We start from the raw sequence: 55,267 nt of genomic DNA, 5'->3' as shown, positions 1-55,267 counted from the left end.
TCGCGGGCGACGGACACGGCCCGTACATGACGTGCCCGGGGACGACCTCGAACAGGTCGCCGCGCAGGAACTTGTCTTTGGCGTCGCGTACGACCTCGGCGTACAGGCCGGGGACGGGCGGCGGAGGAACCTCGGCGGGCACCGGGACGGGAGTCGGCTCGGTGGCCCGCGCGACGCCCTCGGTGGTGGCGTCCCCGACGGTGAAGTCGTAGGAGTAGCGGGTGTAGGACTCGCGCTTGCGGTCGATCACCAGGACCTCGTCGGCGAGGTGCAAGACCAGGTCGCGCTGCTCGGCCGCCCGTTCGATCGCCATCCTGATCGGCTCGAACTGGAAGGACAGGTCGTAGCCGAAGGCCCCGTACAGGCCCAGGTGGGGGTCGGCGTCGGCGTCGTCGGCGGGCTTGAACAGCTCAACGACCGCGCGCAGTGCGGTGAAGACCGTGGGCTGGCGGCTGCGCTCCTCCTCGGTGAAGACCTCGTGGCTCTGCGGCACGTGGATCTCGATGTGCCCGGCGTCCTCGGACCTGACCTCGCCGACGCCGCGCACCGAGTCGGCGACGAGGGGGAGCAGGAGCGCGCCGCGCGCGTTGAGGGCCCGGACGGTGAGGGTGCGGCCGCGCGCGATCAACTCAAGTGACGGGTCGACGTATCCCATGGCCCAGCGGCTGTAGCGGCCGGGATACTCCATGCCGGAGCTGAGCACGCCGCCCCTGCGCTGTTCGACCGCGGTGACGAGCAGGGCGAGGAGGTGCGCCTCGCTCTCGGCGGCGACGGGGGTCGCGGTGCGGATCACCCCGACGCCGCCCCTGGTCGTGTACCGCGCGACCGTGTTCTGGCTGTCCGTGCTCTTGCTGTCCACCCTGGTCTCCTTCTCGGTCCGACGACTCGGGGCGGAAACACAAAAAGACCGCCCTGAGGGGCGGTCGCTGTGGTCAGAACACGCTGAACCGGCGCCGCCTCAGCGACGCCACCACCACTGGGTGTTCGTTCCGGTTCGCATGATGAGGGCAGCGTACCGGAGCGAGGGCGGTGACGACAAAGCGAACACCGTGTCCAACAGGGGTTCTGTTGCGCCCGGATTACTGGGAAGATAGCGGAAAGCGATCACTTACTCGCGTGAAGGACACGGCCTTGGACAGGATCAACACCGAGTTCGAGCTGCGCGGGGTCAACCACCTCGCCCTCGTGTGCAGCGACATGAAGCAGACCGTCGACTTCTACCAGGGCGTCCTGGGCATGCCGCTGATCAAGACGATCGAGCTCCCGAACGGCTGGGGACAGCACTTCTTCTTCGACGCAGGCGGCGGCAACGCGCTCGCGTTCTTCTGGTTCGCCGACGCGCCCGACTCCGTGCCCGGCGTCAGCCACCCGGTGACCGTGCCCGACCGCGGCGAGTTCCTGTCGGCGGTGGCGTCGATGAACCACATCGCGTTCGACGTGGCCCCGGAGAAGATCGAGGAGTACCGGGACAGGCTGGTGGCCAAGGGCGTCGACGTCGGGATGATCCTCAACCACGACGACAGCGAGTTCGGCGTCGCCGGCTCCTGGACCGACGACGTGTTCGTCAGGTCCCTGTACTTCAAGGACCCCGACGGCATCCTCGTGGAGTTCGCGGGCTGGACGCGCAAGCTCGACAAGCCGTCCGACGTCAGGCACGAGCCGAAGACGTCAGCCGACCGCACGGTCTGATCCCCTCCCCCACCCCATTCCCCAGAGGAGCACACGTTGCCGAGACTGCGCCAGGTCCACCGCGAAGAGACCGACGACAAGCTCGTCCACTTCTTCTATGACCGTCTGTTCGGCGAGGGCGTCGACCCGGTGGACGGCCCGGGCACCGCCACGGGCACGCCGGGCACGTGGTGGACGGTCTTCGCGCTCGACCACGCGATCTTCAAGCACTGTGTGCAGGGCTTCCAGGTGTACCGGGGCGTCAAGCTCGACCCTGTGCTGCGCGAGCTGGGCCAGACCCGCGCGGGCTGGAGCCGTGGCAGCCAGTTCGTCTTCTCCCAGCACTGCAAGCAGATGCGCGCCCTCGGCGTCCCCGAGGCGAAGATCGCCGCGGTCGCTTCATGGGAGGTCAGCGACCAGTTCGACGAGCTGGAGCGCGCCGTCCTCGCCTACACCGACGCGCTCGTCCTGGGCGGCGGCCGCGTCCACGACGACGTCTTCGCGGTCCTGAAGAAGCACCTGCCCGACGAGCAGATCCTCGAACTCACCTACACGACGGCCCTGTATGAGATGCACGCGACGATGACCAAGGCGCTCCGCCTCGAGTTCGACGACCGCGACGACCCGATCACCGAGGTCGCCGCCCCCGAGGGCTACGGCACCCGCGACATCGCCGACGACATCACCGGCGGCTAGCCGGGGACGTCGGGCAAAGCTCGGGTAAAGACACGCCGCGCGGGGGTCATTCACGGAGAGTCACCGGGAATGACCCCCTCGTCTTGTTCGAGATCTTGCTGGTCGGACCGGAGGTGGGTCGATGCGCGGCGCTGTGCTCGGTCGGGGTGTCGTGCTCGGTTGGGGGGTCGGGCTGCTGCTCGTGCCGTCGGCGGCGTTCGCGGACGGCGGTCTCGAGGTCAATCCGAGCGACGCCAAGCGGGGTCAGACCGTCGGGATCTCGACCGGGGACAACTGCCGGGAGACCGACGGCGAGGCGACCATCACCTCCTCGGCGTTCCCGAAGGTGGAGACCACCGTCTACCAGGGCGAGGCGAACGTCTCGGTGACGATCTCGCAGAACGCGTCATACGAGACGCACATGATCACGCTGACGTGCGCGCCGTCGCAGCGCAAGATCGAGGGCGCGATCACCGTCAAGCGGTCCTCGAACAACCGGTGCTACCAGGACGAGTGGGGGCAGTGGCACGGCCGCTGCTACCAGCAGGGTCCAGAGACCGGGTTCGGCGGTTCGCTGGGCGGCGGCCCGACCGCCACCGGGCTCGCCGGGCTCGGCCTGGTCGGCGCGGCGGGCGCCCTGTTCGCGGTGCACCGCGCGCGCAGGGCCCGTGCCTAACCCGACGGCGGTCGTCGCGGGGGTACTCGCGGTCGCGGGCGTCGCGCTCGCCGCCAAAGGCTGGGAGCACAAGGAACCACCGAAGTACCGGACGTTCGGCGGGCCCGAGGCCATCTGGGACATCCCCGACGGCGACGCGCTCGGCGGGGCGTCGCCGACCCGGCTGCGCATCCCGTCGGCGAAGGTGAACGCCAAGGTCGGGAAGGTCGGCGAGAACCCCGACGGCGGCATCGCGGTGCCGCCCTCGGTCCGCGCCGACGAGGCGTCCTGGTACGACGGCAGCGCCCTGCCCGGCACGCGCGGCTCCGCGATCATCGTGGGCCACTACGACGACGACAAGGGCGGCGCGGTCTTCTACGACGCGCACAGAATCCGCGCGAAGGACCGCGTCTACGTCGACCGCGCCGACGGCACCACCGCGGTCTTCGAGGTCGACGCGTTGGAGCAGGTGCACAAGGCGCTGTTCCCGACCCGGCGCGTGTACGGGCGCGTCAACTACGCGGGCCTGCGCCTGGTGACCTGCGGCGGCACGTTCGACAAGCGCCGCCGCCACTTCCGCGACAACGTGATCATCTACGCCCACCTCGTCGGCGCCAAGGGAACCGTCAAGGACAAGCGGCAGCCGCAGACCGCCCGCTTAGACGACGGCGCGCCGCGCGGTGAGCCCGCCCAGGACCAGATCCGTCAGCGACTCCACGACCGCCGCGCGCGCGACCTCGGGGTGGTCGAGCCACCAGTCGCCCGCGTTCTGCACCATGCCGACGATCGCGTGCGCCCACACCTGCGCGCGGGCCGCCCCGGCCGGGCCGGGCTCGGTGGGCAGGATCTCGGCGATCTCGTCGCCGAGGCTCTGCATCACCGTCGACATGACGCTGTGCGTCGCGGTGTCCTCGGCGCGGGCGCGGTGCATGAGGAACCGGTAGAAGTGCAGGTTCGCCGAGATCATCGCCAGGTAGGTGTCGATCCCGTCGTGGACCCGCTCGCGCATCCCGGCGTCCCTGAGCATCGCCGCGCGGATCGCCTCTATCAGCACGCGGCTGTGCCGCTCGGCGAGCGTCTGGTACAGGCCGCTCTTGTCGCCGAAGTGCCGGTACAGGATCGGCTTGCTCACCCCCGCCTCGGCCGCGATCGAGGCCATCGACGCCTCGGGACCCTCCCGCAGGATCACCGTGTCGGCGGCCTCCAGCAGCGCGCGGCGGCGGTCCGGGTCACGTCTGCTGGGGGTGGCGCTCACGGAACGTACGTTACGGTGCGATCCGTCCCCGCCGCCATCCGGCTCCGGGTATCGTCGGCGCGTGCCCGAAGGTCATGTCATCCACCGGCTCGCGCGGCGCTACGGGTCGGCGTTCGGCGGCGGCCCCGTCGCCGCCCTCAGCCCCCAGGGCAGGTTCGCCGACGGCGCGGCCCTGATCGACGGCCAGACCCCCGAGGGGGCCGAGGCGCACGGCAAGCACCTGTTCGTGGAGTTCCCCGCCGGCTGGCTGCACGTCCACCTCGGGCTGTACGGGAAGGTCGCCTGGGGCGTGCCGCCCGTCCCGCTGCCCGTCGGCCAGATCAGGCTGCGCCTGGCGAACGCCACCGACTACGCCGACCTGCGCGGCCCGACCGTGTGCGAGCTGCTCACGCCCGGCGAGAAGGACGTCCTGCACGCCAGGCTCGGGCCCGACCCGCTGCGGCAGGACGAGGACCCGGCCAAGGCCCGCACGATGATCGCGCGCAGCCGCCAGCCGATCGCGACGCTGCTGATGGACCAGAAGGTGATCTCCGGCGTCGGCAACATCTACCGGGCCGAGGTGCTGTTCCGGCACAACCTCAACCCGATGCTGCCCGGCCGCGACCTCACCGACGTGCAGTTCAAGGCGATCTGGGAGGACCTCGTGGTCCTCATGGCCGACGGCGTCGCCGGGGGCCGCATCGACACCGTCAGGGCCGAGCACATGCCCGAGGCGATGGGCCGTCCGCCGCGCGAGGACGCGCACGGCGGCGAGGTGTACGTCTACCGCCGCGCCGGGCTGCCGTGCCTGGTGTGCGGGACCGAGGTGCGCACCGAGGCGGTGCAGGCGCGGAACCTGTTCTGGTGTCCGCGCTGTCAGGCGGCCTGACTAAGATCGGTTCATGGTGAACGAGCGCGCGGGCAAGGCGGCCCGGCACGAGGATCTCATCGACGTCGCATGGCTGGTCACGGCCTACTACGCGATCACGCCCGATCCGTCGCAGGCGTCCCAGAGAGTGTCGTTCGGCACCTCGGGGCACCGCGGCTCGGCCCTCGACGCGGCCTTCAACGAGGCGCACATCCTCGCCACCACCCAGGCGATCTGCGAGTACCGCGCCGCGCAGGGCACCGACGGCCCGCTGTACCTCGGCGCGGACACGCACGCGCTGTCCGACCCGGCCTGGGTGAGCGCCCTGGAGGTGTGCGCGGGCAACGGCGTCACCGTCCGCTACCAGAACGGCTACACCCCGACCCCCGCGGTCTCACACGCGATCCTGACGTTCAACGCCGGGCGCACCTCGCACCTGGCCGACGGGATCGTGGTGACCCCGTCGCACAACCCGCCGCGCGACGGCGGCTTCAAGTACAACCCGCCCAACGGCGGCCCGGCCGACACCGACGCCACCCGCTGGATCCAGGACCGGGCGAACGTCCTGATCGAGGGCGGGCTGAAGGACGTCAAGCGCGTCCCGTTCCAGAAGGCGATCGAGACCGCCGAGTCCTACGACTACCTCACCACCTACGTGAACGACCTGCCGTCGGTGGTCGACCTCGACGCGATCAGGCGCGCGGGCGTGCGGATCGGGGCCGATCCGCTGGGCGGCGCGAGCGTCAACTACTGGGGCGCGATCGCCGACGTGCACGGCCTCGACCTCACCGTCGTCAACCCGACGACCGACCCGACCTGGCGGTTCATGACGCTGGACTGGGACGGCAAGATCCGCATGGACTGCTCGTCCCCGTACGCCATGGCCTCCCTCATCGGGAACAAGGACGCCTACGACATCGCCACCGGCAACGACGCCGACTCCGACAGGCACGGCATCGTCACGCCCGACGGCGGCCTGATGAACCCCAACCACTATCTGGCCGCCGCGATCTCCTACCTGTACGCGCACCGGCCGAACTGGCCAGCCGAGGCCGGGATCGGCAAGACCCTGGTCAGCAGCAGCATGATCGACCGCGTCGCGGCGGGGCTCGGGCGTCGGCTCGTCGAGGTGCCCGTCGGGTTCAAGTGGTTCGTGCCCGGCCTGCTGGACGGCTCGCTCGGCTTCGGCGGCGAGGAGAGCGCGGGCGCGTCGTTCCTGCGCCGCGACGGCTCGGTGTGGACCACGGACAAGGACGGCATCATCCTCGCCCTGCTGGCCTCGGAGATCCTCGCGGTCACCGGCCAGACCCCCAGCGCCCTGTACCGGGAGCTGACGGGCAAGTACGGCGACCCGTCCTACGCCCGCGTGGACGCACCAGCTACTCGCGAGGAGAAGGCGATCCTCGCCAAGCTGTCGCCCGAGCAGGTCACCGCCACCGAGCTCGCGGGCGAGCCGATCACCGCGGTCCTCACCGCCGCGCCCGGCAACGGCGCGCCCATCGGCGGCCTGAAGGTGCAGACGGAGAACGCCTGGTTCGCCGCCCGCCCCTCGGGCACCGAGGACGTCTACAAGATCTACGCCGAGTCCTTCCAGGGCCCCGACCACCTGGCGCGGGTTCAGGACGAGGCGCGCGCCCTGGTGTCGGCGGCGCTGGGCTGAGCGCGGCGTCCGGTGGCGATGTCGAACTCACGGTAGGGGTCGCGCATCGAGCCGAGCGCCACGAACTGCCTGCGGAAGAACAGCGCGAAGGTCCAGTCGCCGAGCACGCGCGCCTTGCGGTTCAGGGTCGGCAGCCGGGTCAGGTGGTAGGTGCGGTGGATGAACCACGCGGGAAGCCCCCGCACCTTCACCCCGTACAGCTGGGCGACGCCCCGGTACAGGCCGAGGCTGGCGACCGAGCCGACGTAGGCGTGCTTGTAGGGCCGCAGCTCGTGGCCGCGCAGCGTCGCGAGCACGTTGTCGGCGAGGCAGCGGGCCTGCCGTACGGCGTGCTGGGCGTTGGGCGCGGTGTAGGCCCCCTCGGTGGTGAGGTCGGGCACCGCGGCGTTGTCGCCCGCGGTGAAGGCGTCGGGGTGGCCCTCGACGGTCAGGTTCACCGTGGCCTTCAGCCTGCCCTTGTCGTCCTTGGGCAGGTCGGTGGCGTTGATCAGGGGGTGCGGCTTCACGCCCGCGGTCCACACCAGGGTCGCGGCCTCGAACACCTTGCCGTCCGACAGCTCGATCCGGCCGCCGACCGCCGAGTTCAGCCGGGTGTTCAGCAGCACCTCGATCTCCTGCTGCCGCAGCTGCTCGACGGTGTAGACGCCGAGTTCCGGGCCGACCTCGGGCAGGATCCGGTCGGTCGCCTCGACCAGCACCCAGCGGGGGCGCGCGTTCAGGGCGGGCAGCCACTTCAGGTAGTCCTGCGCCATGTCCTGGAGTTCGGCCAGCGCCTCGACGCCGGCGAAACCGCCGCCGACGAACACGAACGTCAGGCAGCGGCGGCACTCCTCGGGGTCGCGCGTCGAGGCCGCCCTGTCGAGCAGGCCGAGCACCTGGTTGCGGAGCTGGATGGACTCCTCGATGGTCTTGAAGCCGATGCCGTGCTCGGCGAGGCCGGGGATCGGCAGGGTGCGCGACACCGAGCCGACCGCGAGGACCAGCAGGTCGTAGTCGACGGGCCATGCCTCGCCCGCGGCGATCTCCACGGTCGCGGACTTGCGGGCGTGCTCGATGGAGGTGACGTGCCCGTTGATGATCTTGCAGTGGCGCAGGACGCGGCGCAGCGGGACGATGACGTGCCGGGGCTCGAGGTTGCCCGCCGCGGCCTCGGGCAGGAACGGCTGGTAGGTCATGTAGCCCTGCGGGTCGACCACGGTGATCTCGACCTCGCCGCGCTTCAGCGGGCCGCGCAGTTTCCGCTGGAGTCTGAGCGCGGTGTACAGGCCGACGTAGCCGCCGCCGACGATCAGAATGCGCTTCCTCATACCGGGTCCCGTGCCCAGTGGGGCGGTAAGGAAACAGACAGGCATATCTTCGGATGTATGTCACGTTCGGATCAGAAGCGCTGGAACCGCCCGATTCCCCTGATCGGGGACACGTCGGCGGCGGTCGAGCGGGCCGCCGACCCCGCCGCCTGGGCCTTCGACGCGGCCGCGCGTGACGCCTTCTACGCCGTCGCCGAGGCAAGGCGCGACATCCGGCGCTTCCGGCCCGACCCCGTCCCGGACGCCACGCTCCGCCGCGTCCTCCAGGCCGCCCACACCGCGCCCTCGGTCGGGCACAGCCAGCCGTGGCGCTTCCTCGTCGTCCGCGACCCCTCCCTGCGCGACGCCGCAGCCCTCATGGCCGAGCGCGAGAAACTCGCCCAGGCCGACCTCATGGACGAGGAACGCGGACGCCGTCTGCGCGACCTCAGCCTCGAGGGCATCCGCGCCGCCCCCCTCGGGGTCGTCGTCTGCTGCGACCGCCGCACCCCGGCCACGGGCGTCCTCGGCCGCGCGACCTTCCCCGACGCCGACCTGTGGTCGTGCGCCTGCGCCATCCAGAACCTCTGGCTCGCCGCCCGCGCCGAAGGGCTCGGCCTCGGCTGGGTCACCCTCTTCCCGCCCGACGAACTCGGCGCGCTCCTCGGCCTCCCCGAGGGCGTCACGACGCTGGGCTGGCTGTGCCTCGGCTGGCCCGACGAACTGCCGCCCTCGCCGGGGCTCGAGCGGCGCGGCTGGTCACGTCGGCTGCCGCTCGACGACGTCGTGTTCGCCGACCGCTGGCCGGAGGCCGACGCCGCTCCCCCGCCCAGCCACCTGCCCGCGCCACGGCAGGCGTCCTTCGCCGCGCCGTCCCCGGACGCCGTCGTCGCCGCCCGCGACGGGGCCGACGACCTGCTCGCCGTGCCCGGAGCCCTCGGCGTTCTCGACGCCGCCCTCGACCGCGTCCTGGCCGTCCGCCCCGACGGACCCACCGGGGGATGCCTTGTCCTGGCCGCCTCCGACCACCCCGTCACCCGGTACGGCGTGTCGGCCTTCCCCGCCACGGTGACCCGGCAGATCCTCGACGCTACCCGGGCGGGCGTCTCCCAGGGCGCGAGCGCGGCACGGGCGTCCGGACTGTCCGTTCTCGCGCTCGACGCCGGGGTGCTGCCCGGGCCGGGCACGGCCCCCGACGACCGTCCCGACCTGCACGACAGGCTCGCCGACGCCGTGCGCGTCGGGGGGCCGCGCGGCGACCTCGTCACCGCCGACGCACTCACCGACGTGGCCGCGCGACTGCTCATGGAGGCAGGACGCGTCGCCGGGGAGCACGCGGCCGAAGGCGGGCTCGTCGTGCTCGGCGAGGCCGGGATCGGCAACACCACGCCCGCCGCCGCGCTCGCCGCCGCCCTGCTCGACCTGCCCGCCGACGCCGTCGTCGGCCTCGGCGCGGGATCGGACGCGGCGATCGTCGAACGCAAACACGAGGTCGTCGCCGCCGCGCTCGCCCGCGTCCGCGACCGGCCCCGCACCCCCTTCGAACTCCTCAGCGCGCTCGGCGGCGGCGAGTTCGCCGTCCTCACCGGGGTCATCCTCGGCGCGGCGTCACGCGGCGCGGCGGTCGTCCTGGACGGGCTCGCCACCTCCGTCTCCGCGCTCGCCGCCGTCCGGATGCTGCCCGGCGTCGCCGCCCACCTCGTCGCGGGACAGCGCAGCCGCGAGCGCGGCCACCCCGCCGTGCTGCGCGCCCTCGGCCTCGAACCGCTCCTCGACCTGCGCCTGCGCGCCGGCGAGGGCGTCGGCGGGTGCCTGGCCGCCGGAATGCTCGTCACCGCGCTGCGCACGCGCGCCGAAACCGCACGAACCATGCCGAAGCCCTAAAGTGCTGTTGAAACGATCTTTTCTGGAGGGGATCATGCGTACCGTCGATCTGGGCTCGCAGGGGCTGAAGGTCTCCGCGCAGGGGCTCGGCTGCATGGGCATGAGCCAGTCCTACGGCGTCGCCGACGACACGGTGTCCCTTGCCACCATCGACCGCGCCTTCGAACTCGGCGTCACGTTCTTCGACACCGCCGACGTGTACGGCGTCGGCGGCATCTACGGGTTCGGCGCGAACGAGAAACTGCTCGGCTACGCGCTGCGCGGCCGCCGCGACGAAGCCGTCGTCGCCACCAAGTGCGGCATCAAGGGCATCGTCACCAACGGGATGAAGTTCGACCTCGGCGCGTCGCCCGACTACGTCAGGCAGGCGTGCGAGGACTCGCTCAAGCGGCTGCGCACCGACCGGATCGACCTGTACTACCTGCACCGCGTCGACCCCGCCACGCCGATCGAGGACACCGTCGGCGCGATGGCCGAACTCGTCGCCGAAGGCAAGGTCAGGTACCTCGGGCTTTCCGAGGTCACCGCCGACCAGCTGGAACGTGCCCACGCCGTCCACCCGATCACCGCGGTGCAGAGCGAGTACTCGCTGTGGACGCGCGGGATCGAGGACGAGGTCCTGCCGGCCCTGCGCCGCCTCGGCATCGGGCTCGTGCCGTTCTCCCCGCTCGGCCGCGGCTTCCTCACCGGCACCGTCACCAGCGCCGAGTTCTCCTCCGGCGACATGCGCACGACGAACCCGCGCTTCACCCCCGAGGCCGTCGACGCCAACCAGGCGCTCGTCGCGGTGGTCCGCGAGATCGCCGCCGCCCGCGGCGTCCTGCCGGGCCAGGTCGCCCTCGCCTGGGTCCACTCGCGCGGCTCCGACGTCGTGCCCATCCCCGGCACCAAGCGCCCCACCTACCTCGAGCAGAACGCGGCGGCCGCCGACCTCGCACTCTCCGACGACGACCTCGCCCGCCTCGACTCCCTCGCCGCCCAGGTGACGGGCTCGCGCTACTGATGCCACGCGCGCGCCGGGCCTCACCCCGGCGCGCGCAACGCCCCCTGCTCCCACCGGGTCGCCAGATGGTCCTGGAAGTCGGCGTGCCGGAATTGGTACACCGGCCCGACCGCCCTGAGCAGCCCGAGCCGGTGCGCGTCGTCAAGGAAGCCCATGAGGTCCCGGGGAGCGAGCCTCCGCCGCCACAGATCGAACGAAACGATCAGGTAGGCGGGCCACACCCGATGCTCGTCCCGGATGGCGATCCCGAGGGACGCCCCGGCGAACCCCAGGGCGAAGTCCCAGGCGACCAAGCCATCCCCCGCGGTGACCGCCATCGCGCAGACGCCGAAGGCGATCCCCGAGACCGCGACAGCGCCGACGTTGAGCGCTCGGTCCGCACGCCAGGCCGCCCTCGGCGTGATCGCGCTCCCGTCGTCCATCGGCGCCTCCATCGCCGCCAGGAGCACGCCCGCCGCGGCCGCCGACCCCGCGAGCGTCCCTCCGACGAGAACGACCCGCAGGCCCACGCCGTCGAGGAACAGCGCGATCGCCGCGAGCAGGAGTCCCACGCCGGTTCCGCCGATCACGCCGAACAACACGACGCGGGTGAGCCGCCCGAGGAGCACACCGCGTCCCACGCGTGAGCGACCCTCGGAGGAGAGGGCGCTGTAGCCCGGATCGTCCCAGGGCCAGCGCCGCGACGTCCGCCACGTCATCACCAGGACGGCGAGGGACAGACCGAGCGCGACGCTCCAGCTCTCGCCGCCTCCTTCGAGCGCCACGAAACCGACCGGGAGGGGTTGTCCCAGCGCGCCGAGGGCCAGCGACGGCCCCGCGAAGACCAGCGTCATCACGACCGCCGCCATCGCACGGAAGCGGGCGCGCGGCATCGCCGTCGCCGCCAGCCGCCACCAGACGAGGTCGCGGGTCGGCGACTGGACCGTGTGGGTGAGGTGGTGTGCCAGGTAGGCGAGCCGGCGCAGGACGTCGCCGGGGTCGTGGGCGCGGCGCGGACGGAACATGTCGCTCGCGTCGCCGGTAGGCGGGCGGGTGGCGACGAGCGCGCCGACGAGGCTGTCGAACAGATGCGCGCGCAGGTGGGCCGCCGAAGGGTGCACGGACGGATCGGTGAGGTGCGCGGGGTCGGCGGCGGGCCGGATCTGGGTGACCCGGACCAGCCACAGGCCGAGCGGGGTCGCGCCCACCTCCGCGAGCGCGGGCGCGGAGCCGCCTTCCAGCGCGTCAAGGCAAGCCCGCCAGGTCGCGGAGGGGACGGGCGGCAGGCAGTGCCGCAGGTAGTCGGCGGCGACCTGAGGGGTGAGCGGGTCGGGCTCGATGACGGCCGCGCCCGTCAGCACATCGCCCGCGCCCGCGACGAGTTCGGCGTACTCGTCCGTGCGGCAGGTGACGATCAGCTGGCCCGTGTCCCCGAGGTGCCGGTTCAGCGCGCCGAGCATCGCCGTGCGCGCGTCGGGCGGCACCTCGTCGAGCCCGTCGAGCACCGGCAGCACCATCCGGTCGGCCACGACGTGCCGCGCGCCATGGCCGCCGAACTCGCGGGCCGACAGCACCGGGTAGTTCAGCCGCAGCTGCTCGGCAAGCCACTGCCAGCAGTCCGGCACCGCGCCGACGTCCCAGGACGCCGCCGACAGCAGCACCGGCACCGGCTCGCCCGCCCTGCGCCCGGCCAGCAGCTCCCGCACGAGCTGGACGGCGAGCGTCGTCTTGCCCATGCCCGGCTCCCCCAGCACCACAAGACGGCGGCGGCGCAGCCCCCGGAAGCGCTCGGCGAGTTCCCCGATCCTGTCGGAGGTGCCGTCCCAGACCGGGACGCCGTCGGCGGCGACGCTCGTCGCGTGGTCCATGACGGGCAGGCCGGTGAGCCGCCACCGGACCGGGATCGGGTCGGGGTCGTCGAGCTGCCTGGCCACCGCCTCCTGCCGCCACTGGTCGGCGACGACCCGGGCGAGCACGTCGGACGCCGACTCGACCGCGTCGGAGGTGACGGCCTGGGCGCGGCGTCCCCGCGACCACCACACGCACAGCAGCGCCGCCGGAACGCCCGCAGCGAGCACCACGCCGACGACCTGGCCGACGTCGGCGGCGGTGTCGAGGCCCTTGTCGTGCAGCACCTTCAGCACCACCGCCACCGACGCGGCGAGCAGCAGCAGCCCCGCCGCGAGCGCGGCGTCCCTCCGGCGTCCCGTCATGCGGCCCATTGTGGAGGCGCGGATCACGACCGAACGGGCGAATTCTGGAATTCACGGGTAGATCCGGAGGCGACCGCCTTTACGTAGTAAGTCCGATTTCAGGCGGTCGCCTTCAGGTGGTGCCTGGTTCGCTGGGCGTCGGGGTCGGGGATCGGAGCCGAGTCGAGCAGGGCGCGGGTGTAGGGGGTCGAGGGCGAGGTGAGGATCTGGGCGGCGGGGCCCTGCTCGATGAGGTGGCCGTCGCGCAGGACGGCGACGCGGTCGGCGATCTGGTCGACCACGGCGAGGTCGTGGCTGATGAACAGGCACGCGAACCCGTGCAGGTCCTGGAGCTCGGAGAACAGCTCAAGGACCGTGGCCTGTACGGACACGTCGAGCGCGCTGGTGGGCTCGTCGGCCACCAGGAAGTCGGGCTCGAGCGCGAGCGCGCGGGCCAGGGCGACGCGCTGGCGCTGCCCGCCCGACAGCTCACGCGGCAGCCGCGACCCGTGCTCTTTGGTCAGCCGCACCTGCTCGAGCAGCTCCTCGGCCCGCGCGACGCGCTCGGCACGGCTCCCCACCTGGTGTACGTCGAGCGGCTCGGTGATCGAGTCGAGGACCGTCCTGCGCGGGTCGAGCGAGGCCGCCGGGTCCTGGTGCACGACGCCGATCCGCCGCCGCAGCACGCGCAGCTCGGCGCGGCCGAGCCCGGTGAGGTCGGTGCCGAACAGCCGCACCGACCCGGCCGACGGGCGCAGCCTGCCCACCGCGACCCGGCCGAGCGTCGTCTTGCCCGAGCCCGACTCGCCGACGAGTCCGAGCACCTCCCCCGGCGCTACCTGGAGGGTGATCTTGTCGAGCGCGGCGGGCCGTCCTGGATGGTCGACGACGAGCCCGTCGACGGCGAACGCGGGGATTCCGTCGGATATCTGGCGTTCCGTCCGCTCGCGTCGGCCGAGCCTGGGCACCGAGGCGAGCAGCTCGCGCGTGTACGGGGTCGAGGGCGCGGCGAACAGCTTCCGCACGTCCTGGGTCTCCAGCACCCGGCCGTCGCGCATGACGGCGACCCTGTCGGCGAGGTCGGCCACGACGCCCATGTTGTGCGTGATGAGCAGCACCGCGAGCCGCCGCGTCCTTTGCAGCTCGCGCAGCAGCGCAAGGATCTCGGCCTGTACGGTGACGTCCAAGGCCGTCGTGGGCTCGTCGGCGATGAGGACGTCGGGGTCGGCCGCCAAGGCGAGCGCCAAGACAACACGCTGCTTCTGGCCGCCGGAGAACTGGTGAGGGTAGTCGCGCGCCCTCTCGGGCGGAATCCCCACCTGCTCCAGCAGCTCCCCTACGCGTCCGCGCCTCTCCCGCTTGTCTTTCACGCCGTGCGCGCGCAGCACCTCGCCGATCTGCCACCCGACCCGCTCCACCGGGTTGAGCGCCGTCGAAGGCTCCTGGAACACCAGGGCGATCCGCGCGCCGCGCACCGCGCGCAACTCGTCCTCGGGGAGGCCGAGCAGTTCCCGTCCATCGAGCTTGATGCTCCCGGCCGCGCGCGCCGAGGACGGCAGCAGGCCGAGCACGGCCAGCGCCGTCACCGACTTGCCCGACCCCGACTCTCCGACGACCGCGAGCACCTCGTTCTCGTGCAGGTCGAGGGCGACGTCCTCGACCGCGGTCGCGCCGGGGAACTCCACGCGCAGGTTCTCGATCCGCAAGAGCGCGCTCACGACGCCTCCCCTCGCCGCGCCGCCACCAGGGCCTGCGCGATCAACTGGAATCCCAGGACGAGTACGACGATGACCGCCAGCGGGCCGACCGCGTACATGGTGTTCGCGCCGAGCTGCGCCATCGCGTCGGCGAGCACCCCGCCGAGCGACGGCTCTGGCGGGCGCACCCCGATGCCGATGAAGTTCATCGCGCTGCTGATGAACACCGCGCCCGACGCCGACAGCGCGAGCTGGACGATCAGCGAGTCGAGGATGTTCGGCAGCACGTGCTTGCGCAGCACCCACGTGCGTGACGCGCCCATCGACTCGGCCGCGTCGACGTAAGGCAGCTCGCGCACCTTGAGCGTCGCCGCGCGGACGAGCCGTCCGAACAGCGGGACCTCGGCCCCGATGACGACGCAGACGACGGGCAGCACCCCGACGCCGGTGACCGCCGCGATCCCGATGCCGAGGATGATCGGCGGGAAGGCGAGGACGACGTCGAAAGCGCGCTGGGCGACCACGTCGGAAGGCCCGGTCTGGCTGGCGACGAGGCCGACGAGCCCGCCGAGCAGCGCCCCCGCGGGGACCGCGACGAGACAGATGAACAGGTCGATCCGGATGCCGTACAGGACCCGGGAGAACACGTCGCGGTTGACCTCGTCGGTGCCGAACAGGTGAGTCCCGCTCGCGCCGAGCAGGTTCGCGCCGGGGATCTGCTCCTGCGACGAGAACGGCGCGAGGAGTGGCGCGAGCAGCCCGGCGAGCACGACCACGCCGACCAGAACGACCCCGACGAGCCCGCGCCCTCCCCTCAGCGCCCCGCGTTTGGCACGCGGGCGGGCCGGAGCCTTGAGCGTCGCGGTGGTCATCGTGCCCCTCCCAGCCTGACGCGCGGATCGAGCAGCGCGTGCGCGACGTCGGTCAGCAGCTGCAGGACCGCGAAGACCGCGACCGACAGCATCAGCAGCACCTGCACCACCGGATAGTCGCGGCCGGTGACCGCCCGCTCGATCAGCAGGCCGAGGCCCGGCCAGGAGAACGTGAACTCCACGAGCACCGCGCCGCCGAGCAGCGCGCCGGTCTGCAGGCCGAGCACGGTAAGGCTCGTCGGCAGGATGTTGCGCAGCGCGTGCCTGACCAGCACCCGCCGCCGGGACACCCCGGCGGCGAGCGCGGTCACCACGTACGGCTGGGCCAGCTCGGTGCGCAGCGACTCGGCGACATAGCGGGTGAGGACCGCGCCGACCGGGAGCGCCAGGCAGATCGCGGGCATCAACAGGTACTGGAAGGTGATCGACGGGTTCGCCAGCAGGCCGTCACGCGGCACCCCGCCCGTCGGCAGCACCGGGAAGAAGATGCCGAACACCAGGATCAGCGCGACGCCCATGACGAACGTCGGCACCGCCACCGCAAGCGTGTTCGCGCCCGTCAGCAGGTTGTCGAGCCAGGGCTTGCGGGTGCCCGCCCAGACGGTGCCGAGGACCAACGCGGCGATGACGGCGAGGACAAGCGCGCTACCCGTCAACAGAAGGGTGTTGGCGAGGGCGTCGGTGACGAGCGCGCCGATCGTCCCGCCGATCAGGTACGACCTGCCGGTGTCGAACGTGAGCAGCCCGCCCAGCCACTGGACGTACTGCGTCGCCCAGGGCCGGTCGAGACCGAGTTCCTTGCGGATCGCCTCGACCACGTCGGGCGTGGCGTTCGCGCCGGCCAGCGCCGTCGCCGGGTCGCCCGGCACGAGCCGGAGGACCGCGAAGATCAGCAGGGACGACACGAACAGCACGACCCCCAGCGACGGCAGACGCCGCAGCACATAGGAAGTCATCGCCCGCTCACCCGGTCAGCTGGGCGTCGGTCAGCACGAGCTCGAGCCGCTTGGTGTAGCCGACGCCCTTGACGCGCTCGCTCACCGCCCAGCGGTTCTCGATGATCGCGATCTCGATGAGGAACAGGTTGTCCAGCAGGTCCTTCGACAGGGCCGCGTAGGACTCGATCGCCTCCGGGCTGTCGCCCTTGAGCTGCTTCCACGCGGCGTCGGCGTGCTTGGTGTAGTCGTCGGAGGAGAAGTGCGAGGTGTTCTTGAGCGCGTTGAACGGGTAGGCGCTGACCGTCAGCGTCGAGGGGGTGTACTGCGCCCACGAGTGGTACGTCGTCCACAGGCCCGCGAACTTGCCGCCGATGAGCTGCGCGACGAACGTCGGCGCGTCCAGCGGCTCGAGCTCGACCTCGATGCCGATCTCCTTGAGGTTCGCCTGGACGATCTGGGCGGTCGCCTCGAACAGCGGCGACGGGCTCTGGTAGTTGTACTTGAGCGTCGGCACCTTCTTGCCGTAGTCGGCGAGCAGCTCCTTGGCCTTGGCCACGTCACGCGTGTACGTGCTGTTCAGCTTCTCGTCGTAAGCGGGCGACGTCTTCGGCCAGGGAAGGTTCGCGGTGTAACCGCTGCCCCGGAACACCTCGGCAAGGATGCGCTCCCGGTCGAGGGCGTAGGCGATGGCCTGCCTTACCCGGATGTCCTTCAGGCCCTCGGCGGTGACGTTCGTGCCGACGTAGATCTGGGTCTCCGCGCCCGTCAGCTGGATCTTGGAGATCTTGCCGGTCTTCTCCAGCCGCTCGACGTCGAGGTTGCTGATGCCGTAGGCGTAGTCGATCTGACCGCCGCGGATCTGGTTGGCCTGGGCCGTCGCGTCGGCGACGACCGCGATGTCGACGGCGTCGAGGTAGGGGCGTCCGGCGACCCGGTAGTCGGGGTTCTTGCTGAACTGCAGGCGCGCGTTCGGCGTCCACTTGTCGAACTTGAACGGGCCGGTCCCGACGTACTTGCTGCCGTCGGCGATCCCGGCGAACGTCTCCTTGTCGACGATCGGGACGATCTCCAGCAGGTCGAGGATATTGCCGAGCGGGTGCGCCAGGCGCAGCACCGCGACGTTCGGGTCCTTGGTGTCGATCTCCTTGATCGCGGCAGCCGTGCTCTTCAGCTGACCGTTCCACTTCGGGTCGGCGTAGGTCTCCAGCGAGAACTTGACGTCGTCGGAGGTGAGCGCGCGGCCCGTGTGGAACTTGACGTCCTTGCGCAGGTTCAGCGTGACGGTGAGGCCGTCGTCGGAGATGGTCCAGCTCTCGGCGAGGCGCGGCTCGGCCTTGAGCGAGTCGTTCGGGTAGTGGACAAGGCTCTCGAAGACGAGGCCGATGATGGTCGTCACACCGTGGTTGGAGTTGGTGTAGAAGTTCGCGGGCACGAGGTCGCTGCCGATGGCGCCGAGGAACGTGCCGCCCTCCTGGGGCTCGCCGGAGCCCTCCGCGTCCACCGCGGACGCACATCCGGTGAGGCTCAGCAGGACGGCTCCGCCGGCCAGGCCGGACAGCAGGGTGCGGCGGGACAGAGTGGTGCTCAAGGGGACACTTCTCCTCGGATCGTCCCGTGAGACGGGCTCTCGGGGGGTTCACTGTGGCGCTTTTGTATGTTATTCCTACTCATTAAGTCAAGTAAGTAGGGATTCGGAGGTGTGCGACACACCGTCCCGATCCCCGGCACGAAGGAGCACCACCCGATGGGCAACCCGGCGAGCGAACCGAAGAACCTCAAGGTCACGCAGGTCGGCGGCGCGATCGGCGCCGTCGTGTCAGGGCTGCGGATCGGCGCGGACCTCGACCCGGCCGACGTCGCCGAGTTCCGTGCGGCGCTGCTGCGGCACCGCGTCGTCTTCCTGCGCGACCAGCACCACGCGACCGACGCCGACCAGTACGCGTTCGCCGCGCAGCTCGGCGAGGTCACCTCACCGCACCCGACGGTCCGCGGCGACGGCCACGCGATCCTCCCGATCGACTCCGAGCAGGGCAAGGCCAACAGCTGGCACACCGACGTGACGTTCGTCGACCGCATCCCGGCCATCTCGGTCCTGCGCGCCGTCACCCTCCCGCCCTACGGCGGCACGACCGTCTGGGCCAACACCGTCGCCGCCTACGCCGACCTCCACCCCGCCCTCAAGGCCCTCGCCGGCCAGCTCCGCGTCGTCCACTCCAACGCCTACGACTACGCCCTGGAGCGCCCGACCTCCGTCAACGGCATCGACACCCGCGAGGAGCAGTACCGCGAGGAGTTCGCCAACAAGGTCTTCCGCACCGAACACCCCCTGGTCCGCATCCACCCCGAAACCGGCGAACCCTCCCTCCTGCTAGGCCACTTCGCCCAGTCGATCCCCGGCCTGTCCACCGCCGACTTCCACGACATCTTCACCCTCTTCCAGCGCCACATCACCCGCCTGGAACACACCGTCCGCTGGTCCTGGTCCCCCGGCGACATCGCCATCTGGGACAACCGTTCCACCCAGCACTACGCCGTGGCCGACTACGACGCCCACCCCCGCCTCCTCCACCGCATCACCATCGCCGGCGACATCCCCCTCGGCCTGGACAACACCCCCAGCCACCCCCTAGAAGGCGACGCCTCAACCTTCTCCCCCCTCCAACCCACCTAACCCACCCCTTCATCCCCAGGACCTCGATGCCCCGCCTAAAAAGGAGCACCGGTCTTCTTGGCCCATATGGGTGATCTCCTGGAGCAATGCGTAGCCGAACCGTAGAAAGTACTCGTGCCCGTCCGTCAGGCTGCGGCCCGTATAGCTGCGGTAGTGACCCCACACGTCGATCTCCTTGATCTCGTCGAAATGGGTCTTCAGGTCGGATTCCAGGAAGTGCCATACCTCAGGATTTCTGTTCCCGTCGCGGGCCGAAGGCCACCAGCGGAATTCCGCGACGTTCAAGAATCCCAGCGAGTCCTCGAAGGTCATATGGAAGACGAACTCCGGCCATACCGGGAACCGGTACCACTGGCCATCCCCGGAATATTCGGCCGGACTCAGCACAGCCGCCCCCTCCAGCATCCGCGCGACATCCTCGGACATGGCAGGCGCCGGCCCGGGCTCCCGGAAACGCGGGCGAAGCAGCTTGGACACCCTCTCGGACGCCCTGTTCAGATCAATCTCAGATTTCTGAAACCTCTCAAGCAAAGCAACCAGCGCCGCTGCCGGAGGCATCATGGTCTTCAGCAAATAGAGCTGGAACTCGACCACACCCAGCTCCTCCCGCATTCTCATGCCTCCTCCAAAGCCAGCGTTCAAGACAGGTCCAGCAGATTAAGATCGTGGCCGCGCCTTTCCTGCTCAGTTGCCGTGGGGCAATTTTGGCCGTCGCAGGCATTCCGGGGATGTAGGCAATTGGCCTGCCGGGGCCCGATCCCAACTATTCACGCGCCGAGAGTGGTCTGACCGATCCAGACCTGCGATGGAAGGAGGATAGGACCCACAACGGCACGCGCTCCGGCGAGGTAGGCGATCCACCTGATATCTTCACACTGAAAGACCGGCTCAGAGCGCGAATCAACCCAAATCTGCACCACATTTGCGCCAGCGGCGGTCAAATCCCACCACGACCACTGGCGCACTCCTGGTTCAAAACCCCATAGCCATTCATCGAGTGGCCAGGCATCTTCTTCTCGATGCTCGATATAACGCCGGACCCCTTCCGCGGCGTCGAATGGTCTACCGGATTGCTCGCCACTAAGAGAATTGGTGCGGCTCAACCAGTCCGGGATACCCGACATCGGCAGCTCGTCAGCGACAAACGCCCCACTGCCAGCCAGACCGACCCCGGCGACCAGGGCGGACCGTACTCGGTTCGCATACGCGTCCACATTTCCTGAGATCTCCACAGCGAAAGATGCGAGCAGTGCAGGAGCCCCAGCAGCGTCAGCTCTGGATTCCAATCGTCGCATTTCTTCCCGGAGCGAAAATCGGTCCATGGATCAGCCCCCGGGAGGATTCGTCCAGAGCCAGGCACAATCCGCGACAGCCCCACTAGATCCACGAAACGCCTGCGAATGGGCGATATCTGCACCCAGCTCCTCGTGCATTCTCATGCCTCCTCTGAGGCCGGAGTTCAAGGTAGGTCCAGCAGATTGCGATCGTGGCCGGGGCTGACGCCGAGCGTGAAGGGTGAGCGGTTGGGGTTGTTGGGGGTTAGGGGAGGGTTTTGGTTAGAGTGGTGTAGAAGGGGGTTAGGTCGGATTTTAGGGGGGTGGGGGTGGGGGTGCCGGGGCGGGTGAGCATGCCGAGGGAGCGGCCGTCGGCCCAGAAGCATGTGACGTTGGGGTCTTCGGTGTAGGAGGGGAGGCAGAAGGCGGAGGCGGTGAGGTCGGGGTGGGTGACGGGGAGGGGGTCCAGGCCGAATTTGGTGGCGGTGGCTTGGAGTTCGGTGGTGGTGGTTTGTGGGTGTTGGGGGAGGATGCCGCCCAGGAAGATCGTGGTGCCTTGGAGGGTTGTGGTGTCGGGTTGGTTTTGGGGGCGGTAGATGGCGATGGTCTCGTAGGTGAGGGCGGTGCGGAGGTCCTTGGGGAGGGCGTGGAGGTAGAACTCGGCTTCTGCGGGGTCTGCGGTGGGGTCGAGGAGCCAGGTGCCGGAGGGGGCCTGGATGGTGGGGGGTGGGGAGAAGCCGTAGGCGGGGGGTGCGGGGGGTGGGGAGGGGTCGGGGGTGGGGATGAGCTCGCTGCATCCTGCTGTTGTCGCCGCCAGGAGGGTGATCGTCGTCAGGATGCTCCGCAAGCTCATGGGGGGAGCGTGCTCGAGCGGTGGTCCCCCTGTCATGTGGGTGGGGTCCTGATCTGGTTGGGACCCTGCTGCGGGACTTCGGCTCGCGGGTTGCGTTCCCTGGCTCTGGCGGCTCGCAGGTTGTGCTTCCTGGCTTTCGGCGCGCGGGTTGCGCTCACTGGCTATCGGGTGGTCGGGAGGGTCGGTTTTGATCGGGGGAAGCTTTTGGTGGGCTTTGTGGTGAATAACTGACGGATCGCGTTCACTGTGAGTGGCTTTCCTTCGGGGGAAGGTCGCCGGGGCGTCGGTAACGGCGGCGCCTTGAGGAAACGGAGGTGATCCGTATGCGGACCACGAAGAAGGCGGCGCTGGTCGTCGCGTGCGTTACGGGGATGGCGGCGGCGGTGAACGCGCCGGCGCAGGCCGATCCGCTGCCGCCGCCGTCGGTGCCGAGCGCGCCGGCGCTGCCGGACGTCGCGCCGTAACACGTTCAGCTGATCCGCTCCCGCTCACAGCCGCGCGCCACCGGGCGGTTTCCGTCCGGCGGCGCGTGTGACGCTCTCACGAACGCGCCCCGCCCGTCTCCAGGACGGGCGGGGCGTCCGCGTCATGAGGTGGGGCGCTGGAACTCGGGCTGGTCGAGGACGCGGAGCCAGCTGCCGTCGGGCTGGCGGCGGGCCACCTGGGCGCGCGCGCCCGACCCGTCGGACGGCGGCGTCGAGGTGAGCGCGAGGTCCCCGCTGACGAGGGTCGGCAGCGGCGCTTCCGGCGTGAAGCGCGGCCGGTTCTCCAGGACCTTCGCCCACAGCGCGCGGATCGCCTCCCGTCCGACGGTCTGGGCACCGGGCGGGTACGCGAGCACCGCGTCTTCGGCGTAGAGGGCGGCGACCCCGTCGGCGTCGCCCGCGTTGGAGCGCTCGACGAACAGGCGGGTGAGGTCCTCCGGCCGCTCGGCCTTCGCGTACTTGGCGTACTTGTCTTCGGTCATCGTTGGTCTCCCTATCTCCCTTCCAGGCTGCACCCGCCCGCTTCAGAAGTCCAACAGCTTGTTCTTATGAGGACTAGAATCAGAGCTTATGGAACTGCGTCAGCTCGAGTACTTCGTGGCGGTCGCCGAGGAGCGCAACTTCACGCGGGCCGCCGAACGCGTGCGGATCAGCCAGTCGGGCGTGAGCGCCCAGATCAGACGGCTTGAGCGCGAGCTGGGCGCCGAGCTGTTCGACCGCGCCTCACGGGTCGTCGCGCTGACGGCAGCCGGGAAGGCCGCGCTGGAGCCCGCGCGCGCGGCGCTGGCCGCCGCCGAGTCCGTCGCCCGCGCGGTGGACGACGTGCGCGGCCTGATCCGGGGCGGCCTGACCGTCGGGATGGTCACCGGATGCACGATCACCCCTCTGTTCGCGGCCTTGGCCGACCTGAGCGCGGGCCACCCGGGCGTCGAACTCTCCCTGCTGGAACTCCCGTCCGACGGCCTCGCTGACGGCGTCCGCTCCGGCGCGCTCGACGTCGCCCTCCTCGGCGCTGCCGCGCTCCCCGAAGGCTTGGAGGCGCTGACCCTGATCCGCGAGCCGCTCACCGCGCTCGTCCCGCCTGAACACCCCCTGGCCGGACGCACGGAGGCCACCCTCGCCGAAGTCTGCGCGTACCCCGTCGTCTGTATGCCTCCCGGTACGGGCCTGCGTACGGTCTTCGACCTTGCGTGCGCTGCCCGAGACCTCACCCCGCACGTCTCCCTGACGGCCTCGGCAGCCGACGCCATCGCCGACCTGTCCGCACGCGGCCTCGGCGCGGCGATCCTGACCCCGTCCATGTCCGCCGCCTACGCCGACCGTCTCACCGTCCTCCCCCTCTCCGACGCCTCCGACCCCGCATACCTGGCCCTTGTCTGGAGGCCGAACCCCTCCCCCGCCGTCCGCGCCTTCCTCACCCACGCCCGCGCGCGCTTCGCCCTCCCCGGTCAGGACGGGGTGATCAGACCGGACTCATAGGCGTGGATGACAAGGTGGACGCGGTCACGCGCGTCGAGTTTGGTCAGCAGCCGCGCGACGTGGGCCTTGGCGGTCGCCGGGCTGATTACCAGCGCCTCGGCGATCTCCGCGTTCGACATGCCGCGCGCGACTAGCGTCAGCACCTCACGTTCACGATCGGTCACCGGAAGCGCCACGGACCGTCGGACGGCGGCGGGCCGGGCCGCGAACTCGGTGATGAGCCGCCGGGTGACGCCGGGCGCGAGCAGCGCGTCCCCCGCCGCGACGACGCGGACCGCGCCGAGGATGTCCTCAAGAGCCATGTCCTTCACCAGGAACCCGCTGGCCCCCGCGCGCAGCGACCCGTAGACGTGCTCGTCGTCATCGAACGTGGTCAGCATCAGGACCCGCGTGTCCGGCAGCTCCCCGGTGATCACGCGGGTCGCGGCGATGCCGTCGGTGCCCGGCATGCGGATGTCCATGAGGACGACGTCGGGCCGCTCACGTCGGGCCAGGTCGATCGCCTCCGCGCCGGTCGCCGCCTCGCCGACCAGCGTGAGGTCGTCGGTGTCGGCGAACAGGACGCGCAGGCCCGCGCGGACCAGCGGCTGGTCGTCGGCGAGCAGCACCCGGATCACCGTGCCGCCCCGGCCAGGGGAAGCCGCGCGGAGACCCGGAATCCGCCGTCCGGCCCAGGACCCGCGGTGAGGTCGCCGCCGAGCAGCCCGGCGCGCTCGCGCATGCCGAGCAGCCCGTAGCCCGCGCCGTCCCCGGACGGCCCCTCCCCCTCGTCCGCGATCGCCACGACGAGCTCGTCGCGCCCGTAGTCGAGCGCGACCTCGCACCGGTCGGTGCGGGCGTGCCTGACCACGTTCGCGACGGCCTCCTGGACGATCCGGAACGCGGCGAGGTCGACCTCGGCGGGCAGCGTCCGGCGCTCCCCGGTGCGCCGCAGCTCGACCCTGACGCCCGCCGCCCCTGTCGTGCTGATCAGGCGGTCGAGCCCGGCGAGGCCGGGCGTGGGGGCGTCGTCCTGGTCGGCGCGGCGCAGCGCGCCGAGCATCCGCCGCAGTCCCGCGAGGGTCTCCCGGCTCGTTTCCTCGATGGCGGCGAGCGCGTTGCGCGCCTCGGCGGGCTGGGTGTCGATGACGCGGCCGCCGACGCCCGCCTGGATCGCGATGACGCCGATGCTGTGCGCGACCATGTCGTGCAGGTCGCGGGCGATGCGCAGCCGTTCGGCGGCGACGGCCTCGGCCGCCGACCGCTCAGCGAGTTCCCGCGCGTGCAGGCGGCTCTGCCTGAGCGAGGCGCCCGCCGACCACGCGAGCCCGGCCGTGAGCAGGGCGAGGGCGATCAGCATCGGCAGGTCAGCGGGGGTGCCGCCGAGGTGGACCGTCAGCACCCCGGTCTGGACGAGCAGGACGGCGGCGACCGCCGTGAGCGAGACCGGCCGCGGTTTCGCCAGGGCCACGTAGACGAGCGCGCCGTCCACGAGGAGGGCGAAGAGGATCGCCACCTCCACCTTGGGCATCTCGGCGAAGGCCGCGGTCCAGGCCGCGGTGAGGAAGAAAAGACCGGTGAGCGGGGCCCGCCGCACCAGCGCGAGCGACGCGACGGTGAGGATCGCGGCGGGCAGCACCTCGGCCTCGTCGAACCCGCGCCGTCCCGAGCTCAGGGCGAGCGGCAGCACCACCGGATAGGCCAGGCCGCACAGCCCGAGGGCCCAGGTCACCGCCCGGTGCCGCCTCTTCGCACTTTCGCTCATATCCCCCGATCGTATCGACGCCCGATATCTCAGACATCGCCCGTGAGGCGTACGCCCTGAGGCCACATCGCCGCAGCCGATCACGCTCAGGGCCAGCTCAGGGGGCGTAGGTCGGCGGGCGTAGTGCGCCCGGGGAGTACGGCTCGTGGGCCGATGTGCCGGAAGGGGGGTGAAAGCGAGCGTTGGGGGCGTTCCGAGCGGACCCCTCCCTGAAAGGACTGACGTGTCGCACAGATGGCGGAAGATCGCGTATGCGGTGGCCGGTGCCGAGATACTGGGTTTGCTGGTGTTCGCGGTGGTGTATCCGTCGCTCGACCACCACATCTACTGGCTGGGCGGCGGCGCGCTGACGGACGGGGCCGCGCTTTACGAGCGGCGGCACGAGGGGCTGTGGTTCACGAACACGCCGTTCATGGCGCTGGTGTTCGCGCCGATGTCGCTGCTGCCGCTCACCCTCGCGCGGGTCGGCTGGCAGCTCGCGTCGGCGGGGGCGTTCGCCTGGGCGTGCGCCTCGGGCCTGCGGCTCGCCGGACGGACCCCGCACCGCGCCGCCGTCGCCGCGCTGTTCGCGGGCGGGATGCTGCTGGAACCCGTCTGGCACACGCTGTTCCTCGGCCAGGTGAACCTGTTCCTCCTCGCGCTCGTGCTCCACGACCTCCGCAGGGTCGCCGACGGCAGAAGCGCGGGCGTCGGCGTCGGGATCGCGGCGGCCGTCAAACTGACCCCGGCGATCTTCGTGGTGCTGCTCCTCGCCGCGGGACGGGTCCGCGCCGCCGCGACCGCGACCGGCGTGTTCCTCCTCGGCACCGGCGCGGCATGGCTCGTCGCGCCCGAGGCGTCCCGGACGTACTGGTTCGACACGTTCTATGACACCTCACGCGTCGGCGTCCCCTACATCAGCAACCAGTCGCCGATCGGGGCGGCCGCACGCGTCCTCGACGGGGTCGCGCACATCCCGTCCTGGTACCGGCTCGTCCCCCTGCTGCTCGGGCTCGCCGGGATCGTCGCGGCGGTCGCGTGGGCGCGCCGGGGCGACTGGCTCGCGGCCGCCGCCGTGACCGGCGTGACCGGCCTGCTCGTCTCCCCCGTCTCCTGGACGCACCACTGGGTGTGGGCGCTGCCCGCGCTCCTCGTCTTCGCCCGCTCCCGCGCCCTCCTGGCCGCCGGGACCCTGCCGTTCCTGCTGGCGGTGCCGTGGCTGACGCCCAGAGGCGGCGGCCCCGACCAGTACGGCCTCCACGGCCTCACGACGGTCGCGGCCAACGCCTACCTCGTCGCGGCACTTGTCTTCCTCGCGTACATGACAATTACCCTCCATAACCGCCCAATCCCCACACAAATGACTTACCGGGCCTCATTTAATAGATCAGACCTTTCCGCTGAAATCCATAAAGTACAAGTGAGGACCCCGCACCACCGCTAACTTCCTCCTCATGCCCTCACCCCACCATGACTCCCTGAACGCGGTTTTCCGGAAGCGTCCGGCACTCGCCCTGGAAATGCTGCACGACCTGTGCGGCGTCCACATCTCCCCGAACGCGCTCGCCCGCGTGGAGTCCAACGACTTCAACAGCCGGCCGTCCGACGACTTCAAGCCCGACACCGTCATCACGGTGGGACCGCCGCAGGCGCCCGAGCACGGCGTCATCGTCGAGATCCAGCAGACCCCGATCGAGGCCAAGCGGGTGCAGCTCGCGCGCTACGCGGCGGCGATGTGGGTGCAGATCCGGCGGCCGGTGCACGTCCTGCTCTTCGCCCCCGACGACAAGACCGCCGACTACTACGCGACCCCGGTCCAGACGAGCCTGCCGGGCTACACCTTCCGCGCGCACACCGTGGGCCCCGCACGCCTGCCGGTCATCACCGACCCGGCGGAGGCCGCCGACCATATCGAGATCGCCATGTTCAGCGTCCAAGCACACGGACAAACCCACCCGAACACCATCAATGCCTTCACCGAGGCGCTCAAGAAGTTCCCGCAGGAGCAATCCGAGGCTTACGCTAACTTCTGCTGGAACATTTCCTCAACCGCCGTCCGCACCACCCTCGAGGCCGTCATGAAGAACGCCACAGAATTCCCCCTCTCGGCCCGCATCATCGATGAGGCCCGTCCGGAGATCATCGCCGAGGCCCGTCCGGAGATCGAAGCCGAAGCCGTGCTCACCGTGCTCAAGGCGCGCGGGGTGGCGGTCGACGACGCCGCACGCGAGCGCGTCCTTGGCTGCACCGACCTCGCGACGCTCAGGGGCTGGCTCCAGGCGAGCGCCACGGCGACCTCGGTCGACGACCTGTTCGGCTGACCCCGCCGCCCGTCGAAGCCGCACGGGGCCGAACCCCGTGCGGCTTCGCGCGCGCTCAGCGGGGGGCGGGCTGGAAGACGTCAGACAGGGGGCAGTGGGTGCCCCGGTAGATGGTCGGCATGCAGCGGTTGCAGTGGACGCATGCCGACGCGGCAGTCGCGTCCTTCTGGAGCCGCAGCGGAAGGTCGGGTTCCATGAGCAGCGCGCGGCCCATCGCGGCGAACTCGAAGCCCTCGGCCATGGCCAGGTCGAGCGAGGGCATGTCGGTGAGGCCGCCGAGCAGGATGAGCGGCATGGACAGCTCGGCGCGGAAGCGGCGGGCCATGGGCAGCAGGTAGGCGACCTCGTAGGGGTAGGCGTGCAGGAAGAACCTGCCGAAGACCCGCAGGCCGGCCTTCACCGGCTGCCGGAACGACCCCGCGAACTCCTTCACCGGCGCGTCGCCGCGGAACAGGTACATCGGGTTGAGCAGGGAGCTTCCGGCGGTGAGTTCCAGGGCGTCGAGGTGGCCGTCGGCTTCCAGGAGCAGCGCGAAGGCGAGCCCTTCTTCCTCGGTGAGGCCGCCGCGCACCCCGTCGGACATGTTGATCTTCGCGAGGACCGCGATCCTGTCGCCGACGCGCGCCTTGACCGCCTCGGCGATCCCCCGTGCGACGCTCGCCCGGTTGACGAGCGGGCCGCCACGGGCGTCCTTGCGCTTGTTCAGGCGCGGCGAAAGGAACGAACTCGCCAGGTAGTTGTGGCCGAAGTGCAGTTCGACGGCGTCGAAGCCGCAGTCCGCGGCGAGTTCGGCGGCGTCGGCATGCGCGCGGGTGACGCGGGCGATGTCGTCCTCGCTCGCCTCGGTGAGGAACTGGAACGTCAGCGGGCTGAGCCGCCGCGACGCTGACAAAGCGGGCATCCGGTTGGACCGCGCGTCGGCGACGGGCCCGGCATGCCCGAGCTGTGCGGAGATCGCCGCCCCCTCGGCGTGGACCGCCTCGGCGAGCCGCCGCAGCCCCTCGGCGGCCTCGGGCCGCATGTGGATCTGCCGCCGCTCGGTGCGTCCCTCGGGCGCAACAGCGCAGTACGCGACAGTCGTCATGCCGACGCCGCCCGCCGCGATCGCGCGGTGGAAGGCGATGAGTTCGTCGGAGACGAGGGCTTTGGGGGTGCGTCCCTCGAACGTGGCGGCTTTGACGATCCGGTTGCGCAGGGTGAGCGGGCCTAGTCGGGCGGGGGCGAAGACTGCTTCTGGCATGGGGGCGCTCCATCGGGGGGTGGGAACGGGGCGGTGAGCCCTGCGGCGACGAACGCGGTGACGCTCGCCGCGGGCGGCGGCGTGCCGTCGGAGTCGCCGTAGGTGTGCAGGACGAGATCGCGGGCGAGCCGCCAGCGCAGCGCGGCCTCCTCGGGGGGCAGTCCGGGGACGGCACGGGCCAGCAGGGCGGCCCAGGGCTCGGGGTAGGACCACGCCGAGTGCCACGGCAGCGGATGCCCGGACCTGACGATTTTGGCCAGCAGCCGGCCGAGCCAGCGCCGCTCGGGGTCGTGCGCGAGCGCGGCGAGCGGTTCGACGAGCAGCGCGGCGATCCGCGCGGCGGGCACCGGGGCCGACCCGGTGAGCAGGCCCTCGAGCTCGGCGAGGCGGCCGCTCCACAGGTCGCCGAGGCGGCGTTCCAGCAGGGCGGTGGCCAGGGCCTCCTTGGACCCGAAGTGGTAGTGCACGGCCGCCGGGTTCATCCCGGCGGCCTTGTTGACGGCGCGCACCGACACCGCGTCGTAGCCGTGTTCGGCGAAGAGCGGCCCCGCCGCGTCGAGCAGCCTGGCCGGCGCGTCCGCGATCGTCATACGCCCGAGTCGACCACGTCGCGCCGCGTTCGTCAATCAGTGATTGAATCGGTGATGGAGGTCAGTCGTGGAACTCCAGGAGGGGTACGTCGTACATGGCCGGGTTGGGCGGCCGCCTGATCTCCGGGCCGACGACCTCCACGACGAGGAGTTCCGCGACGAACTGGACGGTCGCGCCGAGCAGGTGGCTGGTGTGCGCCTGCGCGGACCGCTCCTTCAGCCCGACCGAGATGTGCACGTGCGGGACCGCCCTGTCCTCGGCCGGGTCCCACGCGAGGCTGCCGCAGCCGATCGCCTCGACGTTGGTGGCGCTCACCTTCGTCCAGACCGGGGCCATCGGATCAGCGACCCGCTCGCACGTCCCGATGACGTCGACCGAGGAGAACGCGCCGAGGAACATCGGGATGTAGCCCTGGCGCACCTCGTTGGACTTGCAGAAGTCGGCGAGCGCGGTGAAGAAGTCCTCCCCCGGGTCGAAGACGACGCCGAACGTGCGGCCCCGTCTCAGCTCACTGCTGCGCATGGGCTCCCTCCAGGTAGGCGGGCCAGCTTCCGTGGCCGCTGATGTCGCGCGCGTCGCCGGTGGCGTAGGACTCGCACAGGAACCCGTGGACCGACCTGCCGTCGGCGAGTTCCACGGTGCCGAGGCCGAGCGGCGGAGCCGTCTCGGTGAGCAGGTGCCCGAGCGAGGCCGCCGACAGCGCGTAGAGCTCGACCTCGACGGCCGCGCCGCCTTCCCCGACCCGTACGAGGCCGGGCCTTGCGACGTCCCCTCCGGGCAGAGCGAACAGCCGGTAGGCCGACGCCGTAAGCGCGACGCCGTGCGGCCGCGCCCCGAGCGCCGTAAGCCGCCCGTGCAACGGCTGCCCCGCACGATGCGCGCCTACGACGGCCAGTACGGCCTCGTCCACTCCCTCGACGGGTGCGGCAATAGGTTCGGCGGCGAAGGCCGCCGCCGCCGAGGCCAGCAAGGCGTCCTTGCCCGCGGGGGCGAGAAGGGTGAGCCCGTGGGGCCGTCCCGCAGGGGTCATCCCCCCGGGGACGGCGATGGCGGCGAGGTCGAGGAGGTTGGCGAAGGTGCTGTAGTGGCCGAGTGTCTTGTTGCGGCCGATCGGGTCCTCGCGCATCTCCTTGTGCGTGAACGTGGTCGGGATCGTCGGCACCGCGAGCGCGTCGATCCGCCGCCACACGTCGCGGGTCTCGGCGCGCAGCTCCTGGAGGCGGTGGGCGTCGGCGAACGCGTCGGCCGCGCTCATCGACGCGCCGGGCCGCAGGACCCGGCGCGTCACCGGGTGCACCGCACGTGGGTTGCTCGCGGCGAACGCGCCCACCGCGGTGAGCCTTTCGGCCACCCACGCGCCGCCGTACAGCAGCTTGCCCGCCTGCAGGAAGGGCACGAACTCGACCTGGACGAGGGTGTGGCCGAGGTCGCACAGCCGCGCGAGCACCTGCTTGAACGCGACGGCCGCCGCGCCGTCGCCGAAGAACTCGAGCCTGCGCGGCACGCCGATGCGCAGCGGCCCGGTGGGCGTGAGCTCCCCGACCGGCAGGCTCCGCGACCACGGGTCGGCCCCGACGGGCCCGGCGATCGCCGTCAGGACCGTCCACGCGTCCGCGACTGACGCGGCGAAGACGCTCGCGCAGTCCAGCGACGCGCACGCCGGGACCATCCCGAGGGTCGAGACGAGCCCCCGCGACGGCTTCAGCCCCACGGTCCCGGTGAACGCCGCCGGGACACGTCCCGATCCCGCGGTGTCGGTGCCGAGCGCGAACGACACGAGGCCCGCGCCGACCGCGACGGCCGAGCCCGAGCTCGACCCGCCCGAGATGAGCCCGGGCACCAGCGGCGACTCGCATGACCCGTAAGGGCTGCGCGTGCCCGACAGCCCGGTGGCGAACTGGTCGAGGTTGGTCTTGCCTATGAGCAGCGCCCCCGCCGAGCGCAGCCGCTCCACTATGGGCGCGGACTTGTCCGGCGTGTAAGCGAACTCCGGACAGGCGGCCGTGGTCGGCAGCCCGGCGACGTCGATGTTGTCCTTGACCGCGTACGGGACGCCGTACAGGGGCCCGTCCGGGAGCGCGGCGGCCTCGGCGAGCACCTCCTCACGCGGCCGCAGCGTGATCCAGACGTGGTCGTCGCCGCGTGCCGCGATCCTGTCGTAGACCTCGTTCACGACGTCCTCCGGCCGGGCCGTCCCGGCGCCGTAGCGCCGGGACAGCTCCGCCACCGACAGCGAGCCGGTCATGTGCCTCCCAAGGTGTCGAGCAGGGCGGACGAGGGCGCGATCGCGCCGAACACCCCGCCCTGCATGGTGATCATCTTCAGTGCGGCCTCGTAGTTGCCCACGTCGGTCGCGCCCGTGCAGTCGGTGAGCAGCAGGCACTCGTATCCCCGGTCGTTGGCGTCGCGCATCGTCGTGTGCACGCACACGTCGGTGGTGATGCCGGTGAGGATCAGGTGCGTGATGCCGCGCGTCCGCAGCAGCAGGTCGAGGTCGGTCGCGTAGAACGAGCCCTTGCCCGGCTTGTCGATGACGAGTTCGCCGGCGACGGGCGCGACCTCGGGCACGATCTCCCAGCCCGGCTCGCCCCGCACGAGGATGCGTCCCTGCGGCCCCTCGTCGCCGATGCCCGCGCCGATCCCCTTGGACCGCCACAGCTTGTTCGGCGGGCAGTCCGCGAGGTCGGGCCTGTGCCCTTCGCGGGTGTGGACGACGGTGAAGCCGAGCGGCCGCACCGCGTCCAACACCCTCGCGGTGGGCTCCAGACCCGCGCGGGTGAGCTCAAGGTCGTAGCCCATGGCGTCCACGTACCCGCCTTTGCCGCAGAAGTCCACCTGCCAGTCGATGCAGATGACGGCGGTCTTGGCGGGCGTGAACGTCCCGTCGTAGGGCCAGGCGTAGGGCTGCGCCATCACTGGACCGTACTGAGCGCTCATTTCGCCGCCGTAACGCCGGTGTCAGCGGCGGGTTCGGCTTCCGCCTCGTCTGAAGTCACCGGCCCCTCGGGCTCCGCTACGGCCTTGCCGCGTCCGTCGAGGAAGGCGAACAGGAGCAGGACGACCCCGGCGAACAGGTAGCCGAGCGCGACCTGTCCCTCGGCGTTCCACTCGACCTTCTCCGCGTGCACAAGGCCGACGAACGAGAGCACCGCGCCCGCCGCCGCGTACCCGGCCGCCCAGACGAACTTCCGGTCGATGATGAACGCGACGATCGCGGCGAGCACGAGTCCGGCGAGGATCGCGCCGCCGCCGAGCAGTTTCAGCCCGCCGTAGACGACGCCCGCGCCGCGCAGCGCGTCCTCGCCGAGCTCGTGCGCCGACGTCCCGGCCGCCGCGAGCACGTTGTCCATCTGCCCGACCGCCCACGACGCGACGTTCGGGATGATCGCCATGACCACCGCGATCGCGTGCGCCTTGGGCACCTCCTGGAACGCCTGCGCGCCGATGAGCAGCCCGATGTACAGCAGGATCGGCACGATCGCGGGCGTCGGGAGCAGCGCGCCGAGCAGCGCGAAGAACCCGAGGAAGCAGAACAGCGCGATGACCACGCCGGTCGCGAGCGAGTACGAGGTGCGGCCTCCGGCGGCCTTCCAGCCGGGGTGCCCGATGTAGACCGCGGGCGGGAACGGCGAGCCGAGGCCCGCGCCGACGACCGCGCCGAGCCCGTCGGCGAGCAGGACCGCGCGCAGGTTGTACTCGTCGCCCGCGACGGCCGCGCTCTCGACGTTGGTCATGCCCTCGGTGAAGTTGTAGATGCCGAGGGGGATGGCCGTCGCCAGCAGCGGCGAGACCTCCTTGAGCCCGTCAATGAGCAGGTCGATCTGCAGCGTCGGGAGGCCGATCGCGATGTCCTTGGCGGCGGCGGTGACGTCGGCGGGCTCCATGTAGCCGCCGATCCAGCCGATCGCCGAGCCGACGAGCAGCGCGACGAGCCCGACGGGCAGGCCGAACGGCAGCTTCAGGTCGGTGAAGAACCCGATGAGCAGGATGATGAGGACGGGCAGCGCGATCCACGCCGCATCGAACATCTGCCCGGTCGGCCGCATCGAGATGAACGCGATGGAGATGCCCGCGAGGGTGCCGAGCATCGCCGCCTGCGGCGTGTACTTCCTGATGTACGGGCCGACGAACGCGCCGAGGATGACGATGAGGCCGATGATGAACGACCAGGCCAGGCCCGCCGCCCAGGCGGCGAGGGGGTCCTTGGTCGCCAGGTAGATCGGCAGCATGATCACGAACGTGACGATGAACATGTGCGGGACCGACGGCCCGTACGGCATCGCGCACACGTCGGCGCGGCCCTCACGGGCGGCGAGCCGCCGCGCGAGGTAGGTGTAGTACACGTTCCCGATCAGCATCTGGATGCCGAGTGCCGGGAGGATGACGCCGTAGACGTCGCTTCCCGGGATGTTCACGACGCCCAGGCACAACCCGGTCAGCACGAGGACGTTGACCATGACGTTGAAGCCGAGGCCGAAGAACGCGTTGGTGTCGCCGCTGACCCAGAACGGCGCCTTGAAGGCGGGCTCGGGGGTCGGCGCTTGCTTGGTGTCGGTGCTCATCGCAACGCCTCCAGGAACTGCTTGGCGGGGGCGGTCCAGCCGAAGATGCCGCCCTGCGCGGAGATCATGGCGAGTCCGGCGTCCTGGAACTCCTGGAAGTAGGAGCCGACGCAGTCGGACAGGACGAGGCATTCGTAGCCCCGGTCGTTGGCCTCCCGGACTGTGGTGTGGACGCACACTTCGGTGGTCACCCCCGTCACGACGAGGCTCGTGATGCCGTGGGCCGTCAGGAGGTCCTGGAGGCCGGTGGCGTAGAACGAGCCTTTGCCCGGTTTGTCGATGACTGTCTCGTCCGGGAGGGGCTTGAGTTCGTCGATGATGTCGTGGCCGTACTCGCCCCGGATGAGGATCCGGCCCTTGGGCCCGGGGTCCCCGATGCGCAGGGACGGCTCGCCTCGGGTGAGCTTGGCCGGAGGGCAGTCCGAAAGGTCGGGCTCGTGGCCCTCCCTCGTGTGGACGACGAGCATCCCGGCCGCGCGCGCGGCGTCCAGGACCTCGCGCAGCGGCGCGATGACCCGGCGCAGCATCGAGACGTCGTTGCCGAGCGTCTCGCCGAAGCCCCCGGGCTCGACGAAGTCACGTTGCATGTCGATGATCAGCAGTGCGGTGGTGGCGAGGTCGAACCGGTACGGGTACGGCTCGGCCTCCACTGACGCGTTCATGGGCGGCTCCTTTCTCCCCCGAGAACTCCTGATCGTCGATTGTCGACAATCACATGACGGCGACAGACGTCGTCCGTTACGTCGGGGTTAAAGGGGTTCCGATCCTCGCGGGCTCAGCCCGCGTAGGTGCGGGCCCCGTGCGAGGCGAGCGCCGCGAGCGCGACAGTGGGATCGCCCGTCGCGATCGCCTCGTACAGCCGCCGGTGCCGCGCCACGCCCTCCTCGGGTGCGCGCAGCGCCTCGGTCTCCAGCCGCAGGTTCGCGGCCATGTAGAGCTGGAGCTTCAGGATCACCGGCTCGTAGGCCAGGAGGAGCTGACGGTGCCCGGACAGTGAGACGAGCGCGAGGTGGAACCTGTGGTGCGCGTCGTTCTCGGCGAGGACGTCGCCGGCCTTGGCGGCGGCGTCCATGTTCTCCAGGGCCTCGCCGAGGTCGGCGAGCACGAGCGGGCCGGGCAGCGCGGTGCGCACGGCGTACCTCTCCAGCACGTCGCGCAGGCCGAACAGCTCGTCGACGTCCCCGGCCGACAGCTCGGCCACCCGCACGCCGCGCCGGGGCAGGTGCTCCACGAGCCCCTGCTGGCCGAGCAGCCGCAGCGCCTCGCGCAGCGGCGCCCTGCTGATCCCGAAACGCGCGGTGAGCTGCTCCTCGATCAACCGTTCGCCGGACGCCAGCTCGCCGGAGAGTATGTCCGCGCGGAGCCGCGCCATCACCAGCTCGACCAGGCTGGGCGGCTGAAGCTCGTCCACGCGGCCGCCTTTCCTCATCGCCTCGACGCGGTCACGACGACCTGCGGTATCTCAGGAAGAGATGGTCCCCATCCTGCCTTACCGCCGCGAGGCTCATCCCCTCCTCCAGCGCCGGACCCCGCACGATCCGCGGCGCGGCCCCGCCGACCAGGCGCGGCGAGAGCGTCAGGCACAGCTCGTCGAGCAGGCCGGCGGCGGCGATCCCGCCCAGCACCGTCGGGCCCCCCTCGCACAGCAGCTTGGTCAGACCGAGCCGGTGCAGCCCCGCGACCGCCGCGCCGAAGTCGACCGCCCCCTCCCCCGCGACGATCACCTCGGCGTGCTCGCGCGCCTCGGCGAGGCGCGGCGCGTCGGAGACGGTGATCAGGATGGGCCTGCCGTCGAACAGCGGCGAGGCGAAGTCGAGGTCGAGCGAGCGCGAGACCACGGCCATCGGCACTGGCGCTTTCCCGTACCTCTCGATCCGCACGGTGTTCGCACCCACGATGATCGCGTCGGCCATCGGCCGCAGCGCCTGGAACAGCAGCTTGTCGGTCTCGTTGCCGAGCCCGCCCGACAGGCCCTCGTAGGTCGCCGCGCCGTCGGCGCTGGCGATCATGTTGGCGCGCAACCAGGGCCCGTCGGGGTGGGCGTAGTCGGCGAGCAGGTCCGCGGGAAGATCGCTCATCCCGCCAGGGTCTCAGATCGAGGCGGCGTGCCGGGCCACGAGGTCGGCGATCTCGGCGGGCCTGGTCACCGGGACCCAGTGACCCGCCTTGACGCTCACCCGGGTGATCCGCGACGCGAACGGCAGGGCCGAGGCGGCGAGCGCGGGCGTCACGAAGGCGTCGTCCTCGGGGACGACGAGCTGTACGGGGACGTCCGTAACGCGCTCCTGCGGGTGGCGCATCCTGGGCAGGATGTTCGCCCGGTAGAGGTTCACGCCGTACGCGCCGTCCAAGGCGACGGTCCCGCTGAAGTGCGGGGTCTTCGTCCGCTCCAGCGCCGCGACCAGGCGCGGCGCGACGCCGGTGCGCCAGCTCAGGATCGGCAGCACGGGCAGGTGGAAGAACACGATGTACCAGGAGTGCAGCATCTGGCGCAGGCCCCTGAGCGTGCCGGAGTGCGCGCGCGTCCAGCGGCCCGCGTGGTCGAGCGACGGGCCGGAGATCGAGGTGTAGGAGGCGAACAGTTCGGGCATCGTCGTCACCGCCTCCCAGCCCTGGATCGAGCCCCAGTCGTGCCCGACGAGGTGGACGGGGCCGTCCGGGCTGACCTCCTTGACGACCGCGCGCAGATCGTTCATCAGCAGCGGGAACCGGTAGGCCGCGCGGCCCTTCGGACGGCTTGACGCGCCCGCGCCGCGCACGTCGTAGGTGACGACACGGAAGCTGTCGGAAAGGCGTTCCACGACGCCGTCCCAGACAGTGTGCGTGTCGGGGTAGCCGTGCAGCAGCAGGACCGTGGGGCCGTCGGCCGCGCCGCGGATCTGGACCGCGAGATCGACGCCGTCACCATGGACGATTTTGTTGGACATATTGCCAATTACAGGGCCGTGCACCCGATGGGTCAAGTCCACGACACCGGACCCCGCCGGTACACTGAACGAGATTTACGTGACCATGACGAAAGAGGCACAAGAGATGTCCGCTGGTGGTTCGCACGCCGGAGAGCTGAAGTCCTGGGTCGCGGTGTCCGTGGCCTTCATCGGTTTCATCGTCGCAGGCTTCGGCCTGCCGATGGGCAACTGGGCCGTAATGGGCGCCGGTGTCGCGCTGATCGTGGTCGGCGGCGTGCTCGGGGTGCTGTTCCGGATCATGGCCGACGTCGTCGTCGCCGTGCCGCCCAAGATCTGATGTTCCACCGCCGCACCCTTGACGAGGAGATCGCCTTCCGGCAGGCCAAGCGGCCGCCGCTCACCGAGGGAAAGCACTTCGAGCACGGGCCCGCGAAGTTCGTCTTCGTCAGTCTCCTCACCATCACCGTGGTGGCGCACCTCGTCGCCCTGGCGCTGCTGAAGTTCGCACCCTGATCTCCCCCATGGGCAAAGCGGCGGCGCTCACGACCGTGCTCGTGCTGACGGGCACGGTCTTCGCGCATCCCGCGCACGCGGCCCCGGCCGCCAAGTGCGCGGCGGGAACCTGGCGGCTCACCAAGGCCGACCTCACCGTCACCCAGTCCTCGACCCGGCTGCGGATCACCGGCGGCGCGGGCGCGACGCTCACCCTGAGCGGCGGCAAGGCCGTCCACCGTTACGCGGGCTCGGCCCGGCTCACCGAGACCGGCACGTCCGGCGGGGCCAAGGTGACGGGCTGGCTTCGTTACCGGGGCGTCCTGCGGATGAAGGCCAAGCTCTCGGGCAACCGGCTCATCGGAACCGTCTCCTCGGCGTCGGGCAACGCGACGCTCAAGCTGCGGCAGACCGCGCCGCTGTCACTCGACCCGGCCCCGCGCGATCTCGTCGCGCTGCTGAAGGCCCGGGAGTTCACCGGCGTCCCGTACAACGCCAAGATCACGTGCTCGCGCGGCACGCTCAAACTGCGCCAGACCGACTCGGGCAAGTCGGGCACGCTCAAGGGCGTCTGGACCTACCGCCGCGCCTGATCGGCGCGGCGTCAGAATCCGGCGAGGGACAGGGCTTCGAGCAGCGAGTCCACGACGGGAGCGCCGGTCCGCTCAAGGTCCTCGCGGCGCTGCATGCCGCCGGTGTACAGCACGGCCCGCGCGCCGACCGCGGCCGCCGCGACGGCGTCGTCGGCCGCGTCGCCGATCACGGTGAGGTCCGACGGGTCGATGCCGAGGACCCCGGCGTGCCGGATCATGTGCTCGGCCTTGCCGCCGCCGGGCGCGCCGACGAGGCCGTCCACCCGGGTGAAGTACTCGCCGATCCCGAATCCGCCGACGAGCGAGCTCAGATGGTCGTGCCTGGCCATCGACAGGATCGACTGGCTGCGTCCCGCGCCTGTCACGAGGTCGAGGGCGGCCAGGGCGTCGGCGGTGAGCGGGGCGGTCGACACAAGGCTCTCGTAGCTGGCGTGGAACAGCTCGTCCATGCGCTCCCACTCGCCCTCGCGCAGCGGACGGCCGAGCAGCCTCTCGTAGCCGACCCACACGGGCCGGGTGTAGGCGGCCATGATCTCCGCGCCCGTGACGCCCTCGGCCTCGGTGCCGAGGAACGCCGCCGCGCTCGCGTTCAGGACGATGTCCCTGTCGTCGAAGAGCGTGCCGTTCCAGTCCCAGACAATGTGTCGCACCGGTGCATTCTAGGCGGCGCGGCCGGATGGACGCCTCCCGATAAAACGCGCGCGGGCGGCGGCCCCCCCCCCGTGCGGGGCCGCCGCCCGTCGGCGCGCGGACGCTCAGGCGTTCTTGACGGCCGAGATCTCGAACTCGAGGTTGATCTTCTCGCTGACCAGCACGCCGCCGGTCTCCAGCGGGGCGTTGAAGGTGACGCCGAAGTCGCTGCGGTTGATCGAGGTGGAGCCCTCAAAACCGATCCGGTGGTTGCCGAACGGGTCCTTGGCCGCGCCCTCGTAGTCGAAGTCGATCGTGATGGGCTTGGTGACGCCCTTGATCGTCAGGTCGCCGACGACGCGGAAGACGTCGTCCTTGACCTGCTCGACGGAGGTGGACCGGAAGGTGATCTCCGGGAACTTCTCGACCTCGAGGAAGTCGTTGGTGCGCAGGTGGCCGTCACGCTGCTCGTTGCGGGTGTCGATGCTCGCGGTGGAGATCGTCACCTCCACGGACGAGACCGACGGGTCCGACCCGTTCACCTGGGCGGTGCCGGTGAACTCGTTGAAGGCGCCGCGGACCTTGGTGACCATCGCATGGCGGGCCGAGAAGCCGATGCGCGTGTGGGTCGGGTCAAGGGTGTAGGTGCCGGTGAGCTCGGAGAGGTCGGACATCGTTGGCTCCTCTAGTCAGGTTCTGCTTCGGAAGAAGTTGAACGTTCAACCCTGAGCATAGCCAGCTTCGGTGACATGTCAAGTAAACTGGGTTCCATGACCCGATGGCTCTCCGACCAGGAACAACGCGCGTGGCGCGGGCTCCTGGAGCTGCACGCCGAAGTGTGGACCGCCGTCGCGCGCGACCTCCAGGCCAACGCGGGGCTGTCCCTCGGCGACTACGCGGTCCTCGCGAGCCTCAGCGAGGCGCCGGAGCACCGGCAGCGGGTGACCGAACTCGCCAGGGCCATCCAGTGGGAGCGCAGCCGGCTGTCCCACCAGCTGTCCCGCATGGACAAGCGCGGCCTCGTCGTGCGCAGGGAATGCCCGGAGGACGCGCGCGGAGCCTTCGCCGAGATCACCGCGCGCGGCCTCGAAGTCATCGCCGCAGCCGCGCCCGAGCACGTCGCGAGCGTCCGGCGGCACATGTTCGACGCGCTCACGCCCGAGCAGGTCGAGGCGCTCGCCGGAATCTCCGCGTCCGTCGTGGAACGGCTGCGTCAGTCGTCCTCTGAGGGGATGAACGGCAGCACCTGAGTGTCCACCGAGCCCTGCTTCCTGACCCCGTGCTCGACCGCCGCCAGCGCGTGCCGCAGCGCGCCGTTGTCGCGCAGCAGCTGGTCGTTGTCGGCGCGCAGCGCGGCGACGGAACGGCGGGTGCGCCACAGCGTCACGACCGCGCCGATGAGGATCCCGGCGGCCAGCGCGCCGAGCGCGGGAAGCAGCAGCGCCCCCGCCCCGGCGACGAGCAGCAGCAGCACGGCGGCCAACGCCTTCCCGTGTCGCTCCGCCCAGTCCCACGCCCTGTCCACGCTCTTGGGAATCCGCACCCGCACCTGGCCTCCAGTCTTCTCGCCGACGCAAGGGGAACGGCGGAGGCGGACCGGGGTGTTCCCGTCGGCACCCGGCTGACGGAAATCTCACATCGCCCTAGCGGACGCCGTCCCCCGCGGCGGCGCGACCCGCAGTCTATCCAGAATGATCATGGAAAGTACTAGGATCGGACCGATGAGCACTCCGCACCGCCCGAGCGCCCGCGTCCTCCTCGTAGACGAGCACGACAGGCTGCTGCTGTTCCTCGACGGCCTCATAGACAAGTTCTGGCTCACGCCAGGCGGCGGGATCGACCCCGGCGAGAGCGTCGAGCAGGCCGCGCTGCGGGAGCTGCGCGAGGAGACCGGGCTCGTCGTGCCGCCCGAGGCGCTCGGGCCCGTCGTGGCGACCGCGTCCGGGTACTACCGCGCCGAATGGGACGGCTTGGTGCGCTCGGCCACCGACACCTACTTCTACGTGCGGACCGCGCACTTCACGCCGGACACGAGCGGCTTCACCGACTACGAGCGCGAGACCGTGGACGAGCACCGGTGGTGGACGCCGGACGAGATCGCGTCCGCGCCGCCCAGCGTCGTCCCCTGGGGCCTTGCAGGGCTGCTTCCCGGGCTCCTTACCGGACGGCTCCCTGCCGCGCCCGTCACGCTGCCGTGGCACCACCCCGGCGTCAGCCCGTAAGGGCGATGGGTGCGGGCGCGTCGCCGGAAATAACGCGGCGGCCCGCGGGGTTGCCGCAGACATGAGCACCCCGCACCCCGAGGACCGCTGGGCCGACTTCACCACGATTCGCCGCCTGCTGTGGGAGTCGAAGACATGGGCGTTCGTCGGGCTCGGCGACGACCCCACCAGGACCGCCTACGACCAGGCGCGGCTGCTCCAGGGGCGCGGCAAGCGCATCTACCCGGTGCATCCGACCGCCCAGACAACCCTCGGCGAACCCGTGTACCGGACCCTGTCCGACATCGGCGCGCCGATCGACGTCGTCGGCGTGTACCGGCGTGCCGCTTTCGCCGGAGACGTCGTCGACGAGGCCATCCGGGTGGGCGCGAAGGCGGTCTGGCTGCCGTTGGACGTCATCGACGAGGCCGCCGCGCTGCGGGCGTCAGAAGCGGGCCTCGACGTCGTCATGAACCGCTGTCCGGCCGTCGAATGGTCGGTCCGGCACAGGCCGCCCGCGTAACGCGCGGCGGTCAGGAGGGGTCGTCGCCCGTCGCGGGGTTGAGCGCGAGCCAGCCGTGCAGGACCATGTGCAGCTCAAGGCGCTGGTCCGGGTGGTAGATCTCGTCGCCCAGCAGACCCTCTAGCTGACGGACCCGGTAGCGGATCGTCTGGGCGTGCATGTGGAGGCGCTGGGCGACCTCGGTGGCGTTGAAGCCCGACTCGAGGCAGGCGAGCAGGGTCTCGGCGAGCACCCGGCGCTGGCGCGGCCGCAGCTCGAGCAGCGGGCCGAGCCTGCGTTCCGCGACCCGGTCCACGAGGTCGGCGTGCGGGACGATGAACAGCGTCGGAAGGTGCTCCTCGGCGACGACGAGCCCGTCGTCCGGCAGGTGGCCGCGCCGGGCGAGGTCGAGTGCGCGGTTCGCCCACGCGCGTGAGCGTGCCGCCTCCGTCACCGGGACCGACGGTCCGAGCGCCGCGAACCAGCCGCGCAAGCCGTGCTCGAGCATCCTGCGCCGCCCCGGGCCGCCCGGATCGGGCACCAGCAGGCACGGTTCGGCGAGGTGCAGCCCGACGAGCACCTCCGACGGCAGCGCGGGCCTGCGCGCGGGCTCGGCGTCGCGCTCGTGCACCGCGACGACCGCGACGGACTGCGGAATCGCCCACCCGGTCTTGGCGGCGAGTTCCCTGACGTCCTTGAGCGCGCGGTCCCCGCCTTCCAGCAGCAGCTCGAGCATCCGGCGCAGCCGTCCCTGGAACTCGCCGACCTCGCGCGCCCCGGCCTCGGCGTGCCCGGCCGCGACGGCCTCGGCGAGGATGTCGATGTAGACGAGCACCGAGTTGGTGAGCTGCCCGACGACCGCCCCCGGCATGTCCACGCCGCGTTCGGCGTTGCGCCGGGTGATGTACTCGATGGTCGCGCGGGTGCCCACGCGGGCCGCGCTCTGCCACGCCTCCATGCTGCGCGCCTCACGCGCCTCGCCGACGCCGAGCGCGCGGAAGAACGCGATGGTCTCGGTGGAGTCGAGGTCGGGGTCCACGAGCATGTCGAACCAGTGCCCGATGGCGTACTCGACCGCGGTGCGCACGACCCCGGCGTACCTCGGGTCGTGCGGCCGCACGTACTCGGGGATCGACTTCTCGATCTCCGCGACGCCCTCGTCGGCGATGACGTCGAGTTCGGGCCGGTACGTTCGGACGAGGCCGCGGAACGTCTCCCTGTGGGCCTCGTAGTCCAAGACCCCGTGGAGCAGACCCACGCCTCTCCTCTCCTCGGCACCCGGGAATCCTGCGGACCCGGGAAAGAGCAAAGTTACTCCGCGTTGCGTGTGGGTTTCAACAGGCTTACGGGAAATGTCGGGCGGCGTGACGCGGCGGAAGCCTCCGGCCGAACGATCCGATCATGAAAACATGTGTGAACAGTGCGCCGGGTGGTGAGGACGTCAGCAAGGGTGGAGGCGGCCACGTCGCGGAAGGGGTGACCGCCTCCCACCCCTTACCTCCCCGTAACAAACGCCGGGTAAATGCAACGGAACCGAGATTCGAACGGTTCTTCTCCGGTGGGGTCACCGGGCCTAAGATCGCGGTAAGCGGTCAGCAGCAGGTCATCGACCTGTTCCCACCCTCTCGCAACACCGCCTCCCCCTTTGGCGTGCCTTGACGAGAGGTGTTCCTTCTGTGCCGATCCTGAGCGTCGTCGTGCCGTTTCACAATGTGGCCGAATACCTCGATTCCTGCCTTTCCTCACTCGCCGCCCAGACCGTTACGGATCTGGAAGTGATAATGGTCGACGACGGCTCCACCGACGAAGGCGCGCGCATCGCCGAGTCGTGGACCGCACGGGATGAACGTTTCACTCTGCTGCGCCGCGAACACGGCGGTCCTGGAGCCGCGAGGAACACCGGCGTGGCCCGCGCGCGCGGCGCGTTCCTCGCCTTCGCCGACGGCGACGACGTCGTGCCCCCTGACGCCTACGACCTGATGCTGCGCACGCTCGAGCGCACCGGGTCCGACCTCGTCTCCGGCGGGGTACAGCGGATCGGCTCCTACGGCACCAAGCCCTCCCATCTGCACGGACGTGCGATCGTCGCCGAACGCCTCAGCACGCACATCACCAAGACGCCGAGCCTCCTGTACGACGTCACCATGTGGAACAAGGTGATCCGGCGAAGCCTGTGGGACGAGCACGGCCTCGCCTTCCCCGAGGGCGTCCTGTACGAGGACATCCAGCTCGCGGTCCGGCTGCACTGCCTCGCCCGCCGGGTCGACGTCATCACCGAACCCATCTACCTGTGGCGTGAGCGCTCGGGCGGGAACCCGTCGATCACCCAGAAGCGCGACGTGCCGGAGAACCTGCGCGACCGCATCGCGGCACTGCTCAACATCGACTCCTTCCTCGCCGAACACGCGCCGCGCAGGCTGCGCCGCGCGCACCACCACAAGGCGCTCACCAACGACCTTCCCCTGTACTTCAAGGAGCTGCACAGGGTCGGCGACGACTACCGCGCGCTGTTCCTCGACAGGGTGAACGCCTACCTCGACCGGGTGCCGCGCCGCGCCTACCGGACGCTGCCGTCGGGCGAGAAGCTGCGGTTCCACCTGGCGCGGCGGCGCCGTATGCCGGAACTGCTCGACCTGCTCGCCTGGCAGCGGGCCGCCAAGCCGGGCGCGCTGCCCGTCGTGCGCGAGCGCCTACGCCTGTACGCCGACCTCCCCTTCCGCGACGACCGCACGATCCCCTCGCGCGTGTTCCGGCTCACCTCGGCCGAGACCCGCCCGGTGACCCGCGTGGACGAGGTCGCCTGGAGCGACGGCAGGCTGCGCGTGGCCGGGCGCGCCTACGTGCCCTACCGCGACCTGGACGACCGGCGGCACACCACGAAGTTCCTTGTGCTGCGCTCGCCCGGGCGGCTCCCGCGCGTGGTGCGCATGCGCAGCGAGCTGCACCCCGAGGCGACCGCGCGCTCCGGCCAGGACCGCTATGTCTACGACTGGTCGGGGTTCTCCTGCGCGGTGAACCCCGGCCGGCTGTCGGGCGACTGGCGCTTCCATGTGATCGTGCGCGGCCACGGCCTCGTGCGCTCCGCGCCGCTGACGGTGCCCGTGCGGGGCCGTCCGCAGCGTCCGCCCTACGCCGAGCTCGGGCGTGACGTGCGCATGGTGACCCGGTGGTCGGGCGACCAGCTGTGCCTCTCGGTGCAACCGCTGCGGGTCATCGCCACGGGCTTCCGGCTCGACGGCGACGACCTCGAGCTGACCAGCCGCCTCAGCGACCCGGCGACCTCGGCCGAGCTGCTGGTGAAGCGCGGCGCGACGGTGCACGAGCTGCCCGCCGCCGTCGTCGCCGGGGTCTGCTCGGCGCGGGTGCCGCTCGACCTGCTCGTGGACACCGACAGCGCCGACGACTACGCCTCGTGGGAGACCTACCTCAGGCTCGACGGGGGTGAGCCGGTGCGGATCGCCGCGACCGAACTGCTGCCCGAGGAGCGGTTCACCCACCGGCTGCGCGAGGTCGCGGTCCTGCACACCCGTGACGGCAACCTGTCGATCGCCGAGCGGACGTTCCGGCCCGTCATCGAGACCGAGGAGTGGACCGACGACGGCGTCCTGGTGCTGCGCGGCTCCTACCGCGGGCCCGGCCCGCTGGTGGCCGTGCTGCGCCGGCGCGGCACCGGCGACCTGCACACCTTCCCCTTCACCCAGGACGGCACCCGCTTCGAGGTGCGCCTGGCGCTGCGCGAGGCCGAGACGTTCGGACGGCGCGCCCCGCTGCTGGACGGCACGTGGGACATCACCGTGCGCGAGGAGGCCCCGCACGAGGACCGCCTCATCTACACCAAGTTCGACCACGGCCACCTGCCGAACCTCGCCGAGAAGCCCGTCACCTTCGACGGGAAGCGGCTGCGGTTCCTGTGCTCGCAGTACGACACCCCGGTCATCGAGGTCGAGGCCGACTCCAGGCCCGACGAGCGCGGCGCGTACGCCCAGCGGCAGCTCCAGGAGCGCTACTACCCGCTGCACCGCGGCCTGCGGATGCGCGACCAGCTCGTGTTCGTGAGCTGGAAGGGCAAGCAGTGCTCGGACAACCCGCGCGCCGTCGCCGACGAGCTGCGCAGGCGCGGCGACGACCGCGAGCACATCTGGGTCGTGCGCGACACCGCCCTCGAAGCGCCGCCCGGCGCGACGGTCGTGCGGCAGTGGAGCCGCGAGTACTACCGGGCGCTCGCCCGCTCCAAGTACGTCATCGCCAACGACGACATGCCCGCCTCCTACGTCAAGCGCGAGGGCCAGACATATGTGCAGACCTGGCACGGCACCCCGCTGAAGAAGATCGGCTTCGACATCGGGCAGGTGCGGTTCGCCAGCGGCAACGCCTACCTTGAGCACCTGGAGAAGGACGTCGCCAAGTGGGACGTCATGCTCTCGCCGAACCCGTTCAGCACGCCGATCCTGCGCACGGCGTTCCGGTTCGACGGCGAGGTGCTGGAGACCGGCTACCCGCGCAACGACCTGCTGCACTCCCCCGCCGCGCCGCTCGTCGCCGCGCGGGTGCGGGCCCGCCTCGGCATCCCCGAGGGCAAGAAGGTCGTGCTGTACGCGCCGACCTGGCGTGACGACCAGTTCTACGGCGGCGGACGCTACCGCTTCGACCAGCGCCTCGACCTGCTGCGGGCGCGCAAGGAGATGGGCGAGGACCATGTGTTCCTCGTGCGCGGCCACCACCTCATCGCCGACGACCTCTACGACCCCTCGTACGGCGACTTCGTGATCAACGTCAGCGGCTACCCCGACATCACCGACCTGTACCTGGTCAGCGACGTGCTCATCACCGACTACTCCTCGGCGATGTTCGACTTCGCGGGCACCGGGCGGCCGATGCTGTTCTTCACCTACGACCTGGAGACCTACCGCGACACCCTGCGTGGCTTCTACTTCGACTTCGAGGAGCGCGCCCCCGGGCCGCTGCTGACGACGTCGGACGAGGTGCTCGACGCCCTGGGCGACCTGCCTTCGGTGACGAGCGAGCACGCCGCGGCGTACCAGCGCTTCGCGGCGGACTTCCACCCCGTGGGCCCGACGCCCGCGGCGAGCCTGGTGGCCGACCGGCTGTGCTGATCCCCGCTCCGGGGCCGCGGGACACGCGGCCCCGGAGCGCCGCGCCGCAGCGCGCACGCGATCTGGAACGGCAGCGAACACAGGTAGACGCACACCACGTCGAGCACCACGGGGCTGCCGTAGCCCGCCTCCTGCCTGGTGTGCAGGCCGAGCACGAGCAACGCGGCGTACGACGCGCCGGCAAGCCACCCGCAACGCCCCCACCCCGCGCCCGACGCACACCGCCACAGCGCCGCGCAGACCGCCCACAGGTAGCAGACCGACGGCAGGAACACCAACGGCGCGGCCCACATCTCCGGCTCGTGCCGCCACAGCCCCCACAGGATCGGCGCGCCGAACACCGCGGTCAGGCCGGCGACGGTGAGCGCCAGCACCGCGCCCGCGCCCACGAGAAGTCTCCGCACCCCTCAGAGCGAACCCGCGCCCCGACCCGCCGCCCAGCCGCAACGCCGCGCTTTGCCCGGAACTGACCCTTCAAAGGAGGAAGTCGACGAACTCCTCGAGCGAGATCAGGCCGTCCCCGTCGGAGTCGGCCTTCCCGAAGATCGCGTCGCTCTCCTCCTCGGTGATCGGCGTCCCGTTCCGCTCGTACAGCCGCGCCAGCTCCTGCCGCGAGATCTGCCCGTCCCCGTTGGTGTCCACCACCGGGAACAGCTCGCGCGCCTGACCCTCCGTCATGACACTCTTCCCTTCCACCACAACCCCCATCCCAGGGCCCCACCACGGGGCCCGCTCCGTTCTCCCCCAAACCCTAATGCCCCAGCACCACCCCTGGTTTTTCCCTTGTGGATAACTCCACCCGTCCGGGTCGAGCCCGCCCGAGAGGCACGCCCGGGGCGTGCCTCTCGGGGGTCGGGTCAGGTGGTGGGGAGGACTCGGAGTGCGGGGTAGTGGGGGGAGTTGAGGTAGAGGTTGGTCGGGGCGTGGGGGGTTTCCAGCTCCAGGACCAGGCGGTAGCGGTAGAGGGCGGGGCGGGCTGTGGTCATGACGGCCCCGGCCCAGTAGTAGTAGACGGCGGTGTGCTTGTCGCGCATGCGGTCGGGGCCGCCGTAGACCTTGAGCTCGGTCATCATGCGGCGTTCGGCGGGGTCGTCCTCGTCGCCCTCCTCGATGTCGAGGAAGACAAGGTTGTTGATCTTGGGCATGGGCGGCCAGGTGCCGTCGGGACGGCGGTGCATGTCGACGGGGCGGATGATCCAGTTGATCACCTGGCCCTGCTTGCAGACCGTCTCGAGGTGGTCGGTGCCCTGGCCGACGCCGCCGACGGAGTTGTCCATCATGAACAGGCAGCCATCGAGCGACTGGGTCGCCACCGCCCTGTCCATGTCGACAAGGGTCACCACGTTGAGCTGGACGGAGTTGAGCTGGCCGCGCTCCTTGAAGTCGCCGGCCTGGTAGCTCTGGTCGGTCCGGGTCTGGTCGGTCCTGGTCTGCTCGGTCATCGGGCCTCCTTCACCGGGCCGACGAGGGCCTGCTCGGCCGCGACGGTGAACGGTTCGGCGACACCGCCCAGCAGGAACGAAAGCCGGTAGGTGACGGGCTTGACGAGCTCGCGCTTCACCGTCGCGGTCCAGAACGCGATGTCAGTGCCGGGGTAGAACTCACGGACGGGGTCGGCGACGCGCCGGTCGATCTCGATCCCGGAGAGCGCGACGAACGTCTCGCACTCCAGCGGAATGACGTTCCAGAGCAGCCTGTCGCCCTTGCGCACGCGGGTCCGCAGCTCGGGGGTCCCGAACCCGGACGATCCGGCCGTCCGGTTCGTGTCGTACAGGTACAGGTTCTCGTCGAGGTCGCCGGAGGCGAGCGCCGCGACGGGGTCGACGACCGCGGTGATCGTCACGGGCCGCAGTGCGCCTGACGGTTTGGGGGGCATGCTCCTCCTCGGTTCGCGTGAGGTGACGGGCGGTGCGACGGTCTCGGCCGCCGTCTCGGTCTCGGCGGTCACGGCACGGGCGGGAACTCGGGGAGCGGGAGGACGCCGAGCCCCGCTCCGGTGAACGCGTTGCGCTTCGGGTCGGTCATGACCTCGAGCGCCGACGTGCAGGTGAGGTCGACGGGCTGCCAGACGAGCCCGTCCTCGCGCTCGACCAGCTCGTGGAGCTGGATGTGCATCGTGTAGGAGTAGATCCCGGGCCGGCTCGTGTCGACCGTCGCGGCCCAGTACCAGCCGTCGTAGATCATGTCGGGCGAGCCGTACTGCGCCGGGTACATGATCTTCTGTTCGACGGCGGGGCCGGTGATGTCGGTGATGACCGGCGTCGGGTAGTTGTAGGTGTCCGCCGCGTCGCTCCCGGCGACGTGGCCCGTCGCGTCGAGGATCTTCGCGGTGGGGATGCCCTTGGCGCTGCGGCTCTGCTTGGCGCGGACGCCGACCTCCTCCTTGATCCTGCCGACCTCGGCCTCGTCGCCCGCGCCGACGGCGGCGAGGTGGGCGAGGGCGTCGCGGTCGGTCTGCAGGGCCTGTTCGGCGAGGTAGTTGCGCGGGACGGTCGGCGGGACCGCGCCGAGCGAGGCGGGAAGCCAGTTGAGCACCTGCTCGGTGGCCTGGGAGCCGTCGAGGAAGTACGCCCCGGGCACGATGGTGACGAGTCCGCCGGTGCCCTCCCCGGTCGAGCCGAGGAACTTCATGTTGTCGAACCAGTAGGCGTTGCCGTCGAGGGTGCGTTCCTGGAGCGCGTTGTCGACGTCGATGAGGACGATGATGCCGTGCTGTTGTGCCATGCGCCTGCCTTCCCTTCTTCTCTTCGGCCGGTCAGGGGTTCACACGCGCAGCAGCGCGGGCGTGTCGACGTGCAGGAGGCTGTTCGGACCCTCGTGGATCTTGATGGAGAGCCGGTAGCGGTAGGGGACGCCGGGGGCCATGGTGAACGGCACGATCCCCTCCCACACGAGGAGGTCGTGGTTCTCCAGGCCGTTGGAGGCGAGCGCGCTGGGCGGCGCGGCCGTCTGCGACGCCGTCTCGGGTTCGGCGAGCAGGACCCCGGACGCCGCCGCGTACGCGGGCACGGCGGCGTAGCCGGGGTCAGGCCGCGTCACGGGCGGCGCGTGCTCGGGCTCGCCGGGGCCGAGGAAGGTGATCTGGTGGATCTCGACCGGCGTCTGCACGTCGACGTGGATCGCGGTCCACTGCACGACCTGGCCGGGCAGCACTGTCGTCACCAGCTCGGGGGTTCCCGGGTTGCGGCTGCCGTAGGGGCTGTCGTCCACCAGCGCGAGGTTGCCCTGGTGGAGGGTGCGGTCCGACAGCGCGCCGACGGCGTCCACCATCACGACGATGTTGACCTTCGGTTTCACTCGCTCTCCCATCGTGGGTGTTGCGGGGGTCAGATGCGGTCCCGCACGAGCGGGACCTTGCCGACGGCCGTCCGCTCGATCTCCGGCGACGCGCGCGGGACGAACTCGAGCCGGAAGTCGTAGCCGGAGGCCGCGACGGACTCGGGCGTGGCCTCGCGGTCGTTGAACAGCGACAGCGAGCGCGGCAGGGCCCGGGCGAACAGTCCGCGCCAGCCTTCGCCGCCGAGCGCGGCCGACGCCGTCGCGGCGAGCCCCTCGACGTCGTCGGCGGCGACGAGGACGGTGAGTGCCTTGGCGGCCCGGTGGTTGACGAACTGGACGTCGAGCGCGACCCGGTCGAGGTCGATACCGGACACGCGCAGGAGCTCCGCGCGCAGGGCGGCCTGGGCGAGCAGGGCCGAGTACTGGCTGTCGCCGAGGTGCAGGACGTCGCCGCTGCGTCCGGCGAACTCGAACAGCCCGGTCTTGAGCCCGGGGCCGTCCATCGGGGCGCGGCGCACCATCCGGTCGCCGAGCTTCAGCCTGAGCAGCGGCGTCTCGTGGGCGTGCAGCCGGGTGACGACGAGTTCGCCCTCCTCCCCCTCGGCGACGGCCCTGCCGTGCTCGTCGACGATCTCCACGAGGTGCAGCCCGGGGACGGCGGCCAGTTCGGGCCGCGTGTGGTCGAGCTGGAGGCCGATGCATTCCGCCTGCGTCGCGGCGAAGTAGCTGAGGATCGACACGTTCGGGTAGACCGCGTGGAGTTCGTCCCGCTTCGTCTGCGGGAGGAGCCCGCTGCCGTACATCGCGACGCGGAAGCTCTCGCGGGCGTGCGCCGGCATCCCCGCGCCGAGTTCGGCGAGGTAGCCGACGCCCGCCGAGATGCCCATCAGCGCCTTCGCGCCGGGGTAGGAGAACATGTGCTCGAGCACCGGCGCGGTCACCGGACCCGCGCCGATGTAGTTGACGCCGGGCACCGCGGCGAGGACGCCGCCGACCATCGTGCCGCTGCTCCACATCTGGTAGTCGGCGAGCGTGGTGTACAGCCAGCGCGGTCCCGGCGCGCGGAAGTAGCCGCTGAGCTGGTACGCGCCCATGAACGCGCCGGAGATCCGGTAGGTGTCGCGCAGTTCGCGCAGCGAGTAGACGATCTCCAGCGGCATGCCGTCGCTGGTGCCGCCGCTGGCGACGATCTCGAAGCCGCCCCGCTCGATCGGCACGACCATGCCGGCGCGCGACCCCATGAACATGTCGCGTTGGACGGTCTTGTCCGACAGCGGGACGCGCTCCCACTCGGCGAGGTCGGCGGGCGCGGACGTCACGCCGAAGTGGTGCAGCCGCTCGCGCCACAGCGGGTTCAGCAGCGCCGTGTTGACGATCTGCTGCAGCCGCCGTAGGACGAGCGCGTCCTGGACGGTGTGAGCCGCCTCGCAGTACGGGACGCCGACGGCACGGGCGCACTCTTCGAGCTTGGCGGCGAAGGACGGCAGCGCCGCGACCTGCCCGACCGAGCGGGGGTCCAGCTCCTCGTCGGGGATGAGCCGCGCGGCGAGGTCCGCGGCCGCCGCCCGGCTCAAAGCCTGTGGGCGCGGGCTTTTCCGGCCGTGGTCCTGCGGGGGGAGGGTCATCGTCATGGCCTGTCGCCGTCCTTGTCGTCGCGGGCCGCGCGCTCGCGCAGCACCTGGTTGCCGGTGGCCCTGATCTCCGCGAGGAGGAGGGCGAGGTGTCCGGCGTCGATCCGGTGGTTCATGAGGACCACCCGGAGCGCGGCGACGCCGTCGATGTCGACCTTGGAGATGAAGAAGCGCCCGTCGGCCCGGACCCGGCTCCGGATGGCGAGCTGGAGCCCGTGCAGGGCGGCGGGGTCGAGGCCGTCGGGGTCGTAGCGGAAGCAGAGGATGTTGGCTTCCGGCTCGTGCAGGACGGTGAAGCCGGGCTCGTCCGCGAGCATCCGGTGCGCCTGGGACGTGAGCGCGCACAGGTGGTCGATCTTGCGCGCGAACAGGGCGGGGCCGTACACCGACCAGAGCGTCCACAGCGGCATGATCATCGGGCGTTTGGTGCATTCGAGGGTCTTGTCGCCGCTGTCGTAGGCGCTGTAGGCGTCGGGTTCCTCGTCGAAGACGTAGCTCGCGCGCTGGCGGAACGCGCCGCGCGCGGCGGAGGCGTCGCGGTAGAACAGCAGCGTGCAGGGGGCGGGGACGAACAGCATCTTGTGGGCGTCCCAGGTGAGGGAGTCGGCTTCGGCGACGCCGTCGAGGCGGCCGCGGTGCGTGGGCGAGACGAGCAGGCTCGCGCCGTGCGCGCCGTCCACGTGCAGCCATATGCCGCGCCGCCGGGTGATCGCGGCGATCTCCGCGAGCGGGTCGAACGCCCCCATCGCGGTGGTCCCCGCCGAGGCGACGAGGCAGAAGACGCGCAGGCCGCGCCGCTCCGCCTCATCGAGCGCGGGTCCGACGAGTTCGGGACGGACGCGGCCCTGCGCGTCGACGGGCAGGCGCACGATCCGTTCCTCGCCGATGCCCAGGACGCCCGCCGCGCGGTCGACGCTGTAGTGGGCCTCCGCGCTGATCGCGACGGCGGGACGGACGCCCGCGCCCGCGTCGCCGCGCGCCCAGATGCCGGGAAAGGCGCGGTTGCGGGCGGCGAGCAGGGCGGTGAGGTTGGCCATCGACCCGCCCGACGTGGTCACCATCGCCGACGTCGCGGGGTCCCAGCCGATGAGCGGGGCGAGCTCCTCGGCCATGAGCCGTTCGGCGACGTTGGGGAGCTGGCCGGCCTCGTAGAAGGAGGACGGCTGGTTGGCGACGGATCCGACGAGGTCGACGAGGCCGGCGAGCGGGACCGTGCCGGAGAACTGGCGGCCCATGTAGCCGGGTGAGTGGACCTGGATTCCCGTGCTCAGGTACAGGTCGACGATCCGGGCGAGCCTGTGCTCGTCGAAGGGGGCGATGGCGACGCGTTCGGCCGTCATCAGATCCCGCGCGGTTTTTGTCAGGACCGACGGGTCGATCAGGTCGAGTCCTTTGATCTCCGGGTCGTCAAGATGGCTGCGCAGCCGGACCGCGCATTGCTCGACGGCCCGCTGAAAGCGCGCCGGGTCGAACGCCTCGGCGAGGTCGGCGGCTGCGGTTCCGCGTTCCCCTCCGTTCACCGTGCCGTTCCCCGAATTGTCGGCGGTGTTCTGCGTCCTGACGAGCGTCACAGGCGGAGACCTCCCTCACGATCACGTGCCCGGATGGTGCTTCGGGACCGATCGTAGGCAGCGCGGGCAGGTCGCCGACAGGCCGCGACCGGCTACGGACGCGCAGGTCATATGGGATGTCCGTAAGGAAGGTTCGGGGACCGTGGCGGGACCGTCAAGGAATCACGAATGCGGCCCGGATACCGGCCAAACCACCCAGAGCAAAGTAGACAAAAGGAATATTCGCCTCGACAGGTCGCCCTTTTTCGGCGGGCGCTGCCCGATATCGCCTTACTTTTTTCGCACCGGTCAGGGAATTCCATGATGGGCGGTGCGCATGCTAAGCGGCACAATGCGGTGTCCGTTTCCGCAGCCGCGTGACCTTGACGCAAGACAATACGCAAGGGCCTCCCCGTGCTTACTCCGGCGCATTGTCACGGTGTCATGGGCACGGTCTCCGCCGCGGTTCCGGCGCGTCGCGCGGTACCGCCGCCGGATGCGTCGCCGGGCGTGATCGCGCGGAAGCCGAACGGAGACTCCGGGCCGCGGCCCGTGCTCAGGCGTGCAGAGCCGTGGCGAGGGCGACGTGCAGGGCGGTCGCGCCGATCACGCTGACGACGGCGTTGCGGGTGCGCAGATGCAGCGCGACGGCGGCCGCGAGCCCGACGACGACGGGCACGACCGCGCGCCAGGCCGTCGGCTCGACGCCGCGCAGGGTGTACAGGGCGAGGATCAGCATGACGCCGACCGGCATCCGCAGGGACAGGTCGCGCAGCGCGGCCGACCTGCGCAGCGGGCTGAGCACCGCGAAAGGCAGCGCGCGCAGCCCCCAGGTGATGGCGGCGCTGATGCCGACGGCGGCGGCGAGATAGAGCGGGGTGGGCACGCGACTTACCTTTCGGCCCCGACGGGCACCGGCAGGGCCGCGACCTCTTCACGCGCGGCCTCCTGTGGCACGGACGGCTCACCCTTGCGCCGCTCAAGCGCATACCGGGCGAGCAGGCACGCGGTGAACAGGATCATCGCGGTGAGCAGCGCCTGCCCGGGGGTGGCCAGGACGGCGACCGCGAAGCTCCCCGCGGCCATCAGCGGGACGGGCATGTCGCGCCGCGCCCGCCACGCGTCGAGCGCGAGGACGACGAACAGGGCGGTGAGCGCGAACTCGAGCCCGTGCAGGGTGACCGGGATGAGCGATCCGGCGACCGCGCCGACCGTCGCGCCGGCGGCCCAGTAGATCTGCAGCAGCGCCTGCATGCCGAGGATCCGCGCGCCGCTCCAGGCCCGCGCGCGGCCGCCCGCGGTGAGCGCGTACGCCTCGTCGGTGAGGGCGAAGGTCGCGTAGACGCGGGCGCGCGGGCTGACCTGGTGCAGCGGGAAGGACAGCGCGTAGAAGACGTGCCGGAAGTTCACCAGCAGGGCCGTCACCGCGATCTGGGCGAGCGGGGTGACCGCGGCGACAAGGCCGAGGAGCAGGAACTCCAGGGATCCCGCGTAGACGACGGCGGCGAACACCGTCGCCCACCACCACTCGAGCCCCGTGTGCACCACGAGCACCCCGAGGCTCACCCCGAGCGGGAAGAGGCTCAGCCCCACCGATGCGGTGTCGGCGGCGGCCGCCGTCAGATCCCGCCGGACCCTTGCGTCGAACATGAAGGCAATGATAGTGCGGATATGACCTAATATGGTTGCATAGAGTTATGAGATAATGGGCCTATGGGCAATGATGTAACCCTTGATGCGGTTGATCGTGAAATATTGTTCCAGCTGGCGCGGGACGGCAGGATGTCGAACGTCGTGCTCGCCCGCCGCGTCGGCCTGACCCCGCCGCCGTGCCTGCGCCGGGTGAAACGCCTGGAAGACGCGGGGGTCATCACCGGATATCGGGCGGACGTCTCCCCCGAGGCGCTCGGCCGGTCCCTCGAAGTCGTCCTGTCGGTGGACATCGCGGTGAACAACCTGCAGACCGTCGAGGAGTTCGAGGCCGACGTCGCCGCGCACGACGAGGTGCTCGAGTTCCGCAGGATGTTCGGCCGTCCCGACTACTACATCCGTGTCGCGGTGTCCGACCAGGTCGCCTACGAGCGCTTCCTCAGCCAGAAGATCATGATGCTGCCGGCGGTCTCCCGGGTCGACTCCCATCTGACGATGAAGCGGATCAAGGGCTGACACGAGCCGACATAAGCGGAGACTTACGGCGCGACGCCGCGGCGGGATACGTTGAGGGCCCAGCAGGGAAGGAGTCCACCCCGATGCCGTCCTTCAACCTCGCCGATCTTTTTGAGATCGTCGCCGACGCCGTCCCCGACAACCTCGCGCTCGTCGCGGGAGACGTCCGCCTCACCTACGCCGAGCTCGAGGCCAGGGCCAACCGGGCGGCCGCCGCGCTCGCCGCGGGGGGCGTCGGCCACGGGGACAGGGTCGCGATCCTGTCCTACAACCGGGCCGAATGGCTCGAAGCCCAGATCGCCGCGTTCAAACTGCGCGCGGGCACCGTCAACGTGAACTACCGCTACACCTCTGGCGAACTCGCCCATGTGATCGCCGACTCCGGCGCCA

Annotated in this window: 58 protein-coding genes and 1 pseudogene (2 of these 59 cut by a window edge); 22 read left to right on the top strand and 37 right to left on the bottom strand. The window is 70.9% G+C overall.

Annotated features, from left to right (window positions below; translation table 11 throughout):
* On the bottom strand, positions 1-859 hold the beginning of the coding sequence (locus R9X44_RS16260; RefSeq protein WP_319815003.1) for an anthranilate synthase component I. 1,337 nt of this gene lie to the left of the window's left edge; the window shows 859 of its 2,196 coding nt (coding positions 1-859); its start codon is at positions 857-859; its stop codon lies off the left edge, out of view.
* A 272-nt stretch (positions 860-1,131) separates the two neighbouring features.
* On the opposite strand from R9X44_RS16260, the gene R9X44_RS16255 reads away from it, so the two are divergent.
* From R9X44_RS16255 to R9X44_RS35755, 4 genes and pseudogenes are all read left to right on the top strand, one after another.
* Positions 1,132-1,689 carry a VOC family protein gene (locus R9X44_RS16255; RefSeq protein ID WP_319815002.1) on the top strand — a complete coding sequence of 186 codons (558 nt, stop codon included), beginning with the start codon at positions 1,132-1,134 and terminating at the stop codon, positions 1,687-1,689.
* Positions 1,690-1,725: 36 nt separating this feature from the next.
* Positions 1,726-2,364 (top strand): carboxymuconolactone decarboxylase family protein, encoded by a 639-nt coding sequence (locus R9X44_RS16250; protein WP_319815001.1) that lies wholly within the window; start codon positions 1,726-1,728, stop codon positions 2,362-2,364.
* Between the two features lie 121 nt (positions 2,365-2,485).
* On the top strand, positions 2,486-3,019 hold the full coding sequence (locus tag R9X44_RS16245; RefSeq protein WP_319815000.1) for a hypothetical protein: 534 nt from the start codon (positions 2,486-2,488) through the stop codon (positions 3,017-3,019).
* Positions 3,012-3,596 (top strand): annotated as a pseudogene (locus R9X44_RS35755) (class F sortase); the annotation flags it as partial. The gene R9X44_RS16245 and the pseudogene R9X44_RS35755, both read left to right, overlap by 8 nt.
* A gap of 60 nt (positions 3,597-3,656) precedes the next feature.
* Here R9X44_RS35755 and R9X44_RS16240 read toward each other — a convergent pair.
* Positions 3,657-4,253: a TetR/AcrR family transcriptional regulator gene (locus tag R9X44_RS16240; RefSeq protein ID WP_319814999.1), complete on the bottom strand. Its 597-nt coding sequence runs from the start codon at positions 4,251-4,253 to the stop codon at positions 3,657-3,659.
* A 61-nt stretch (positions 4,254-4,314) separates the two neighbouring features.
* Here R9X44_RS16240 and R9X44_RS16235 point away from each other — a divergent pair, with 61 nt between their 5' ends.
* Positions 4,315-5,121 (top strand): Fpg/Nei family DNA glycosylase, encoded by an 807-nt coding sequence (locus tag R9X44_RS16235; protein ID WP_319814998.1) that lies wholly within the window; start codon positions 4,315-4,317, stop codon positions 5,119-5,121.
* A gap of 13 nt (positions 5,122-5,134) precedes the next feature.
* Entirely contained in the window at positions 5,135-6,760 is a 1,626-nt protein-coding gene (pgm, locus tag R9X44_RS16230; RefSeq protein WP_319814997.1) for a phosphoglucomutase (alpha-D-glucose-1,6-bisphosphate-dependent), read from the top strand.
* Here pgm and R9X44_RS16225 read toward each other — a convergent pair.
* Positions 6,718-8,067 (bottom strand): NAD(P)/FAD-dependent oxidoreductase, encoded by a 1,350-nt coding sequence (locus tag R9X44_RS16225; RefSeq protein WP_319814996.1) that lies wholly within the window; start codon positions 8,065-8,067, stop codon positions 6,718-6,720. The genes pgm and R9X44_RS16225 overlap by 43 nt on opposite strands.
* 57 nt (positions 8,068-8,124) lie before the next feature.
* On the opposite strand from R9X44_RS16225, the gene bluB reads away from it, so the two are divergent.
* Together bluB and R9X44_RS16215 are read left to right on the top strand one after the other, a co-directional pair.
* Entirely contained in the window at positions 8,125-9,930 is a 1,806-nt protein-coding gene (gene bluB / locus R9X44_RS16220) for a 5,6-dimethylbenzimidazole synthase (protein ID WP_319814995.1), read from the top strand.
* 34 nt (positions 9,931-9,964) lie between these two features.
* Positions 9,965-10,933 carry an aldo/keto reductase gene (locus tag R9X44_RS16215; protein ID WP_319814994.1) on the top strand — a complete coding sequence of 323 codons (969 nt, stop codon included), beginning with the start codon at positions 9,965-9,967 and terminating at the stop codon, positions 10,931-10,933.
* A gap of 20 nt (positions 10,934-10,953) precedes the next feature.
* Here the strand turns inward: R9X44_RS16215 and R9X44_RS16210 are convergent, their stop codons facing one another.
* The 5 genes from R9X44_RS16210 to R9X44_RS16190 all read right to left on the bottom strand — a co-directional run bounded on the left by R9X44_RS16210 (position 10,954) and on the right by R9X44_RS16190 (position 18,199).
* On the bottom strand, positions 10,954-13,125 hold the full coding sequence (locus tag R9X44_RS16210; RefSeq protein ID WP_319814993.1) for an NACHT domain-containing protein: 2,172 nt from the start codon (positions 13,123-13,125) through the stop codon (positions 10,954-10,956).
* A 98-nt stretch (positions 13,126-13,223) separates the two neighbouring features.
* Positions 13,224-14,822 (bottom strand): ABC transporter ATP-binding protein, encoded by a 1,599-nt coding sequence (locus R9X44_RS16205; protein ID WP_319814992.1) that lies wholly within the window; start codon positions 14,820-14,822, stop codon positions 13,224-13,226.
* On the bottom strand, positions 14,819-15,673 hold the full coding sequence (locus tag R9X44_RS16200) for an ABC transporter permease (RefSeq protein WP_319814991.1): 855 nt from the start codon (positions 15,671-15,673) through the stop codon (positions 14,819-14,821). Before R9X44_RS16200 ends, R9X44_RS16205 begins: the two co-directional genes overlap by 4 nt.
* Positions 15,670-16,629 carry an ABC transporter permease gene (locus R9X44_RS16195; protein ID WP_319814990.1) on the bottom strand — a complete coding sequence of 320 codons (960 nt, stop codon included), beginning with the start codon at positions 16,627-16,629 and terminating at the stop codon, positions 15,670-15,672. Before R9X44_RS16195 ends, R9X44_RS16200 begins: the two co-directional genes overlap by 4 nt.
* A 7-nt stretch (positions 16,630-16,636) precedes the next feature.
* The gene (locus R9X44_RS16190; protein ID WP_319814989.1) at positions 16,637-18,199 is read right to left on the bottom strand and encodes an ABC transporter substrate-binding protein; all 1,563 of its coding nucleotides are present in this window, start codon (positions 18,197-18,199) and stop codon (positions 16,637-16,639) included.
* A 156-nt stretch (positions 18,200-18,355) separates the two neighbouring features.
* Here R9X44_RS16190 and R9X44_RS16185 point away from each other — a divergent pair, with 156 nt between their 5' ends.
* Positions 18,356-19,282 (top strand): TauD/TfdA family dioxygenase, encoded by a 927-nt coding sequence (locus R9X44_RS16185; RefSeq protein ID WP_319815350.1) that lies wholly within the window; start codon positions 18,356-18,358, stop codon positions 19,280-19,282.
* 9 nt (positions 19,283-19,291) lie between these two features.
* Here R9X44_RS16185 and R9X44_RS16180 read toward each other — a convergent pair whose 3' ends face one another.
* The 3 genes from R9X44_RS16180 to R9X44_RS16170 all read right to left on the bottom strand — a co-directional run bounded on the left by R9X44_RS16180 (position 19,292) and on the right by R9X44_RS16170 (position 21,409).
* A complete protein-coding gene (locus R9X44_RS16180; RefSeq protein ID WP_319814988.1) occupies positions 19,292-19,894 on the bottom strand; it encodes a hypothetical protein in 603 nt (200 codons plus the stop codon).
* Positions 19,895-20,049: 155 nt separating this feature from the next.
* A complete protein-coding gene (locus R9X44_RS16175; protein WP_319814987.1) occupies positions 20,050-20,514 on the bottom strand; it encodes a hypothetical protein in 465 nt (154 codons plus the stop codon).
* 307 nt (positions 20,515-20,821) lie between these two features.
* Entirely contained in the window at positions 20,822-21,409 is a 588-nt protein-coding gene (locus R9X44_RS16170) for a hypothetical protein (RefSeq protein ID WP_319814986.1), read from the bottom strand.
* Positions 21,410-21,732: 323 nt separating this feature from the next.
* On the opposite strand from R9X44_RS16170, the gene R9X44_RS16165 reads away from it, so the two are divergent.
* Positions 21,733-21,873 carry a hypothetical protein gene (locus R9X44_RS16165; protein WP_319814985.1) on the top strand — a complete coding sequence of 47 codons (141 nt, stop codon included), beginning with the start codon at positions 21,733-21,735 and terminating at the stop codon, positions 21,871-21,873.
* 122 nt (positions 21,874-21,995) lie between these two features.
* On the opposite strand, the gene R9X44_RS16160 is transcribed toward R9X44_RS16165, so the two are convergent.
* A complete protein-coding gene (locus R9X44_RS16160) occupies positions 21,996-22,376 on the bottom strand; it encodes a YybH family protein (RefSeq protein ID WP_319814984.1) in 381 nt (126 codons plus the stop codon).
* An 88-nt stretch (positions 22,377-22,464) separates the two neighbouring features.
* Here R9X44_RS16160 and R9X44_RS16155 point away from each other — a divergent pair, with 88 nt between their 5' ends.
* The gene (locus R9X44_RS16155) at positions 22,465-23,373 is read left to right on the top strand and encodes a LysR family transcriptional regulator (protein ID WP_319814983.1); all 909 of its coding nucleotides are present in this window, start codon (positions 22,465-22,467) and stop codon (positions 23,371-23,373) included.
* Here R9X44_RS16155 and R9X44_RS16150 read toward each other — a convergent pair.
* Entirely contained in the window at positions 23,343-23,990 is a 648-nt protein-coding gene (locus tag R9X44_RS16150; protein WP_319814982.1) for a response regulator transcription factor, read from the bottom strand. The genes R9X44_RS16155 and R9X44_RS16150 overlap by 31 nt on opposite strands.
* The gene (locus R9X44_RS16145) at positions 23,987-25,117 is read right to left on the bottom strand and encodes a sensor histidine kinase (RefSeq protein ID WP_319814981.1); all 1,131 of its coding nucleotides are present in this window, start codon (positions 25,115-25,117) and stop codon (positions 23,987-23,989) included. Before R9X44_RS16145 ends, R9X44_RS16150 begins: the two co-directional genes overlap by 4 nt.
* Positions 25,118-25,403: 286 nt before the next feature.
* Here R9X44_RS16145 and R9X44_RS16140 point away from each other — a divergent pair, with 286 nt between their 5' ends.
* Positions 25,404-26,540 (top strand): glycosyltransferase 87 family protein, encoded by a 1,137-nt coding sequence (locus R9X44_RS16140; RefSeq protein ID WP_319814980.1) that lies wholly within the window; start codon positions 25,404-25,406, stop codon positions 26,538-26,540.
* 10 nt (positions 26,541-26,550) lie between these two features.
* Entirely contained in the window at positions 26,551-27,417 is an 867-nt protein-coding gene (locus R9X44_RS16135) for a hypothetical protein (RefSeq protein ID WP_319814979.1), read from the top strand.
* A gap of 55 nt (positions 27,418-27,472) precedes the next feature.
* Here R9X44_RS16135 and R9X44_RS16130 read toward each other — a convergent pair whose 3' ends face one another.
* From R9X44_RS16130 to R9X44_RS16085, 10 genes are all read right to left on the bottom strand, one after another.
* A complete protein-coding gene (locus tag R9X44_RS16130; RefSeq protein WP_319814978.1) occupies positions 27,473-28,657 on the bottom strand; it encodes an NADH:flavin oxidoreductase in 1,185 nt (394 codons plus the stop codon).
* Positions 28,624-29,247, bottom strand: coding sequence for a helix-turn-helix domain-containing protein (locus R9X44_RS16125; RefSeq protein ID WP_319814977.1), 624 nt, complete (start codon positions 29,245-29,247; stop codon positions 28,624-28,626). Before R9X44_RS16125 ends, R9X44_RS16130 begins: the two co-directional genes overlap by 34 nt.
* A gap of 61 nt (positions 29,248-29,308) precedes the next feature.
* Positions 29,309-29,770 carry a PPC domain-containing DNA-binding protein gene (locus R9X44_RS16120; protein WP_319814976.1) on the bottom strand — a complete coding sequence of 154 codons (462 nt, stop codon included), beginning with the start codon at positions 29,768-29,770 and terminating at the stop codon, positions 29,309-29,311.
* On the bottom strand, positions 29,757-31,493 hold the full coding sequence (atzF, locus tag R9X44_RS16115) for an allophanate hydrolase (RefSeq protein WP_319814975.1): 1,737 nt from the start codon (positions 31,491-31,493) through the stop codon (positions 29,757-29,759). Before atzF ends, R9X44_RS16120 begins: the two co-directional genes overlap by 14 nt.
* Positions 31,490-32,161, bottom strand: coding sequence for an isochorismatase family cysteine hydrolase (locus R9X44_RS16110; RefSeq protein ID WP_319814974.1), 672 nt, complete (start codon positions 32,159-32,161; stop codon positions 31,490-31,492). The genes atzF and R9X44_RS16110 overlap by 4 nt, the downstream gene beginning before the upstream one ends.
* Before the next feature lie 20 nt (positions 32,162-32,181).
* The gene (locus tag R9X44_RS16105; RefSeq protein WP_319814973.1) at positions 32,182-33,810 is read right to left on the bottom strand and encodes a hypothetical protein; all 1,629 of its coding nucleotides are present in this window, start codon (positions 33,808-33,810) and stop codon (positions 32,182-32,184) included.
* Entirely contained in the window at positions 33,807-34,472 is a 666-nt protein-coding gene (locus R9X44_RS16100; protein ID WP_319814972.1) for an isochorismatase family cysteine hydrolase, read from the bottom strand. The genes R9X44_RS16105 and R9X44_RS16100 overlap by 4 nt, the downstream gene beginning before the upstream one ends.
* Positions 34,473-34,585: 113 nt before the next feature.
* On the bottom strand, positions 34,586-35,221 hold the full coding sequence (locus R9X44_RS16095) for a GntR family transcriptional regulator (RefSeq protein WP_319814971.1): 636 nt from the start codon (positions 35,219-35,221) through the stop codon (positions 34,586-34,588).
* Between the two features lie 31 nt (positions 35,222-35,252).
* Positions 35,253-35,888: a dihydrofolate reductase family protein gene (locus tag R9X44_RS16090; RefSeq protein ID WP_319814970.1), complete on the bottom strand. Its 636-nt coding sequence runs from the start codon at positions 35,886-35,888 to the stop codon at positions 35,253-35,255.
* A 12-nt stretch (positions 35,889-35,900) separates the two neighbouring features.
* The gene (locus R9X44_RS16085; protein ID WP_319814969.1) at positions 35,901-36,737 is read right to left on the bottom strand and encodes an alpha/beta fold hydrolase; all 837 of its coding nucleotides are present in this window, start codon (positions 36,735-36,737) and stop codon (positions 35,901-35,903) included.
* Positions 36,738-36,843: 106 nt separating this feature from the next.
* Between R9X44_RS16085 and R9X44_RS16080 the strand changes: the two genes are divergently transcribed.
* From R9X44_RS16080 to R9X44_RS16070, 3 genes are read left to right on the top strand one after another with little or no spacing between them, the layout of a single operon-like run.
* The gene (locus tag R9X44_RS16080; RefSeq protein ID WP_319814968.1) at positions 36,844-37,056 is read left to right on the top strand and encodes an HGxxPAAW family protein; all 213 of its coding nucleotides are present in this window, start codon (positions 36,844-36,846) and stop codon (positions 37,054-37,056) included.
* Positions 37,056-37,232: a hypothetical protein gene (locus tag R9X44_RS16075; protein ID WP_319814967.1), complete on the top strand. Its 177-nt coding sequence runs from the start codon at positions 37,056-37,058 to the stop codon at positions 37,230-37,232. The genes R9X44_RS16080 and R9X44_RS16075 overlap by 1 nt, the downstream gene beginning before the upstream one ends.
* 8 nt (positions 37,233-37,240) lie before the next feature.
* Positions 37,241-37,804 carry a hypothetical protein gene (locus R9X44_RS16070; RefSeq protein WP_319814966.1) on the top strand — a complete coding sequence of 188 codons (564 nt, stop codon included), beginning with the start codon at positions 37,241-37,243 and terminating at the stop codon, positions 37,802-37,804.
* An 11-nt stretch (positions 37,805-37,815) separates the two neighbouring features.
* Here the strand turns inward: R9X44_RS16070 and R9X44_RS16065 are convergent, their stop codons facing one another.
* Positions 37,816-38,454 (bottom strand): HAD family hydrolase, encoded by a 639-nt coding sequence (locus tag R9X44_RS16065; RefSeq protein ID WP_319814965.1) that lies wholly within the window; start codon positions 38,452-38,454, stop codon positions 37,816-37,818.
* 105 nt (positions 38,455-38,559) lie between these two features.
* The gene (locus tag R9X44_RS16060; RefSeq protein ID WP_319814964.1) at positions 38,560-39,108 is read right to left on the bottom strand and encodes a YceI family protein; all 549 of its coding nucleotides are present in this window, start codon (positions 39,106-39,108) and stop codon (positions 38,560-38,562) included.
* A 96-nt stretch (positions 39,109-39,204) separates the two neighbouring features.
* Here R9X44_RS16060 and R9X44_RS16055 point away from each other — a divergent pair, with 96 nt between their 5' ends.
* Complete coding sequence (locus R9X44_RS16055; RefSeq protein WP_319814963.1) at positions 39,205-39,684, top strand: MarR family winged helix-turn-helix transcriptional regulator; 480 nt, start codon at positions 39,205-39,207, stop codon at positions 39,682-39,684.
* Here R9X44_RS16055 and R9X44_RS16050 read toward each other — a convergent pair.
* Positions 39,648-39,983 (bottom strand): hypothetical protein, encoded by a 336-nt coding sequence (locus R9X44_RS16050; protein WP_319814962.1) that lies wholly within the window; start codon positions 39,981-39,983, stop codon positions 39,648-39,650. The genes R9X44_RS16055 and R9X44_RS16050 overlap by 37 nt on opposite strands.
* A 172-nt stretch (positions 39,984-40,155) precedes the next feature.
* On the opposite strand from R9X44_RS16050, the gene R9X44_RS16045 reads away from it, so the two are divergent.
* Positions 40,156-40,656: an NUDIX hydrolase gene (locus tag R9X44_RS16045; protein WP_319814961.1), complete on the top strand. Its 501-nt coding sequence runs from the start codon at positions 40,156-40,158 to the stop codon at positions 40,654-40,656.
* Positions 40,657-40,717: 61 nt separating this feature from the next.
* Complete coding sequence (locus R9X44_RS16040; protein WP_319814960.1) at positions 40,718-41,158, top strand: CoA-binding protein; 441 nt, start codon at positions 40,718-40,720, stop codon at positions 41,156-41,158.
* A gap of 10 nt (positions 41,159-41,168) precedes the next feature.
* Here R9X44_RS16040 and R9X44_RS16035 read toward each other — a convergent pair whose 3' ends face one another.
* The gene (locus R9X44_RS16035) at positions 41,169-42,395 is read right to left on the bottom strand and encodes a helix-turn-helix domain-containing protein (protein ID WP_319814959.1); all 1,227 of its coding nucleotides are present in this window, start codon (positions 42,393-42,395) and stop codon (positions 41,169-41,171) included.
* Positions 42,396-42,813: 418 nt separating this feature from the next.
* Between R9X44_RS16035 and R9X44_RS16030 the strand changes: the two genes are divergently transcribed.
* Entirely contained in the window at positions 42,814-46,251 is a 3,438-nt protein-coding gene (locus R9X44_RS16030; RefSeq protein ID WP_319814958.1) for a CDP-glycerol glycerophosphotransferase family protein, read from the top strand.
* A gap of 474 nt (positions 46,252-46,725) precedes the next feature.
* Here the strand turns inward: R9X44_RS16030 and R9X44_RS16025 are convergent, their stop codons facing one another.
* The 9 genes from R9X44_RS16025 to R9X44_RS15985 form a co-directional block, all read right to left on the bottom strand.
* Complete coding sequence (locus R9X44_RS16025) at positions 46,726-46,929, bottom strand: EF-hand domain-containing protein (RefSeq protein ID WP_319814957.1); 204 nt, start codon at positions 46,927-46,929, stop codon at positions 46,726-46,728.
* A 179-nt stretch (positions 46,930-47,108) separates the two neighbouring features.
* On the bottom strand, positions 47,109-47,693 hold the full coding sequence (locus R9X44_RS16020; protein WP_319814956.1) for a hypothetical protein: 585 nt from the start codon (positions 47,691-47,693) through the stop codon (positions 47,109-47,111).
* Positions 47,690-48,127 (bottom strand): hypothetical protein, encoded by a 438-nt coding sequence (locus tag R9X44_RS16015; protein WP_319814955.1) that lies wholly within the window; start codon positions 48,125-48,127, stop codon positions 47,690-47,692. Before R9X44_RS16015 ends, R9X44_RS16020 begins: the two co-directional genes overlap by 4 nt.
* A 68-nt stretch (positions 48,128-48,195) precedes the next feature.
* Positions 48,196-48,975, bottom strand: coding sequence for a hypothetical protein (locus R9X44_RS16010; protein WP_319814954.1), 780 nt, complete (start codon positions 48,973-48,975; stop codon positions 48,196-48,198).
* 39 nt (positions 48,976-49,014) lie between these two features.
* Entirely contained in the window at positions 49,015-49,548 is a 534-nt protein-coding gene (locus tag R9X44_RS16005; protein WP_319814953.1) for a hypothetical protein, read from the bottom strand.
* A gap of 29 nt (positions 49,549-49,577) precedes the next feature.
* Complete coding sequence (locus R9X44_RS16000; RefSeq protein ID WP_319814952.1) at positions 49,578-51,161, bottom strand: hypothetical protein; 1,584 nt, start codon at positions 51,159-51,161, stop codon at positions 49,578-49,580.
* Entirely contained in the window at positions 51,158-52,732 is a 1,575-nt protein-coding gene (locus tag R9X44_RS15995) for a pyridoxal phosphate-dependent decarboxylase family protein (RefSeq protein ID WP_319814951.1), read from the bottom strand. Before R9X44_RS15995 ends, R9X44_RS16000 begins: the two co-directional genes overlap by 4 nt.
* Positions 52,733-53,267: 535 nt before the next feature.
* A complete protein-coding gene (locus tag R9X44_RS15990; protein ID WP_319814950.1) occupies positions 53,268-53,597 on the bottom strand; it encodes a branched-chain amino acid transporter permease in 330 nt (109 codons plus the stop codon).
* A 5-nt stretch (positions 53,598-53,602) separates the two neighbouring features.
* Positions 53,603-54,361 carry an AzlC family ABC transporter permease gene (locus R9X44_RS15985; RefSeq protein ID WP_319814949.1) on the bottom strand — a complete coding sequence of 253 codons (759 nt, stop codon included), beginning with the start codon at positions 54,359-54,361 and terminating at the stop codon, positions 53,603-53,605.
* A 63-nt stretch (positions 54,362-54,424) separates the two neighbouring features.
* On the opposite strand from R9X44_RS15985, the gene R9X44_RS15980 reads away from it, so the two are divergent.
* A complete protein-coding gene (locus R9X44_RS15980) occupies positions 54,425-54,877 on the top strand; it encodes an Lrp/AsnC family transcriptional regulator (protein ID WP_319814948.1) in 453 nt (150 codons plus the stop codon).
* A gap of 83 nt (positions 54,878-54,960) precedes the next feature.
* Positions 54,961-55,267 carry the 5' portion of an AMP-binding protein gene (locus R9X44_RS15975; protein WP_319814947.1) on the top strand. Its footprint extends 1,289 nt past the window's final position, so 307 of the gene's 1,596 nt are visible here — the first part of the coding sequence; its start codon is at positions 54,961-54,963; the stop codon falls past the right edge of the window.

It is taken from the genome of Actinocorallia sp. A-T 12471, assembly GCF_033875155.1.
In the GTDB taxonomy this organism is placed as follows: Bacteria; Actinomycetota; Actinomycetes; order Streptosporangiales; family Streptosporangiaceae; genus Actinocorallia.
Note: the sequence above shows the minus strand (reverse complement) of the source record. Positions and strands in the feature narration are given on the sequence as shown.

Excerpts from the sequence above, each read along its gene's own strand:
- R9X44_RS16245 (WP_319815000.1), top strand. The coding sequence starts at position 2,486 with ATGCGCGGCGCTGTGCTCGGTCGGGGTGTCGTGCTCGGTTGGGGGGTC.
- pgm (WP_319814997.1), top strand. The coding sequence starts at position 5,135 with ATGGTGAACGAGCGCGCGGGCAAGGCGGCCCGGCACGAGGATCTCATC.
- R9X44_RS16225 (WP_319814996.1), bottom strand. The coding sequence starts at position 8,067 with ATGAGGAAGCGCATTCTGATCGTCGGCGGCGGCTACGTCGGCCTGTAC.
- bluB (WP_319814995.1), top strand. The coding sequence starts at position 8,125 with ATGTCACGTTCGGATCAGAAGCGCTGGAACCGCCCGATTCCCCTGATC.
- R9X44_RS16215 (WP_319814994.1), top strand. The coding sequence starts at position 9,965 with ATGCGTACCGTCGATCTGGGCTCGCAGGGGCTGAAGGTCTCCGCGCAG.
- R9X44_RS16210 (WP_319814993.1), bottom strand. The coding sequence starts at position 13,125 with ATGACGGGACGCCGGAGGGACGCCGCGCTCGCGGCGGGGCTGCTGCTG.
- R9X44_RS16200 (WP_319814991.1), bottom strand. The coding sequence starts at position 15,673 with ATGACCACCGCGACGCTCAAGGCTCCGGCCCGCCCGCGTGCCAAACGC.
- R9X44_RS16195 (WP_319814990.1), bottom strand. The coding sequence starts at position 16,629 with ATGACTTCCTATGTGCTGCGGCGTCTGCCGTCGCTGGGGGTCGTGCTG.
- R9X44_RS16185 (WP_319815350.1), top strand. The coding sequence starts at position 18,356 with ATGGGCAACCCGGCGAGCGAACCGAAGAACCTCAAGGTCACGCAGGTC.
- R9X44_RS16180 (WP_319814988.1), bottom strand. The coding sequence starts at position 19,894 with ATGCGGGAGGAGCTGGGTGTGGTCGAGTTCCAGCTCTATTTGCTGAAG.
- R9X44_RS16170 (WP_319814986.1), bottom strand. The coding sequence starts at position 21,409 with ATGAGCTTGCGGAGCATCCTGACGACGATCACCCTCCTGGCGGCGACA.
- R9X44_RS16165 (WP_319814985.1), top strand. The coding sequence starts at position 21,733 with ATGCGGACCACGAAGAAGGCGGCGCTGGTCGTCGCGTGCGTTACGGGG.
- R9X44_RS16160 (WP_319814984.1), bottom strand. The coding sequence starts at position 22,376 with ATGACCGAAGACAAGTACGCCAAGTACGCGAAGGCCGAGCGGCCGGAG.
- R9X44_RS16155 (WP_319814983.1), top strand. The coding sequence starts at position 22,465 with ATGGAACTGCGTCAGCTCGAGTACTTCGTGGCGGTCGCCGAGGAGCGC.
- R9X44_RS16145 (WP_319814981.1), bottom strand. The coding sequence starts at position 25,117 with ATGAGCGAAAGTGCGAAGAGGCGGCACCGGGCGGTGACCTGGGCCCTC.
- R9X44_RS16135 (WP_319814979.1), top strand. The coding sequence starts at position 26,551 with ATGCCCTCACCCCACCATGACTCCCTGAACGCGGTTTTCCGGAAGCGT.
- R9X44_RS16130 (WP_319814978.1), bottom strand. The coding sequence starts at position 28,657 with ATGCCAGAAGCAGTCTTCGCCCCCGCCCGACTAGGCCCGCTCACCCTG.
- R9X44_RS16125 (WP_319814977.1), bottom strand. The coding sequence starts at position 29,247 with ATGACGATCGCGGACGCGCCGGCCAGGCTGCTCGACGCGGCGGGGCCG.
- R9X44_RS16120 (WP_319814976.1), bottom strand. The coding sequence starts at position 29,770 with ATGCGCAGCAGTGAGCTGAGACGGGGCCGCACGTTCGGCGTCGTCTTC.
- atzF (WP_319814975.1), bottom strand. The coding sequence starts at position 31,493 with ATGACCGGCTCGCTGTCGGTGGCGGAGCTGTCCCGGCGCTACGGCGCC.
- R9X44_RS16110 (WP_319814974.1), bottom strand. The coding sequence starts at position 32,161 with ATGGCGCAGCCCTACGCCTGGCCCTACGACGGGACGTTCACGCCCGCC.
- R9X44_RS16105 (WP_319814973.1), bottom strand. The coding sequence starts at position 33,810 with ATGAGCACCGACACCAAGCAAGCGCCGACCCCCGAGCCCGCCTTCAAG.
- R9X44_RS16100 (WP_319814972.1), bottom strand. The coding sequence starts at position 34,472 with ATGAACGCGTCAGTGGAGGCCGAGCCGTACCCGTACCGGTTCGACCTC.
- R9X44_RS16090 (WP_319814970.1), bottom strand. The coding sequence starts at position 35,888 with ATGAGCGATCTTCCCGCGGACCTGCTCGCCGACTACGCCCACCCCGAC.
- R9X44_RS16085 (WP_319814969.1), bottom strand. The coding sequence starts at position 36,737 with ATGTCCAACAAAATCGTCCATGGTGACGGCGTCGATCTCGCGGTCCAG.
- R9X44_RS16080 (WP_319814968.1), top strand. The coding sequence starts at position 36,844 with ATGTCCGCTGGTGGTTCGCACGCCGGAGAGCTGAAGTCCTGGGTCGCG.
- R9X44_RS16075 (WP_319814967.1), top strand. The coding sequence starts at position 37,056 with ATGTTCCACCGCCGCACCCTTGACGAGGAGATCGCCTTCCGGCAGGCC.
- R9X44_RS16070 (WP_319814966.1), top strand. The coding sequence starts at position 37,241 with ATGGGCAAAGCGGCGGCGCTCACGACCGTGCTCGTGCTGACGGGCACG.
- R9X44_RS16060 (WP_319814964.1), bottom strand. The coding sequence starts at position 39,108 with ATGTCCGACCTCTCCGAGCTCACCGGCACCTACACCCTTGACCCGACC.
- R9X44_RS16055 (WP_319814963.1), top strand. The coding sequence starts at position 39,205 with ATGACCCGATGGCTCTCCGACCAGGAACAACGCGCGTGGCGCGGGCTC.
- R9X44_RS16045 (WP_319814961.1), top strand. The coding sequence starts at position 40,156 with ATGAGCACTCCGCACCGCCCGAGCGCCCGCGTCCTCCTCGTAGACGAG.
- R9X44_RS16040 (WP_319814960.1), top strand. The coding sequence starts at position 40,718 with ATGAGCACCCCGCACCCCGAGGACCGCTGGGCCGACTTCACCACGATT.
- R9X44_RS16025 (WP_319814957.1), bottom strand. The coding sequence starts at position 46,929 with ATGACGGAGGGTCAGGCGCGCGAGCTGTTCCCGGTGGTGGACACCAAC.
- R9X44_RS16020 (WP_319814956.1), bottom strand. The coding sequence starts at position 47,693 with ATGACCGAGCAGACCAGGACCGACCAGACCCGGACCGACCAGAGCTAC.
- R9X44_RS16015 (WP_319814955.1), bottom strand. The coding sequence starts at position 48,127 with ATGCCCCCCAAACCGTCAGGCGCACTGCGGCCCGTGACGATCACCGCG.
- R9X44_RS16010 (WP_319814954.1), bottom strand. The coding sequence starts at position 48,975 with ATGGCACAACAGCACGGCATCATCGTCCTCATCGACGTCGACAACGCG.
- R9X44_RS16000 (WP_319814952.1), bottom strand. The coding sequence starts at position 51,161 with ATGACGATGACCCTCCCCCCGCAGGACCACGGCCGGAAAAGCCCGCGC.
- R9X44_RS15985 (WP_319814949.1), bottom strand. The coding sequence starts at position 54,361 with ATGTTCGACGCAAGGGTCCGGCGGGATCTGACGGCGGCCGCCGCCGAC.
- R9X44_RS15980 (WP_319814948.1), top strand. The coding sequence starts at position 54,425 with ATGGGCAATGATGTAACCCTTGATGCGGTTGATCGTGAAATATTGTTC.